The organism is Nostoc sp. 'Peltigera membranacea cyanobiont' 232 (assembly GCF_002245985.1).
Classification (GTDB): domain Bacteria; phylum Cyanobacteriota; class Cyanobacteriia; order Cyanobacteriales; family Nostocaceae; genus Nostoc.
On the sequence record NZ_NOLK01000068.1, the window covers coordinates 1 to 40,605 of the forward strand.

Consider the following 40,605-nt stretch of genomic DNA (forward strand, 5'->3'; position numbering starts at 1 on the left):
ACTCTTGCCTAGTTGCTGTGATTCGGCAAATATCCGCTCTCGGTAGCTATCTTTGATCCGAACTTTTTCTGGGGTTAAGTCAAGTTTGTCTGCCATTGTTATAACTTTACTTAAGAGATGTAGTAGTAGTTGGATTCTTGCTGGTGATAGTTTTTGCCATCTCTAAAAGCCCAGAGACATTAGCTTCCACCGGATTATCCAGAATTTTGAAACCGTTCTTCTCTAATAGCTTCTTAAATCCAGGTAAGAGGCAACCTCCACCAATCGCCCAGATTTCATCCCCCTGATGCTTTGCATCCAATGTGAGATTCACCACTTTCTTCAAGTATTTTTCATACCAATCTTTTAAAGAAGCACTGTATATATCTTTGATATCGATATCAGGTTAATTTTTTCGGTAGTTGATGCCCAAATAATGCACCCATCCCTTCTAGTACTACTTTCAGCACTTCTACTTTCACCTCTGATTGTTTACCAGCAAGTATCGGCTGATATTCTCCATTTAGTACTTTTTGCAATTCTTCAGCTAGACCAACATCATGTAAGCTGACAACTAATTTTAAATGCCAAGCCTTACGGTATGGAAGATGTGCCAACGCACCAAATAAAGTCAATAATGCGTTGTTGACTTTATTTTCATTGTTATCTGTGTTGCGGTCAAAATGATAACCTGTGCGGAAGGCTGATTCTCCGACTGTGTAGGCAGTACCGTTAAAAAGTACTCGTCCGGGTACATCTTCCATCTCGGCTGTGGAAATATAGCTGGGGACACGAATTACTTCAAAGCCATCGACTAAAAGTTTAAGGCTTCCATAACCGTTATCAAAGCCAGCAGGAAAAATTTTTTGTAAGGTGTGAATGTTCGACATTGGGGGAAATTTAATACGGTTCAATTTGTAAAAATTATCAGTTGAGGAGATATGGGGGAGCAGAGGAGAGAAGAATAAAATGACTACCTCTTTTTTCTCCAGCATCAAGAGCTTATCATACCCCCTTGGGGGCTAAGTGGGGTATAAAGTGTCCAACAGTCAAGTATACCCCAGAAAACACCCATACATACCCTACATAGGGGTCAAATACTCATCGAAGCCCTGAATCATTTTTGGGGTACATATAGCCCCTATATAGCCCCCCGTCAGCATTTTTGAAGTTTTATTTTATTCAAAAAACAAAACTGGTTTACTAGATTGCATTATTATAAAATTTAGTTATTTTTGAATGACTAAATTCAGTCTTGACTAAAATCAGCAACAACTAAACGGGACAAAAATCTATTTTTACAACTATTTTCTCGAAGAGTAGGACTTTTTGAGAGCTAAAGTAATGACTAAATAGCGTTAATTACAATTTAGTCATTTGTAAATGACTAAATTACATAATGACTAAACAACTTAAAAACAACATTATGCATTATGATATTGACTAATTTACACAATGCTGCTGGTAGTCAGTAAAATGTTAATTCTTACTTGTGCATCCTTGTCCGGTGGCCAGGGAAAAACAACTGTTGCAATCTTGTTGGGTAGAATGCTTGCTCAAACAGGACAGCGTGTACTGATGATTGATGCCGATCCCCAAGCGAACCTAACTTTTTACCTGGGACACGAAGTTCAGCAGAATCAACCTACGCTTCTAGAAGTTCTCAAAAAACAGATCAATACTGAAGACGGTATTTATGAAATCGGAGAAAACCTATGGTTAATTCCTGCTGATGATGGATTAGATAATGCTCAAGAATTTTTGTCTGGGAGCGGTATGGGAGCTATTGTTCTGAGCAAACGCTTAAAAGAGATATCAGATTTATTCCAATATTGCATTGTCGATGCGCCACCTCAGCGATCGCAAATCTGCCTTACATCGTTGGGGGCAGCTGACCATATCATCATTCCTGTAGAAGCATCATCCAAAGGTGTAAATTCTCTCATCCGAACTCTGAGTTTAGTTGAGGAGCTTCAAGAAATTGATGCTTTTTCAGGGATAGTACTTGGCATCTTGCCATTCAGAGATAAATGGGTAGGTAATAACCAAGTCGCACAAAGTAAGGCGAGTATCAGTGCAATGCGAACAATTGCCGAAGAAATAGTCGTTTTACCTTCAATTTTAGAATCTGAACAATTTAAAAAGGCCATAGATAAAGGTGTAAGTTTGTCCTCTCTAGGCTTTGAACAACTCGAAACTCCCTTCCAACAAATTATCGAGAGGTTACAAAAGAATGTCTGATGTTTTTGAGCGCCTTAAGAAAAAGACACGTCCAAGTGTTCCAGCACGGGATACAACACTTGTAAAAGTACAGCATGATAACTTACTAAATGACCAAATTACTGAATTTAGTCATTTATCTGATAAACCAAAACCAGATTTAGATAGTGAGGAAGTAATAAACGATAAGGTAAGCACTTCTAATCAAGAAGAGCAGTTAGAGTTACCCCAGATCATCAGGCGAACAATCAGGTTAGAACAGGACATTGATACCAAGCTAGATACGTTTTGCAATGTAAATAAAATTACTAGAGATACTTTCCTAGAAGGTGCATTTATCGTCTGCTCAGAAAATGAGGAATTATTGCAAGAGGTATTAAACCAAGCTAGAAAACGTTATCAACAGCGTAAACAAGCTGGTGAACAACGCAAATTTCAGACATTGGCTAAGAAAATTAACGTTAACGATTAAGTTAACCCTAATCTATCCGTGAGAGGTTAAGGTAATTGCACTAATATGGGGTAAATATAGCGTAGCTGACACTAGGGGCAAGATAGGCTAAAAGTATTACTGTATAAGCTTTTGAGTATCGCTTTTAGATAAATCAACCAAGCCTTGTTTGCTTCTTGTTAGACAAGACTATAACGAAAGAATAAGGGTTTCAGTCCTGTCATTAGCATACTACAAACCTTTGTTTTAGGTAAAATTGTACTATCTTGCCCCTGGTGTCAGTTACGCTATATCTGCCCCAATATCTGGGATATTTGCAACTTGGTGGATAATTCCTCTTAGTTAAATCCTATAATCCTATTGCGAACGGTGAGCTATAAAGCTTTAAGGAACTGCACTGGATCTGTAGCCTCACGGCTGTTATTCACAAAAATATCAGCAATTAGTCGTAAAACTTCAGCTTGTTCTTCTGGAGGTGCTTCAGCAATCAGCGATCGCAGGCTAATTCCTGGCCTCTGACCAAATAACTCAGATAAATACCATACCCTAGCTTCTACCGGAATAGCCAAAAGTAGCGATATTAGTTTTGATGCTCCTAGATCCGCCTTCCCGCGACGAAAGCGGGATAACATTACTTCCGACACTTTAGCCTGTTCAGCAGTTTTCTTCGCTTCCAAATTGAAGCGATTCATCATCTCATCGAATAACTGCTGATAACTTTGAGTTTTTTCTGATACAAAACTTTGCATTGCTTTGCTAATTATACTTAATTTTGTGAGGAAAAAACCAAAAATCTTAGCCAGCCAGTGAATGACATTGAGGCTTGGTTAGCTCACAAGAACAAAGCCGGAAGGAATCGCTGGGAGGTTTATTACGAAAAATATCTGGCTTCAAAACAGGTACAAGCCAAAAAAACTGAAACAAAAAATGCTCGAGACGAATTCCGCCGAGAAATCGAGGAACGGCAACGACAGGCTCAAAGAGCTTGGTTCGAGTCGCAAAGCCAAAATCTCGCTGAGAATACTGGAGGTGCGACGTGATTGATAAATTGCCACCCCAAAACATCGAAGCGGAAGAGGCGATTTTAGGCGGTATCATGCTTGATCCAGAAGCAATCGATAGGGTGAGCGATCGCCTAGTTCCCGAAGCCTTTTACATTAGCGCCCATAAAGATATCTATCAAGCAGCTTCCCGGCTCCACAGTCAAGGTAAACCCACAGACTTGCTTGCAGTCACCAGTTGGTTGGCTGACCACGATTTACTAGTCCGTATCGGCGGGAGAAATAAATTAGCAACTCTGGTAGACCGCACAGTGTCAGCTGTCAACATCGACACCTTAGCCGAGTTGGTAATGGACAAATTCGTGCGTAGACAGTTAATCAAGGCTGGAAATGAAATTGTACATCTGGGTTACGAGACAGAAACTGAGTTATCACAAATCCTTGACCAATCAGAACAGAAAGTTTTCCAATTATCTAATCAAACCCTATCTTCAAACACTGAACACAACAGCACGATTAACGTTGCTGCTTACGAGGATTTAAATTCAGGAAACCCCATTTACCCTACAGGACTTCATGAACTCGATAATTTGATGGTGGGATTTGAAAGCGGCACACTCACCATAGTTGCGGGTAGGCCATCAATGGGGAAGTCTTTCATTGGCAGTTTTCTTGCCCTCCAAATGATACTACTCCACAATCTACCTGCGGTCATCTTCTCCTTGGAGATGACAAAGAAACAATTGGAGTACAGGCTGTGGAGTTTAATTAGTATTACCAACGCTTACAAGCATTTAGAGTTAACGCCACTAAAAAGCGATCGCATCCGCAGACATCGCTCAGGTAATAAACCCCTAGCAGACTGGGAATTTACAAGCATTGCCAAAATCGTCGGTGTTGCTTCCGAACTGCCGCTTTATATGAATGATTCAAGGGGTATCACCGTTTCACAAATTGCATCAGAATGCCGTCAAATTAAGGCTAAAGAGGGAAAACTGGGGCTAGTTGTAGTTGATTACCTGCAAATGATGGCAGAGGACTCTGGAGGGAACCGCAGCTATGAACTGGGAGATGTAGCCAGGGGACTTTACAAAATGGCAGGGGAACTAGTACACTGCGGCGTAAATTCAGTTAGGGTATAAATGACGAGATTAATTTGACTACTCATGCGCTGCCAACCGCTGACAATCACCCTGAGTGATACTGACCAGCAAGCCCTGGAAAAGTTAGTGAATCGACCCAGTACGCCGCAGCAAATCGCACAACGTGCCCGGATTGTGCTAAAAGCCGCGTTGGGGCAAAACAATGCCGAAATTGCTCGAACGCTTGATATAAGTATCAAGATGGCGCGGCACTGGCGACACTACTGGGTTGAGACCACCGAGCAATCCAAGACAGTGATGGAGCGATTGCGCGATCGCCAGCGTCCTGGTTCGCCGTTAAAATTTACCCTGGAACAGCAAGTTGAATGCATGGCGATGGCGTGCCGTGACCCGATGGAATACGGTCGTCCCATCAGTCATTGGAGTTCTCATGAACTGGCGGATGAGTTGATAAAGCTTGGTATTGTGGAGCAAATATCCCCCCGCCAGGTCGGACGATGGTTAGCTGAAGCAGAACTCAAACCGCACCAGTCTCGCTACTGGCTTTTTCCCCCCGTATGACCCGGATTTTGAAGTCAAGGTGGAAGATATTAGCCAACACTATTTGAGTGCCCCAATACGAGCTATTCAAGGAGAACGCACCATTAGCATTGATGAAATGACCGGCATTCAAGCCACCGAACGCGTACTTCCCAGTTTACCGATGCGACCAGGCAAAGTCGAATGTCGAGAATTTGAATATATTCGGCATGGGACCCAAACCTTAATTGCCAATTTTGATGTTACTACAGGTCAAGTTGTGGTTCCTACCATTGACCAGACTCGGACTGAAGCCGATTTCTTGTCCCATTGCCAACGCTTAATTACCTCTGACCCCAATGCCAGCAAGTGGCATTTGATTATGGACTGTCTGAATATCCATCAATCGGAATCCTTGGTAAAATGGATTGCTGACATTGAAGGCATCGCCTTTGACACCTTGGGCGTTAAAGGACAGTCTGGCATCCTCCAATCGATGAGTACCCGCGCCCAGTTTTTAGCCAATCCTCAGCACAAGGTGGTTTTTCATTTCACCCCAAAACACTGCTCTTGGCTCAATCAGGTTGAAATTTGGTTTAGTATTCTCACACGCAAACTCTTGTCTAGAGGCAGTTTTTCTTCCCAAGCCGATCTCAAACAGCAGATATTGAATTTTATTGACTACTTTAACCAAAAGTTAGCTCGTCCTTTTCAATGGACTTTTAAAGGGAAGCTTTTGGCGGCATAACCCTATCTAAACTTACGCCGCACTGTACTAGATGTACCTGTGCTAGCACTGTCGCAAATCTCTAGGGGAGTTGAGGGCAGACAGAATAAGCGCCCAATGATGAGCGACCTTAGCCAATCGGGAATTTTAGAAATGGTGGCAGACAATATTATTCTCGCTTACCGGGATGAGTACTACAACTCAGATACTGTGCGATTCGTTAGCTATAAACCAGTGCCCATAAGGGTTATGGGGGATTAGCTGCTAGGCTCAAGCCTAGATAACTGAATAACAATGTAGGTGAAAAACCTACCCCTCAAGTGCTGAGGTGAAAGCCCTTTCCCTACTGTAGAGACTAGCCATCAATCGGTAAAGCGGGAATGAACGGCGCTGTTACTGGGAGCCTAAACCTGGTAATTCGCCAAGCAAGATATCCATGAGTACGAAAGAAAGACACGTTTGAATCATCGTTAGGTTGAAGTAGCGCAATCAGGCTGAAACGCTGCGCCAAAAGGCAAAGGATATGGGACTGGCAGGTAGTGTTCTGACCAGTAAGCACCCCCAATAAACCCGGTGAATAGTGTCGCTCTAAAGGTATCAGAATTGTTATTCGGAACGAAGTAACCCGTCAAACGCTCTCAGGTGGTCGAATACCTGAGCAGGTGCTAACCGGATGCATTGACGGGCAAGATTGAGTAAGAAGCGAATGCTTGGCTGTAATGGTCAAGATATGCAGACGTACTCACGATGATTTGGTAGGAATGGTCACATTAGGAAGTATATATGTCTAAAACACTGAGCAATCAGATGGTGGAATGGAACAGCATTAACTGGCGCAAGTTAGAGCGTGCTGTTTATAAGCTTCAGAAAAGAATATTCCAAGCCTCTCTACGTGGTGATGCTAAAGCAGTACGCAGACTCCAAAAAACCTTGATGAGGTCTTGGTCAGGAAAAGCCTTATCTGTCCGCAAAGTAACCCAGGATAATCAGGGTAAGAAAACCGCAGGAGTTGACGGCATCAAGTCGCTTACTCCCAAGGCTCGTCTTACTTTGGTACTGAGCTTGAACATTAACTTTCATGTTAGTGCTACCCGTAGAGTTTGGATTCCCAAATCTAACGGAGACAAGCGCCCATTAGGTATTCCGACAATGCACGACAGAGCAACTCAAGCCCTTACCAAACTGGCTCTTGAACCAGAATGGGAAGCAAAGTTTGAGCCAAATAGCTACGGTTTCCGACCAGGTAGAAACGCCCATGATGCAATCCAAGCAATATTTAACAGCATCAGATTTAAATCCAAATGGGTTTTAGATGCTGATATATCTAAGTGCTTTAATAAAATTAACCACGAAGAATTGCTCAAAAAAATCAATACATTTCCAACAATGCGGAGACTTATCAAAGCATGGTTGAAATCGGGTGTAATGGATGGTGGTCAATTCTTTGAGACTAATGAAGGCACACCTCAAGGCGGTGTAATATCTCCCTTACTAGCGAATATCGCCCTTCATGGGATGGAACAACTAGTAATAGATTATGCACGTAGCCTGAAAGGTGGAAAGAGAGACAATCAAAATTCCATATCCTTAATAAGATATGCCGATGATTTTGTAATTCTTGCCAATGAAAAATCTCAAATCATAGAGATGAGGGATTTAGTCACAAAATGGTTAGCAAAAACGGGATTAGAATTAAGTCCTAGTAAGACCAAAATAGGGAACACCCTACTCAATCCTGCACTCCAATTCTGGGATAAACCAGAAGAAGATTATAAAAACGCCGGATTCGATTTCCTCGGATTCAACGTCAGGCAGTATGAGATAGATGACAACCACTCAGGTAAATCAACTAACGGTAAATTACTAGGATTTAAGACACTCATCAAACCCAGCAAGAAAGCGATTAAGAAACACTACGACGCAATCGCAGAGGTTATCGACGCTCACAAATCAGCCCCCCAAGCTGCACTAATAGTAAAACTCAACCCCATCATTAGGGGATGGGTTAACTACTATTCGACAGTTGTAAGCTCAAAAATATTCTCTACGCTTGACCATCTAGTATATCAAAAGCTTTCAAGATGGGCGAAACGCCGCCACCCAGGGAAGAAAGGTACGTGGGTTGCCAATAAATACTGGCATACAGTAGGCGGTGACAATTGGGTATTCTCAGTAACCAGAGATGGCAAAGTAAGTGAAACCTTAACGGTTCATGCTAACAAAAAAATTGCTAGTCATATCAAAGTTAAAGGGATAGCATCGCCATTCGATGGAAACCTGAAATACTGGAGTTCTAGAAGAGGAGAACACCCCCTAGTTCCTACAAGAGTCGCAAAACTTCTGAAAGAACAAAAAGGTAAGTGCGCTCACTGCGGATTGTACTTTAGGGAAGACGATTTAATCGAAGTTGACCATATTATACCTAAGTCCAAAGGCGGGAAGGATAAATACGGCAACCTCCAAGCATTGCATCGTCACTGCCATGATATTAAAACTACCAATGATGGTAGTAGAGGTACTCATAACTTGAGCCAAGTCATTGAGGAGCCGTGTGAGGCGAAAGTCTCACGCACGGTTCTGAAGACGAGCGGGACTCGTGAGAGTTTCGCTTAGTTTAATACAGATCAAGGAATATTAGAGCTCATCATGGCTAAGGCACGACACGGTGAAACAGGCACGTAACAGTATAAAAATCTGATAATGATTTGCTTAAATCTAAAGTTGCATATATATTTTTTTCCATTAAGGTAGATAATCCTGATCTCAAAACTATTGCTACTTGAGAATTCTACCTTTTTTCATTGTCAGAAAAAGAAACTGAAAACTCGTTGTTACTCAGATCCTCTCTCTATGTCAGTATAAATACTGCTTAAATAGTATAAATATATTTTAATTATTGAGAATGGGATTTAGCGATGGCTGCGCCCGCCGTTCGCGTAGCGTCTCGCAGAGAAGGCATCGCACATTTTTTCCCAAACCTCACAAAATCGCATTGCTCCCCTCGGAAACTGCTATAAAAGATATTCAGTGGAATCACTAATCTCTTTCAGGATCGTTCCCACTTGATGAAACAAGTCGTTAATTAACATTGAGAAACTGTGTAATCTCCGGTTAAATCGTGACTTTTTTGTGTATCCATTGATGTACCCTTATTTTGACAAGGAAAAGTATGACGTTTTGCCCTCAAAGATCGTGTTTTAATAAATGTTTTAGTTAATGTATAAGTTATACAAAATCTAATAAAACATTCAAAAGTGGTAGATGAAATTGAATTGATTTACCTAGCAAGATACAAGAAGTATTTGATGCTTTATGCTTTAGTGAGAAATCTCGAAACTAATCAGGAATCTTGCGGAGGTCGAAAGTTAATCAAGAGAAACTGATGAGCAAGTTGTTAGCTCTGGATTGACAACCGCGATCGTTATTCTCATAATCGTGTTGGGCATGATTGCGACACCGAACAGCCCGCCACAGGTATCGCCTTTGCCTTCTTTGCCACCGTTGCTTTAACCTTAATCTTTGGCTGGATATTTATCTTTGCGGGAATTGCTCAAATCGTTTATGCCTATCTGTAAAAGAATCACATTTTAAATGCGCCGGATTTCATCTAACTGGGGATTCATGCTTCGGTATTGTCAAAGCAAAGATTTAGAGAGTAATGCCTTATGTCTAGCTACCTAGAATCAAAATCTCATCCTTCAGAGAGGCAGCAAGCTGCTAGTTTACTGCGATCATTGGGGTGGAGTGGGTTTTGGATACAGTTTGTTTTAACCATTGTTTCTCTTCTCATTTTAGGGTTCGCGATTCTAGATCCGACTCTCAACCTCAATCTCAAATCAGGGATCGGGTTACTGTCCGTGATTGGTGGAATTGCCGCTTTAGGCTTAAGCATTTACTGGTTCTTTCGTTACGTTCATCTTGGGCAACAATTGTCAGCCCCAGAACCAGCTTTACATCCTAGCCGCAAGGAAATAATTCAAGTTTTACAATTAGGAGTTGTAGTCAACTTGGCAGCAATGTTACTGACGTTAGTCAGTATCGAAACAATTGTTGGAGGCTTGCTTCTCAAAACACTATCAGTTCCACCAGGAGCCGCTGTCTATCGGACAGGACAACTGATTGAGCCAATTGATATTTTTGTCGTACAAGCAAATATCAGTATGATTGTGGCTCAATTTGTGGGAATTGGAATTCCATTTTGGCTTGCAAGTCGCGTAGAACACCATTAGAAGAGAATACTATGAGTGACTTAATTGTGATTGGGTTTAATGATGAATTTAAAGCAGACGAAGTGTTGCTCAAGCTGGCAAAAATGCAGAAAGAGCATTTAGTTGACTTGGAAGATGCCGTCGTCGTAGTCAAAAACCACAAGGGTAAGCTCAAAGTTAAGCAAACCCTGGATCTACTGACAGCAGGAGCCGCAGGTGGAAGTTTTTGGGGATTGCTGATTGGGTTGCTGTTTCTCCATCCGTTGCTGGGTGTCACCGTTGGCATCGTCAGTGGGGCGCTTTCAGGTGCATTAACTGATATTGGAATCGATGACGACTTTATCCGAGAATTGGGCAAGACTCTGGAGCCTGGAACCTCTGCTATCTTTATTCTTGCCCGCAAAGTCACTCCAGATAAAGTTCTAGAAGAATTAAAACCCTTTGACGGCAAAGTGTTACGAACTTCGCTCTCGAATGTCGAGGAAGCAAATCTCAAAGCGGCTTTAGCAAAGGTTCAAACTGAGCAGGAAGTTCACGCAGCATAGCCTCACTTTTTTTGCGACGATGCTCCGTCCCGCCTTCTGGCGATGGCGTAACCACCCGATGGATGCGATCGCCACATACTTGGTTGCAATAGTTGCAGATTACTTTAAGTGAGATGAACCTGAAGGCTCGAAACAATGAACTTTAAACGCATTCTGGTTGCCATTAATCATTCTCCTTTAACATCCATTGTGTTTGATCGGGCACTCAATTTAGCGCAGCAAGAGCAAGCTAATTTGATGATCCTTCATTGCCTCGTAGATTTTACTGCGATCGATCCAGGATTCGAGTCAGGTGGGATGTTTGGACTCTATCCGATCAACACTGGGTTTTCTCAACCATTTCGTGAGGAAACACTTCAGCTAGAGATTGAGCAGGCGAAAGTTTGGTTAGAAGAATACTGTCATCAGGCAACTGCCCGAAATATTTCAACTGAATATCAACACCATTTTGGTGAGCCAGGGGCAACGATTTCCAGTATTGCTCAAGAGTGGAATGCTGACCTGATCGTACTGGGTCGGCATGACCACTCAGCGATGGGCTACGCCCCGCTAGAAGCGATCGCAGAGTTTTTCGTAGGTAGTGTCAGCAATCATGTGGTTGATTATGCGAATTGTTCTGTTTTAGTCATAAAAGATACAAATCCTGATAAAGATAAATAAAGAGGGAAGAAGCATGAAAGTAATTGATAAGACTGGCGGAATAGGCTTAGAAATTGGGACATTAACCATAAAAACAAAGACCCTTTCCCCAGAATTACTCCACAAGATAGATGCCTACTGGCGTGCCGCCAACTATCTGTCGGTTGGGCAAATTTATCTCTACGACAACCCATTGCTGAAGGAGCCTCTGAAACTCTCCCACGTCAAACCACTGGTGGTTGGACACTGGGGTACGACACCGGGACAGAACTTCATCTATGTACACTTGAATCGGGTGATCAAGAAATATGACCTAGATATGCTCTACATCGCTGGCCCCGGTCACGGTGGCCCAGCAATTGTGGGTAACGTTTACCTCGAAGGCACCTGGAGCGAAGTCTATCCCAACGTCACTCAGGACGAAGCTGGGTTGAAAAAGCTGTTCACGCAATTCTCATTTCCTGGTGGGATTTCCAGCCACGTTGCGCCGACAACGCCGGGGTCGATTCACGAAGGAGGTGAGTTGGGGTACTCCCTCAGTCATGCCTTCGGTGCTGCCTTTGACAATCCCTCACTGATTGTCGCTTGCGTCATCGGCGACGGAGAGGCGGAGACGGGCCCCTTAGCGACCGCTTGGCAGTCCAACAAGTTACTCAATCCAATTACCGACGGTGCCGTGCTGCCAATCCTGCACCTGAATGGCTACAAAATCAACAACCCAACGGTCTTAGCTCGCATCGAGCATGAGGAGTTGGAGCAATTTCTTAGAGGTTGCGGCTGGACACCTTACTTTGTGGAAGGCGACGAGCCGGAAAAGATGCACGAACTTATGGCCAGCACCCTGGACAAGGCGATCGCAGACATTCGGCAAATCCAAAGCAATGCACGGGACAAGAACGATACTACTCGCCCGCGCTGGCCGGTGATCGTTCTCAAGTCACCCAAGGGCTGGACGGGGCCAAAAGTCGTCGATGGTCTACAAATCGAAGGCACATCGCGATCGCACCAGGTGCCGCTACTGGTGAACTCCGAGCATCCCGGCCATGTCCAGCTGTTGGAAAGCTGGATGAAAAGCTATAAAGCAGAAGAACTGTTCGATGAGGATGGCCGACTCCTGCCGGAATTGGCTGAACTGGCACCGAAGGGCGATCGCCGCATGGGTGCGAACCCCCACGCCAACGGCGGTATACTGCTACACGACCTGCAAATGCCAGACTTCCGCGACCACGCGGTGTATGTACCTTCACCTGGTGCCGTTGACGGTCAAGATACCCTCGTGCTGGGCAAATTCCTGCGTGATGTAGTCAAGCTGAATCAGGATCAGCGGAATTTCCGCATCTTCGGTCCCGATGAGACACTCTCGAATCTTTTGGGCGCGGTGTTTGAAGTCACTAATCGTCAGTGGGAAGCACGGGAAGAAAAAAATGATGAATTCCTCGCGCCAGCCGGACAAGTACTGGACTCGATGCTCAGTGAACACCAGTGCCAGGGTTGGTTGGAAGGCTATCTGCTAACTGGGCGGCACGGGCTATTCAACAGCTATGAGGCGTTCATTCGTATCGTTGATTCGATGTTCAGCCAGCACGCCAAGTGGCTGAAGGTAACATCGGAACTGCCCTGGCGACGGAAGATTGCATCGCTGAACTATCTGCTCGCCTCCCACGTCTGGCAGCAGGATCATAACGGCTTCACGCACCAAGACCCCGGTTTTCTCGACCACGTAATCAACAAGAAAGCCGATATCGTGCGTGTGTACCTGCCACCCGATGCGAACTGTCTGCTGTCCGTCTTCGATCACTGCCTACGCAGCCGACACTACGTGAATGTGGTGGTTGCTGGCAAACACGCGCTTCCGCAATGGCTGAGTATGGACGCGGCGATCGTGCATTGCACTGAAGGCATTGGCATCTGGCAATGGGCTAGCAACGACCAGGATACTGAGCCGGATGTGGTGATGGCTTGCTGTGGAGATACGCCGACGCTAGAAATTTTGGCTGCCGTTTCTATCCTGCGCGAACATCTGCCGGATCTGAAAATTCGGGTAATTAATGTTGTCGATCTGATGAAGTTGCAATCCGAGAGCGAACACCCGCACGGACTGAGCGAAACGGATTACGATTCGCTCTTTACCAAAGACAAGCACATCATCTTTGGCTTTCATGGATACCCCTGGTTGGTGCATCGGCTAACTTACCGCCGTACCAATCGCAATCTCCACGTCCGGGGCTACAAGGAAGAGGGCACAATCACAACGGCTTTTGACATGAGGGTGCAAAATGACCTGGATCGCTTTCATCTGGTGCAAGACGTGGTGGATCGTCTGCTGCATTTGGGTAGTAAGGGAGCTTATCTCAAGCAGATGATGCAGGACAAGTTGATCGAACATAAGCATTACATCGACAAGCACGGCGAAGACTTGCCGGAAATCCGCAATTGGAAGTGGGGCAACCCCAAATGAAGGCACGTGCTTTCGTGTGCTGTTTCTACATTTTTGGAATTTTTCAAGGAGATCGAACATGACCACCCAGATTGAAGTTAAAGGTCGGAACACTCCGTTCATACTGGATTGGGAAGAGCGGCGCTGGCAGTCTTTGGAGAAGCCACAGGAGAGTGATTTTCCGTTGATCGCAGTTTTGGATGGCAAGCGCTATGAGCTGTATTCGGATGGAACATTCGCCGAGGTGGAGCGGTGAGTAAAAAGGCATCATTTCCAGCGACGAGCGCCCTGCGCGCCACTAGCTGCAACACCGATAGAGAAACCGCTTGTTGGCTTGGGGGGGAAATAATGCACATTGGGATCGCGGCAGATCATGGTGGGTTTGAGTTGAAAGCGCAACTGACGGCTGCTCTAAAGGAGGCTGGCCACGAGGTGGAGGATTTTGGTGCTTATGAGTTGGTTAAAGGAGATGACTACCCGGATTTTGTGGTCCCACTAGCCCAGGCGGTGGCGAAGGGCACAATCGTTCGCGGTTTGGCCATTTGCGGTAGCGGGGTAGGAGCTTGTGTTGCTGCCAACAAGGTAGCAGGCGTGCGGGCGGCGTTAATCGCAGATTCATTCTCTGCTCATCAGGGGGTGGAGGATGACGACATGAACGTGATGTGTCTGGGCGGACAAGTCACCGGATATGCCGAATCCTGGGAATTGGTTCAGACATTTCTGGCTGCTCATTTCCAGCAAGATGAACGTTTCCAGCGACGTCTTCAGAAAGTAGCGGCATTGGAATTGAGATGAAAAGGAACTCTGAACGGGCAACAAGGAGAAACTTTCAGGGCAAACATACATTCTGACTGTACGCCAGCAAAAAATATGAAATCAAAGGTTGCCGAAATGATGATTGCACCTTCGCTCCTTGCCTCCAACCAGTCTTGCTTCGGACAAGAAGCCGAACGTGTCGGGCGTTCTGGTGCCGATCGCCTACACCTCGACATCATGGATGGTCACTTTGTCCCGAACATTTCCTTCGGTCCGCAAGTTGTCCAAGCCATCCGCCCACTCACCAAACTTTTCTTCGACGTTCACCTGATGTGTTCCCAGCCAGACATCCTGCTCGAACCCTTTGCGAAAGCCGGCGCGGACGAAATGATCATTCACGTGGAACTTGGTGAACAAGTCCCATCCCTGATCCACAAAATAAAATCCCTCGGCAAAAAAGTCGGACTCGCCATCAATCCACCTACTGCGATCGCAGCCGTCCAGCCGTTTCTCGAACAAATTGATCTACTGCTCGTGATGACTGTCAATCCCGGATTCGGCGGACAGGAATTTATCCCCAAATGCCTGCCCAAAATCCGGCAAGCCCAAGGGTGGCGGCGCGAAAAAAACCTGTCCTACCGCATCAGCGTGGATGGCGGCATCAATGACCAGACTGCCGCCGAATGCGCCCGCGCCGGAGCGGATACATTTGTGGCGGGTACGAGCTTGTTCGGTGCACCCAGCCTGAAAGCCGCCGTCAAAAAAATGCGCCAGATTGTCAACGAGAACCAACCCGGCGCTAGCGGATGGGAAAGTTTAAAATCAACGGGCGAATCAAATTCACCTGATTCATTTCTTTGCATCCAAAAGATGCACCTTCCAGAGTGGAGCAACTCGAAATGAATGTCCAAAAGCTGATAGAAACCGCGAAGATGCTTGTTGCTGACAATAAGGGTCTGCTGGCAATGGATGAGAGTAATCCAACCTGTAACAAACGATTCGCAAAGTTAGGCATTCCCCAGACTGAGGAAGCCCGACGCGCCTATCGAGAATTGATTATCACCACGCCCAGTCTCGGTGAGTACATTAGTGGCGTAATTCTCTACGACGAAACTATTCACCAGCAAAAGCAAGATGGCACTCCCTTTGTGCAAGTCATCACCGAAGCGGGAATCATTCCTGGCATCAAAGTTGACATCGGTGCTAAGGAAATGGCGGGTCATCCTGGAGAGAAGATCACCGAAGGTCTGGATGGATTGCGCGATCGCCTCAAGGAATATTTTCATAAGGGCGCTCGTTTTGCCAAGTGGCGCGCGGTGATTACCATCGGTGTTGGCATTCCCAGCCGGGGTTGCATCGAGGCTAACGCCCAGGCGTTGGCTCGCTATGCTGCGTTGTGCCAAGAAGCCGGATTAGTTCCCATTGTTGAGCCGGAAGTGCTGATGGACGGAACGCATACCTTGTCACAGTGCGGTGAGGTAACAGAGGAAGTCCTACGAACTGTCTTTAACCAACTCTACAGGCAAAGGGTGATACTGGAGGGCATGATCTTGAAGCCTAACATGGTGCTTCCCGGATTGACTTGTTCTCAACAAGAATCGGTGGACGAGGTAGCTGATGCCACGGTGAACTGTCTCTTGCGGGCAGTCCCTGCTGCTGTTCCGGGAATTGCGTTCTTGTCGGGCGGACAATCCGGTGAACTGGCTTCGGCTCGTTTGAATGCGATGAATCTTAAATTCAAATTGCGATCGCCGACGGTGGGGCAAAGTTCATCGCCTTGGGCATTGGCGTTTTCCTTTGCCCGTGCCATCCAGCAACCAGCGTTAGAGCTTTGGCAAGGCAAAGAGGCGAATGTGTCAAAGGCACAACAGGCTTTGTTGCATCGAGCTAAGTGCAATTGGGCAGCGCGCCAGGGTGAATACAAGGCTGCAATGGAAGGGACAGGAGTATGAAAACAAGTATATCTACTCCCTTACACCTTTACCTGATTCGGCACGGTGAAACCGAGTGGTCGCTCGACCGTCGCCACACAGGTCGCACAGACATTCCGTTGACCACAAACGGCGAGTCCGAGGCGCGGGAACTCGGCAAGCACCTCCGGGATATCCAGTTTTCCCATGTGCTGACCAGCCCACTCAAACGCGCCCAACAAACCTGTGCGTTGGTCGGGCTGGATCAAGTCCCGGAAATTGAACCGGATCTGGTCGAATGGGACTATGGCGATTACGAAGGGCAGAAATCCGTGGATATCCGCAAGGAGCGCCCGGACTGGAATGTTTTTCGGGACGGTTGTCCGCACGGTGAAATGCCCACCCAAATTTGCGATAGCGCCGATCGACTTATCGCTCGTCTGCGTGACCTGGATGGCAATATCGCCCTCTTTTCCCACGGTCAGTTCGGCGGCGTTCTAGCTGCACGCTGGATCGGGTTAACGGTGGTCGAAGCGCAGCATTTCCCCCTTGGCACGGCATCAATCAGTATTTTCGCCTTCGACCCCCACCACCCCACAGTGCCAGTTATCGCTTTGTGGAATGCAACTCATGAAATACTCAACTGCCAAAAGCTTAAACAACCAAGGGAAACCGGCCATGGCTCAGAAATTTGTTATTGGTAACTGGAAGATGTATACCACCGCAGCTGAAGCCAGACATCTGTCCCAGGCGATCGCGGCTGGTATAGGCACTGATGATAGTGTTACCGTTGCGGTCTGTCCACCTTTTCCTTATCTGTCCCTAGTCGGGGAAATCCTCAAGGGCAGCCGGATTGCGCTCGGCGCACAGAACCTCTATCCCGCCAAAGAAGGCGCATTCACCGGCGAGGTTAGCCCGACGATGCTCCTCGATCTCGGCTGCCAGTACGTGATCCTCGGACACAGCGAGCGCCGCCACAAACTGGGCGAATCCGATGCGTTCATCAACCAGAAGGTAAGGGTTGCCCTGTCCGCCGGACTCGATGCAATCTTCTGCATCGGCGAAACTCTAGAACAACGCCAGGCAAACCAGACCAAAACAGTACTCGATCGGCAACTGTTTCAGGGCTTGGACGGACTGTCGGCAGCTACCTTAACCCACCTGAGCATCGCCTACGAACCAGTCTGGGCGATCGGCAGTAGCGGACATCACGCCACCCCTCAGCAGGCTCAGGAAACGCACGCTGTCATTCGGCATTGCTTCGGTCAGATGTTCGGGGAGCGATCAGCTCAGACGCTTGCTATCCACTACGGCGGCAGCGTCAATCCGAAGAACGCCGACACGTTCCTGAAGCAAACTGGTGTGAACGGTGTCCTCATTGGCGGCGACAGCCTGAATGCCGAGCAGTTTTTAGCCATTGTTCAGGCAGGAATTAGTCAAACGCAAAGCCAAGTGGAGGCAGCATGACAACAATCATCCCCCTTACCCAGCGTGTGGCATGGCAAGCCCTCGAAGCCCATTACCGGAAAGTCCATGAGTTGCATCTGCGGCAGTTATTTGCAGACGATCCAACGCGCGGGGAGCGCATGACAACTGAGGCGATCGGCATCTACTTCGACTATTCAAAGCACCGGATCACGGATGAGACGCTGACGCTCTTGTTGCAATTGGTGGCAGAGTCAGGTCTGCGATCGCGCATTGATGCTATGTTTCGCGGGGACAAAATCAACGTCACAGAAAAGCGGGCAGTTCTGCACGTCGCCCTGCGTACCCCCAAAGGGCAAGCCATCATCGTAGACGGCGAGGACGTTGTACCTGGGGTTCATGCCGTGCTGGATAAGATGGCTGACTGTTCGACTCAGGTACGTAGTGGAGAGTGGAAGGGCTACACGGGCAAGCGTATCCGCAACATCGTCAATATTGGCATCGGTGGATCTGACCTGGGGCCAGTGATGGCCTATGAGGCATTGCGCCATTACAGCCAGCGCAACCTAACCTTCCGCTTCATCTCCAACATTGATGGCACCGACTTTATCGAAGCCACCCGCGACCTCGATGCCGAGGAGACGCTGTTCATCATCGCGTCAAAGACGTTTACGACTCTGGAGACGATGACCAATGCCCACACAGCCCGCGACTGGCTCCTCAAGACATTGAAGCATCCAGATGCGGTTGCCAGACATTTCGTGGCGGTCTCGACCAACGTCGAAGAGGTGGCTAAGTTCGGCATCGACACCGCCAATATGTTCGAGTTTTGGGATTGGGTTGGCGGGCGGTACTCAATGGACTCGGCCATTGGTCTCTCAACAATGATCGCCATTGGTTCCGAAGCTTTTCGCGCCATGCTAGACGGTTTTCACCAGATGGATGAGCATTTCCGCACGGCTCCTTTTGATCGCAACTTACCAGTACTCATGGGTCTGCTGGTTCTCTGGTACAACAATTTCTTTGATGTACAAACAATGGCGGTTCTTCCCTATGAGCATTACTTGAAGCGCTTCTCAGCTTATCTTCAGCAGTTGACGATGGAGAGCAATGGCAAGCACGTCACGCAGGATGGGACTGAGGTCGTCTACCAAACTGGGCCAATCTATTGGGGGGAGCCGGGTACTAATGGGCAGCATTCCTTCTACCAACTGATTCATCAGGGAACCAAGCTCATCCCCTGCGACTTCATCGGGTTTACTCAGCCGCTTAACCCTCTTGGCCACCACCATGATTTACTCTTGGCCAACATGTTTGCCCAGGCAGAGGCGCTGGCTTTTGGCAAAACGCCCCAAGAGGTACAAGCTGAGAGCATACCAGCATGGCTGGTGCCGCACCAAACCTTCGAGGGCAACCGTCCATCCAGCACGATCCTCCTGGAACGGCTGACTCCGGCGGCGTTGGGCAAGCTCGTGGCACTGTACGAACACAGCGTCTTCACTCAAGGTGCCATTTGGGACATTGACTCCTTTGACCAATGGGGAGTCGAATTGGGGAAAGCCCTTGCTGCGCGCATCATTCCTGAACTTGAGACTGAGGACAAAAACCGACTCAAGCACGATAGTTCAACCAATACCCTGATTCGGCACTACGTGAAAGCTAGATTTCAGTGCCATTGACTTTAGACAGTTGAGCGTTAAACCTATGACCGATAAACATAGCCACGATGATTCATCATTAAACCCATTTCCGATCAAAAAACTTGACGATTTGATTAGTCCCTTTCTTGTTCCACCAGGGCAGAGAATTTCCCTTGCCAAAGACTATGACCCAGCTTACAAAGCCCATTATCTGAAGAAATCTGAAGCTGAAAGTGAACTACAGAAAGGTATTGAAGCTTTAGCAAAATATCAGGATATGCTTTATGCCCAAGATACTTATGCCTTGCTCATTATTTTCCAGGCAATGGATGCCGCTGGTAAAGACAGTACCATCAAACACGTGATGTCGGGTATCAATCCTCAAGGCTGTCAGGTGCATAGTTTCAAAGTTCCTGCTGGGGAAGAGTTGGATCATGACTATTTATGGCGATGTTCCAGAGCTTTACCAGAACGAGGAGAAATTGGCATTTTTAATCGCTCTAATTATGAAGAAATCTTAGTAACACGAGTTCATCCAGAAATTCTGGAGCAGCGACAAATTCCGCCTAACTTGATCGATAAGCATATTTGGCAACGTCGCTATGAGGAAATCAACAACTTTGAGAAATATCTGACCAGCAACGGGACTATCATCCTCAAGTTTTTCCTGAATGTGTCTAAAGAAGAGCAAAGAAAACGCTTTCTAGAACGGATTGAACTTCCTGAGAAAAACTGGAAGTTCTCTGTTAATGATGCGAGAGAGCGCACGTTTTGGCCCGACTATATGGTTGCCTATGAAGAAATGTTTAATCACACTAGCACAGAATGGGCACCCTGGTATGTGATCCCAGCAGATCACAAATGGTTTACTCGCCTTGTGGTAGCAGGCATCATTTATGCCCAATTGAAGGCACTCAATCTCAACTATCCCAAGGTCAGCGAAGCAAAACACCAGGAACTTTTGCAAGCAAAGGAAATGCTTGAGAGTCAGAAATAAAGACCACAATCCTTTAACGGAGACTAATACCATTTCACGAAAAATTTGATGCAGATGTAAACCATGAAAACCTTGGTGCATCTAGGTTTATTAATTGCGAATTGCGAATTACGAATTGCGAATTGGTATAACTCCATCACGGACTTTGAGGAAAGCGTCATGAAAATCAGTCCTCTGGCTGGAAAGCCGGCACCACTGGAAATATTAGTCGATGTGCCACGGCTGATCACCGCCTACTACACCGAGGTTCCCGACCCATCAGTACCGGAACAGCGAGTGATGTTCGGCACATCTGGTCATCGCGGCTCGTCATTCAAACGGGCTTTCAACGAATGGCACATCCTGGCAATTACTCAGGCGATTTGCCTCTATCGCACGCGACAAAAAATCACTGGCCCTTTGTATCTCGGTATGGATACGCACGCGCTTTCTGTTCCGGCTGGCGCCACTGCACTTGAGGTGCTGACAGCAAATGGAGTCGAAGTGATGATCGCCGTTGGGGACGAATACACCCCAACCCCAGTAATTTCTCATGCGATTTTGACTTACAATCGCGATCGCAAAAGCGGATTCGCTGATGGGATTGTGATCACACCCTCCCACAATCCGCCCCATGACGGTGGCTTCAAATATAACCCACCGCCTGGTGGGCCAGCCGACAATACGATCACTAGTTGGATTGAGGCAACGGCGAATGCGCTGCTGGAAGCCCGACTCCAAGGAGTGAAACGAATTCCCTACGAACAGGCTCTGCACAGTGCCACGACGCATCGACACGACTATCTGACCGCCTACGTCAACGACCTGGGCAATGTAATCGACCTGGATATCATTCGCAGCGCCAAGATATGTCTCGGCGTTGATCCCCTTGGCGGTGCTGGTGTCCATTACTGGGCGCGGATCGCGGAGCGACATGGTTTAAACCTGACCATTATCAACGAGACGGTCGATCCCACCTTTCGTTTTATGACGGTGGATTGGGATGGACAGATTCGGATGGACCCGTCTTCGCCCTATGCAATGCAACCACTGATCCAGATGAAGGATCGCTTTGATCTTTCCTTCGCCTGTGACACCGACTACGACCGACATGGCATTGTCACCAGAAGCGAAGGATTGCTACCGCCTAATCACGACCTCTGTGTGGCAATTTTCTATCTTTTTCAAAACAGACCGAAGTGGCACAAGGAAGCGGCGATCGGCAAAACGGTAGTCAGCAGCCAGATGATTGACCGGATAACCGCCAAACTTGGCCGGCAGCTTTTCGAGGTACCGGTCGGTTTCAAGTGGTTTGTGGGAGGATTGCTAGATGGCTCACTGGGATTTGCGGGAGAAGAGAGCGCGGGTTCGGTGTTCGCTCGTCTGGATGGCAGCGTCTGGACGACGGACAAGGACGGATTCGTTCCCTGTTTGCTGGCGGCGGAAATCACAGCGCGGACAGACCAGGATCTCGGAGAAATCTACCGCGAACTCACGCAGGAATTCGGTGAGCCTGTCTATGACCGCGTTCAAACACCCGCTACTCCAGAGCAAAAGGAAAAGTTGGCAAACCTCTCACCGCAACAGGTGACGCTCACCAAACTAGCGGGTGAAAAAATCCAGAAGGTACTTACTCATGCACCAGGCAACGGTGCTGCCATTGGTGGGTTGAAAGTGATGACCGAAAGCGGATGGTTCGCGGCACGTCCGTCAGGAACCGAGGACATCTACAAGATTTATGCAGAGAGCTTCCAAGGAACAGAGCATCTGCACCACATCCTGGAAGAAGCACAGACGATTGTCAGCACTGCTTTGGCGGCATCCCCACAGAAGTTGGGGATTGCATCCAAGGCAAACCTAAAGGAGAACCTATGAGCCAACAAACACCTTTCAGCACGTGGAACAACCGTTTTTTACCGACAGATGTCGAGGGGTTCGATTCCCTTGCCGAACTAGCTTTGGATCTGCGTTGGTCGTGGAATCATGCTACCGATGAAGTCTGGCGGCAGCTTGATCCTGCACTTTGGGAGTTGACTCAAAACCCTTGGGTGGTCTTACAAACTGTCTCAAGGGACAAACTCCAGAGGGCGCTAGCAAATCCAGCTTTCTCTAAGAATGTGGATGACCTGTTGCAAACCAGGCATCAGGAGGCAACTGCACCAGCCTGGTTTCAGCAACGGTATCCGCAGTCTCCATTGAAATGTGTCGCGTATTTCAGCATGGAATTCATGTTGAGTGAAGCATTGCCCATTTACTCAGGCGGACTCGGCAATGTCGCCGGAGATCAGCTCAAAGCCGCCAGTGACCTGGGTGTACCGGTGGTTGCTGTGGGATTGCTCTATCAACAGGGCTATTTTCGTCAGGTGATTGACAAGGACGGCGCACAGCAAGCCCTTTATCCCTACAATGATCCTGGACAGTTACCGATCGCACCCTTGCGCCACCCAAACGGCGAGTGGTTGCGGTTGGAAATTGTCTTGCCCGGTTACTCGGTTTGGCTACGCGCCTGGGAGGTACAAGTTGGCAGCGTGAAGCTTTACCTGCTAGACAGCAATGACGCAGCGAACTTTCCTGCCCATCGAGGCATTACCAGCGAACTGTATGGCGGCGGACCAGAGTTACGCCTTAAGCAAGAAATGCTGCTCGGTATTGGCGGCTGGCGACTGCTTGATGCCCTCGGCATCCAGCCGGAAGTCTGCCATCTCAATGAAGGACATGCGGCATTTGCCATTTTGGAACGAGCCAGAACTTTCATGAACGAGACCGGGCAGCCTTTTCAAGTCGCACTGGCGGTCACGCGATCGGGGAACCTTTTCACCACCCACACGGCGGTGACTGCTGGTTTTGACCGTTTTGCTCCGGCTCTCATTGAGCAATACCTTGGTCGGTATGCCCAAGACAAGCTGGGCATTACAGTCCACGATTTGCTAGCACTAGGCCGCCAGAATCCAAATGACTCGTCCGAGAGTTTCAATATGGCTTATTTGGCAATCCGTGGAAGCGGGGCGGTTAATGGGGTGAGTCGCTTACACGGTCAGGTGAGCCGGCGCATTTTCACGCCGCTTTTTCCCCACTGGCCGGAGGACGAAGTGCCGATCGGGCACGTAACCAACGGAGTCCACATGCCAAGCTGGGACTCGGCTCCCGCCGATGATCTGTGGACGGGAGCCTGTGGAAAGGAGCGCTGGCTGGGCACGACGGAAAACCTGGGGCAGGACATTCGCCGCGTCTGTGACACCACACTCTGGCAGTTTCGGACAGCTGCCAGCAAGTCTCTGGTTGAATACGCCCGCCAACGCTTGTCCCAGCAATTGATCGTCTCCGACGACACGCCGGAGGCGATTAATGGGGCGAAGCATCTGTTTAGTCCCAACGCATTAACCTTGGGCTTTGCACGTCGCTTCGCTACCTACAAGAGACCAAACTTACTGCTGCACGATCGCGATCGCCTGCTTCGTATCTTGACCAATCCGCAGCATCCCGTGCAACTCATCATTGCTGGCAAGGCGCATCCGGCAGACCAGGGGGGGCAAGCCCTGATTCAAGAATGGGTACGTTTCATCCGGCAACCTGAGATGCGCCCCCATGTGATCTTTCTCAGTGACTATGATATGCTTCTAACCGAACACCTGGTGCAAGGGGTGGATGTCTGGATCAACACGCCCCGGCGACCTTGGGAAGCTTGCGGGACGAGTGGCATGAAGGTGCTTGTCAATGGCGGCATCAATTTATCTGAGTTGGATGGCTGGTGGGCGGAAGCCTACAATCCTGAAGTTGGCTGGGCGTTGGGGGACGGTCAGGAGCATGGCGAAGATCCCGCTTGGGATGCGGTAGAAGCCAACGCGCTCTATGATCTGCTAGAGCAGGAAGTGATCCCGGAGTTTTACACCCGAAACGACAGCGGCATCCCCACAGCATGGATCAAGCGGATGCGAGAAAGTATGGCGCAGTTGACACCGCGCTTTTCCGCCACCCATTCGGTACGTGAATATATTGAGCAACACTACCTTCCTGCTGCCACTGCCTACCGCGATCGCACCGCGAACAACGGCGAAGTCGGCAAGCAAATCGTCGATTGGCAGCACACTCTGCAAGATAAATGGGCCTTGTTGCGCTTCGGGGAAATCAAGGTTGTGAGCGACGCACAAGGGCACACATTCACAGTTGAAGTGTTTTTCGGTAGCCTTGACCCAAAGAGTGTGCGGGTAGAACTATACGCCAACGGAGTGAACGGCGGCAACAGGTCGCGGCAGGAAATGAAGCGCGGTCAGCCATTGACCACGGGAAACGGTTACATCTTTAACACGCAAGTATCCGCAACACGCCCAGCCACAGAATATACGGTGCGTATTATACCATACTGCGACGGCGTTGCGATTCCACTGGAAGATACACGAATCTTGTGGCAGCGATGATTAATTTTTGCATGGAGGATTACCGCAAGGCGGAAGTCAAAAGTAGTGTGAGCGTCTCGCTCACGCGCGCAAGATGCCCGCACTACCAAAAACCCCTCAAAACAAAATTGACAGACTACTAGTTCAGAAAAAACGAATCATGGTTATCGAATTCAAGTGTCTAACTCATCGAGGAAATTGAAATGAAAACAATCAGCTCTTATCCATTATTTGGCTATCAACTTCAAGCGGGAAAGCTTATAGCGAGTACGTCCCAAAGCACGGGAAATTCGCCCTTATTTATGCAAAACTCCGTCCCGTATTACAGTACTAACCCATTACTTCTTTTAATGGTAATTATTGGTGTTGGAGGTGTGTTAGCTTCAATTCTTTCGAGCGCTATTAAGGTGGCGAATGAGTGGGAAAGATTGGTGGTATTGCGGTTAGGAAAATTCCTCGCTCTCAAGGGACCTGGACTCATTTTCATTATTCCGATCATTGACACCATACCTTACCGGATTGACACTCGCGTGATCACCGCTTCTTTCCAGGCGGAGAAGACTCTGACTAAGGATACGGTGCCGGTTGACGTAGATGCAGTTCTGTTTTGGAAGGTTGTAGATCCTAAGAAAGCAGCTCTGGATGTCGCCGACTATAAAAGTGCTATTAGTTGGGCTTCCCAAACGGCTCTGCGGGATGTCATCGGCAAGACCATGCTATCAGATATGCTGGAAGGCAGGGAGAAGATTAGTAAGGATTTGCAAAAAATCATTGACGAGCGCACTGAGTCATGGGGCATCAATGTTATCTCGGTGGAAGTTAAGGATGTACTGATTCCCTCGGCTTTGGAGGATGCGATGTCGATGCAGGCTCAAGCGGAAAGAGAACGTCAGGCGCGTGTGATTTTGGGCGATTCAGAGCGACAGGTGGCAGAGAAGTTTGGGGAAGCGGCTAAGACCTATATCAACAACCCTGTGGCTCTGCATTTGAGGGCGATGAATATGCTTTATGAGGGTTTGAAAGAAAATGCCACGATCGTCATTGTACCCAGTACAGCCGTAGAAAGTATGCAGCTAGGCGGTCTTGCCGGGATGACAGCCTTGACTATGGGATTGGGGCAGGAGAAAAGCGAGATCAGAAAACAAGAAGGCATTCAATCAATGAGAGATATTGTAGAGCCAAATGGCACTAAATTAATCGCAACCCCTTAACGAACTTTGGGGGTTTAAGTCAAGAGTCTCTACAGGCAGCGCGAATTGAAGCCTCAGCTAAATCCCCGTCACAAAACTTAATTACGAATTACGAATTATTTTAATCTGTGGGTGCTAATTTCCCATCTCTGGGCAGACTACAAATGAAAAATCCCTCACATGATCTGCACGATTATATCTCGGAGATATCCGAACGCGCTGACGTGCGTGCAGGCTATCCTTTGCCTTTTGGAACCCAGGAAACTGGAGGAGGGGTGAATTTCGCCATTTTCAGCCGTGATGCCACCCGCGTTCGACTAGAGTTGTTTGACCATCCTGAAGACGCAGTGCCTACCAGGTCAATCGATCTCGATTCAGCGTGTAATCGCACCGGTGATGTCTGGCACGTTTGGGTGGAGGGAATCGTTTCTGGCCAATTCTATGCTTACCGCGTGGATGGAGCCTACGAACCAAGTCTTGGCCATCGTTTCAATTTCAACAGGCTTCTCCTCGATCCCTGTGCGATCGCGGTTTCGCAACTGCCCCCGTGGGATTTCGCTACGGCACGCGGCTATGACCCTTTGGCATCAGAGCTAGACCTGTCTTTCTCAAAGGTGGACAATGCCAAGTCGATGCCAAAATGTGTCTTTCTCAACGAGTCCTTCGAGTGGGATGGAGACTGTCCACCCCGGCATCCGTGGTCGAAGACTGTTATTTACGAAATGCATATTCGTGGCTTTACCATTCATCCCACGTCGGGCGTGGATCATCCGGGCACTTATCGCGGTCTGATGGAAAAGATTCCCTATCTCAAAACCCTGGGGGTGACGGCTGTGGAACTGATGCCCGTCCAGGAGTTCAATGATACTCCTATACCGCGCCGGAATCCGCAAACCAATCAACTGCTCACGAATTACTGGGGTTACGATCCAGTGGTTTTCTTTGCGCCCAAAGCGTCCTATAGTAGCTCAGGCGGTTTAGGCCAGCAGAAGCTAGAGTTCAAGGAAATGGTTCGGGCTTTGCACAAGGCCGATATTGAAGTGATCCTGGATGTAGTGTTCAATCATACAGCAGAGGGCAACGAACTGGGTCCAACGCTCTGTTTTCGCGGAATTGCTAATGCGATCGCCTACACTTTAGCGGGGGACAAACGCTACTATAAGAACTACACGGGCACAGGCAACACCGTCAACGCTAACCATCCCGTGGTGCGAGATCACATCTTGGCCGCGCTTCGTTATTGGATGGTCGAGATGCATGTGGATGGATTCCGGTTTGACTTGGCATCGGTTCTCGGACGGGACGGTGCCGGCAAGTTATTAGCTAATGCCCCGCTGCTCGAACGGATCGCCGAAGACCCGATCTTAAGAGACCTAAAAATCATTGCCGAGGCGTGGGATGCCGGTGGTGCATATCAAGTGGGTAGCTTTTCAGAGCGGCGCTGGGCAGAGTGGAACGGGCGGTACCGAGATGATGTTCGGCGTTTCTGGCGTGGCGATGAGGGGATGCTCGGTTTGTTTGCCAGCCGGATTTGTGGCAGTGCCGACATCTATACCAAGTCTGGCAAAGGACCCGAAGGCAGCATCAATTTCGTCACCTGCCACGACGGTTTCACTCTTAACGACCTGGTGAGCTATGGCGACAAGCATAATGAAGCGAACGGAGAGAACAACCAGGACGGGACTGATGCCAACTTTAGCGATCACTACGGTTCTGAAGGCGAGACGACAGATGCCGCAATGCCTGCGGCGGGCGTAGCCATCGCGTCCATCAGAAAACGCCAGATCAAGAATTTTCTGCTGACCCTGCTGATATCGCGCGGTGTGCCGATGCTGCTCGGTGGGGACGAATTTCGTCGCACACAAGGCGGCAATAACAATGCCTACTGCCAGGACAACGCCACGAGTTGGCATGACTGGAGTTGTCTGGAACAGCACCAGGAGATTTTTCGTTTCACCTGTGGCATGATTGCCTTTCGGTCTGCCCATCCCATTTTGAGTCAGGAGAAATTCTATACGGATGCTGAGATCCAATGGTTTGGTCCCCAAGGAGGCTTGCCCAATTGGACTGACCCCCAAGCAAAGCAGTTTGCCTGTCTGATCCATGAAGATGAGCAGCACGCACTTTGTCTGCTGTTCAATGCCAGTGTTGATGCGATCGCTTTCCGGTTGCCCGCTCTACTGCCAGAGGCTCGGTGGCATCTAGCCATCGATACTGCTTGCAAAGCGCCACAAGACCTATTCGCTGCGGGTGAGGAACCGCATTGGGAAAATCTAGACAATTACTCTTTGAAACCGCGATCAAGCGTTATTCTTCTGGCTCGATGTACGCACGATCAGGGGTTGCAGACAGCGTTCACGGAGGCCAAATGAAACCAGCTAACCCGCATATCCTAACGATTAATGGCGGCTCGTCGAGCATCAAGTTTGCGCTGTTCGAGTCCGGCGACTCCCTCCAACGGATTCTGGAGGGCGGGATTGAGCGGATTGGGCTGCCGGCAGCCAGTTTGCAGGTAAAAGGCTTGAACCCGGCGGACAACTTTTCGCGGTTAGTGTCGGCACCGGATCACAAAGCGGCAGTGGACGCTCTGATGGATTGGATTGAGGAACATAGTGGGCGTAATGCCTTGAGCGCGGTAGGGCATCGCGTGGTGCATGGGGGACCCAAGTATAGCCAGCCGCAGCGAATCACTGCGGAAATGATTGAGGAACTGCATCGCCTCAGTCCATTCGACCCTGAGCATCTGCCGGAAGAGATATTGTTGACCGAGGCGTTTCATCGTCGCTTTCCGGATCTGCCCCAAGTGGCCTGTTTCGACACGGCTTTTCACCATGACCTGCCGCTCGTGGCTCGGCTGTTGCCAATCCCCCGTCGCTATGAGGCGCAGGGTGTACGACGGTATGGGTTTCACGGGTTGTCATACTCGTTCCTGATGGGAGAACTGGCTCGCCTGGACGGAACGGCAGCAGCACAAGGTCGGGTTATCCTCGCTCACCTCGGAAATGGCGCAAGCTTGGCGGCGGTGCATGACGGCAAACCCGTGGACACTAGCATGAGTTTTACGCCGACCGCCGGATTGCCGATGAGTACCCGTTCTGGCGATCTCGATCCGGGACTGGTTTGGTATCTGGCGCAGACTGAACAAATGAGCGCGAAGCAATTCAACGAGATGGTTAATTTCCAGTCCGGTTTGCTGGGAATATCCGAAACCAGTTCTGACATGCGTGACTTGCTCGATCGGGAAATCCAGGACGAGCGGGCGGCGATCGGGATCGCACTATTTTGCTACCAGGTCAAGAAATGGATCGGCGCATTCGCGGCGGCATTAGGCGGAGTAGACACATTGGTGTTCGCAGGGGGCATTGGGGAGAATGCCCCCACAGTCCGCGCCCGGATTTGCGATGGGCTGGGTTTCCTTGGCATCGAACTGGAAGTAAAGCGAAACACGGCGAATGAGGACCTGATTTCTGCGGTAACCAGCAGGGTTCCCGTCCGCGTAATTCACACAGATGAAGCACTGATGATTGCCCGCTTGGTCTGCCACACCCTTAAATTTAGCTGAAAAAACGAAAAAATAAACCAAAGGAATACCCATGATCAAACCCGTTGCCGACCAGCCCAAAGCTTCCAAATCGAAGCCCGATGCGAAAGACGATCTGAAAACTCTGCCACTGCCGGAGGTGGAAAAAAAACTGGAGTCGTCCCCAGACGGACTCAGCCAAGCACAGGCGAAGAAGCGCCTGACTAAATATGGCCCTAACGAGATCGAGGAAAAGAAAACCAATCCATTCCTGAAATTCCTCACTTATTTCTGGGGACCGATTCCGTGGATGATCGAGGCGGCGGTGATTCTTTCGGGCGTGGTGCGGCACTGGCCGGATTTCTTCATCATCCTGTTGCTGCTAGTTACCAACGCTGTGGTGGCATTCTGGGAAGAAAGTGCTGCGGGCAACGCCATTACTGCCCTGAAGGCAAAGCTTGCGACCAAGACCCAGGTGAAACGAGATGGGAAGTGGATTACGCCGCCAGCGCGTGAGCTGGTGCCCGGCGATGTCATCCAACTGCGGCTTGGCGACATCGTGCCAGCAGATGCCCGCTTATTGGACGGCGATCCCATGTCGGTGGATCAGTCCGCGCTGACGGGCGAATCCCTGCCTGCCAAGTGTAACCCTGGCGACGCGGTGTTTTCCGGCTCGATCGTTCGCCGGGGTGAGAGCAGCGCCCTGGTCTATGCCACGGGTGCGAACACCTACTTCGGCAAGACGGCGCAACTGGTGCAGAAGGCGCAAACTGTCAGCCATTTTCAAAAGGCGGTTTTAAAGATTGGCAACTACCTGATCCTTCTCGCGCTGGCTCTGGTGACGTTGATTATTACCGTCGCCATCTCCCGTGGCGACCCGATCCTCACTACGTTGCAGTTCGCTCTGGTGTTGACCGTAGCCGCAATTCCCGTGGCGATGCCAACAGTGCTGTCGGTAACGATGGCGGTTGGCGCACGCCTGCTCTCCAAGAAAAAAGCGATTGTCAGCCGATTGGTCGCTATTGAGGAACTGGCTGGTGTGGATGTGTTATGTGCGGACAAGACCGGCACCTTGACTCAGAACAAGCTGACGCTGGGTGATCCCTTCAGTGTGAATAATATTCCGGCTGATGAAATCATCCTCAACGGGGCGCTGGCGTCGCGCGCGGAAAACAACGACACCATTGATCTAGCCGTTTTGGACGGACTGAAAGACAAGGATTCGTTAAAGGCTTACGAGGTGGTTCACTTTACGCCATTCGACCCGGTGCATAAACGCACCGAAGCCAGCGTTAAAGCCAAAGACGGAAAAACTTTCAAAGTGACCAAGGGTGCGCCCCAAGTGATTCTAGCATTATCCACCAATGCTGGGCAGGTGAAGTCGGCTGTCGAGAAAGCGGTCAACGAATTTGCAACCCGTGGCTTTCGTTCGTTGGGCGTGGCGCGGGCTGAGGGCGATGGAAAATGGCAGTTTCTTGGTGTATTGCCGCTGTTCGATCCGCCACGGGAAGATGCCAAGGCAACCATTGCAAGCGCGGCAAAGATGGGCGTAAACATCAAGATGCTGACGGGCGATGCATTAGCGATCGCTCAGGAAACCGCCAAAAAGTTGGACATGGGCGCAAATATCCTCGATGCTGGTAGCTTGGGCGACTCGGAAAAGCAAGAGACATCAGAAGTGTCCGATTCCATTGAGAATGCCGACGGTTTTGCCCAGGTATTCCCCGAACACAAGTTCCACATTGTAGATGTCCTGCAAAAACACGGACATATTGTCGGTATGACGGGTGACGGGGTGAATGATGCCCCCGCGCTGAAGAAAGCCGACTGCGGCATCGCCGTTTCAGGCGCAACAGACGCAGCGCGGGCGGCGGCTTCCATTGTGCTGACAACGCCCGGACTGTCGGTGATTATTGACGCGATTAAGGAAAGCCGCCGCATTTTCCAACGGATGAACAGCTACGCGATCTACCGTATCGCCGAGACGTTGCGTGTGCTGTTGTTCATGACGTTGTCGATCCTGTTCTTTAACTTTTACCCGGTGACGGCGGTGATGATTGTGATGCTGGCGTTGCTCAACGACGGTGCCATCCTGTCCATCGCCTATGACAATGTTCATTACCGAGATAAGCCCGAGGCATGGGATATGCGCCTTGTGCTGGGGATCTCCACGGTGTTAGGCGTGATCGGGGTTGTCTCCGCGTTCGGACTGTTTTATCTTGGTGAGCGCGTCTTTCATCTCGATCGCGCACACATCCAGACACTGATGTATTTGAAGCTCTCCGTGGCTGGACATCTGACGATCTTCCTCACCCGCACACGCGGCCCGTTCTGGTCTATTCGTCCCGCGCGGATTTTATGGATAGCCGTACTTGGTACACAAGTCGTGGCGACGTTAATCGCGGTATATGGGCTATTTATGACGCCTCTCGGCTGGGGTTGGGCACTGTTCGTTTGGGGCTATGCGCTGGCGTGGTTCGTCGTGAATGACCGCGTGAAACTGCTCGCTTACCGGCTTTTGCTCCCACCACAGTCAAAACAAAGGAGTCCTCTAAAAAGCACTTGAGTATAGAGTCAAAATATGCCGCGAACACAGCGATTTTGTTTAGTTGCGGCATTTCTGATTCCTGTTTGGCTGGGCGCGACGCTGGGCTATTGGGGATTGCGCGGACAAACTGATTACAACAGGCACGAATGGCACTAAGTTAAGCTGAAGGGTAGGCGGCGTAAGGATTGCAGAGGAGCAGGGGGGCAGAGGGGCAGAGGAGAATTTCTCTTGCTTCTTTCCGTATGCCTCAAGTTTTCTGTCCGTATGCTTCTTCCTTCTTCTTTCTCCCCTGCTCCTCCGCTCCTCTGCACCCCTGCTGGCTCAACGATTTTCCCTTTTCTTAGTGCCATTCACAACAGGCACTTTGATGGTGGCGATCGTTGAATAAATTCTTCCTGAAGCCCATCAAACTCAAGATACAAACTTATCTACCTTGACGTTTATCGGGAGTTTTGCATTTTCAATGCTGTTCTCCTCTTATCTTGAATAACTCACCAATTCTGTATTGTTCACAAAACTCTAGTTTCTATGAGCGTAAATAATATGTCTACTGATAAACTTATCAAACTTTATATTTTGGATAAAAGGAATTTAAATCTGCTTCCTTCAAGTAAAGCCAAGTTGATGATTGTCAACCCGGCTGTGATAAAACCAGATTTCATAAGACAGCAAGGAGCCATGACACCTGATGAAGCATTGTTTTTCATCCCCTTCTGCTCGATGATATTTTTGGCAATTTTTATTTTGAAATTGCTAGATATTTGGAAAGTTGCAATAGCAAAAATTACAACGCTCAACTGCTTCCATCAACTTCCCTGTCGGAACTGTCGCTTCTTTACAAACAACCATTATTTATACTGCACAGTACACCCCTCTATTGTCCTCACAGAACAAGCACTTGATTGCTCTGACTACTGTCCCTGAAGTGAGGATTGAGAATGAAAAATTGTGAGAAATCTGGGCTTACTACTCACCGCAAAATAACCCGCAATCGAGAGGTCAGTGATGCCAACTGCAACAGACTTTAAAGACTACTATGCCATTTTGGGAGTGAGTAAAACCGCAACTCCAGAAGAAATCAAACGGGTTTACCGCAAACTTGCCCGCAAATATCATCCTGACCTCAATCCTGGAGACAAAGATGCAGAAACAAAGTTCAAAGAACTAAACGAAGCGAATGAGGTATTATCTGATCCAGAGAAGCGGGAGAAGTACGATCGCTTTGGTCAGCACTGGAATCACCCTGGTTACACTGAAGCGCCGCCACCTAGTTCCACTAATGTTGGTACGACCGACTTCGATCAGTACGGCGATTTTGATTCGTTTATCAACGATCTGCTGGGTCGATCGAGACGTAAAACCTCCACTGGTGGATTTCGTTCTCAAGCACCTGCACCGGATACTGAAGCTGCGATTGCACTCACATTTTCCGAAGCCTTTCACGGTGTCCAAAAGCGTTTGCAACTCGACGACGAAACGATCAACGTCCGCATTCCCGCAGGTGCAAAACCAGGCAGTCGAATTCGCCTCAAGGGTAAAGGTCGTCCTAGTCCGTTCTCTCCACAGCGCGGCGATTTATATCTAACTATTGAGGTGTTACCGCATCCCTTCTATCGATTTGAGGGCGATAACCTAGTTTGTGAGATTCCAATTCGCCCCGATGAAGCGGTTTTAGGGGCAGAAATCAGCGTGCCTACCCCCGATGGCAATGTGACGATGAAAATTCCCAAAGGGGTGCGATCGGGGCAATCCCTGAGACTGCGCGGCAAAGGCTGGACATTGCCAAAAGGGGGACGAGGTGACTTATTTGCCAAACTTCAGATTGTCACGCCAAAAGACCTGAGTGCGATCGAGCAAGAATACTACGAAAAAATCCAGGCAAATACAAGTTTTAACCCACGCGCCCAGTTAGAGGAGATTAAATTATGACCTTCAGCCTTTCAAAAACCGTGGTTTCACTCGAAGGTGAACAACTTTACACCTTTGCTTATGCTGCCTTAATCACTGAAACTTCGATTACGGTTGTGCAGGTTTATGTTGAGTTAGGTGTAATCGAAGCGATCGGTGATTTGCTGCATTCCCGCGAGATTGCCCGAATTGCTCAGATTCAACGCTTGCGTCGAGATTTGGGGCTAAACTTAGTCGGAGCGGCAATGGTGCTAGATATGACGACTGAAATTGCCCAATTACGGACACAGCTAAAGGTGTATCAGTCTCATCCATTGAACTCGTTATGAGCGATCTGAACCAACAGTCAAAGCCGGCATTAGATCAAGAGCGCAGCGAAGTACTGCAACAATTGGAAGATTGGCTAGAAACGCCGATGCTGGTGCTGGGCTTTGCTTGGTTGGGACTTTTTATCGTTGAGCTAGTTTGGGGACTGAATCCTCTCCTAGTAGCGATCGCCATCATGATTTGGATCGCCTTTATCGTGGATTTTGGGATCAAATTTCTTCTCGCTCCCCGCAAAATTTCTTACCTCAAACACAACTGGTTAATCGTCTTTTCGCTGCTTATCCCGGCTGTGCGAACCTTTCGGATTGTGGGAGTCATACAGTCTTTGCAATCAGTTCATGTGATTCGTGGGTTACATTTGTTGGGAGTTATGGCACGAACCAATAGAGGAATGCGGTTACTCGCAACAAGTGTTCAGCGTCGAGGAGTGGGCTATGTGGTGGGACTAACCGCGTTGGTCATCTTGCTTGGAGCAACTGGAATTTATGCGTTTGAACACAAACTTTCTGTTGGTACTGTTGGCATCACTGACTATGGCACTGCCTTGTGGTGGACGGCAATGGTGATGACCACGATGGGATCTGATTACTTTCCAAAGACGGCAGAAGGAAGGGTATTATGCTTTTTACTAGCACTGTATGCGATCGCGGTCTGTGGTTATGCAACAGCAACGCTAGCAGTATTTTTTGTTGATCAGGATGCCGAGAATGATCAAGCAGAACTGGCAGGTGCAAAATCAATTCAAGCCCTGCAAGCAGAAATTACCGCACTGCGAACTGAGATTCAAGCCTTAGCACGACAAAATTTAGACCAATAACTTCCAAAGTATCGCAAATTAAATAAAACCTTGCTGTCATAGAAAATCTTCCTCAAGAACAATACCTTTGGCATCAATGATGCAGCCGCTTTGCGGGAGGCAGATGTGGGCATCTCAGTTGATACGGCAGTTGATATTGCCAAAGAGTCGGCAGACATTATTTTGTTAGAAAAAAACTTATTAATCCTGGAATCTGGGGTAATCGAAGGTCGCAAGACTTTTGCTAACATTATCAAATACATCAGAATGGGTACTAGCTCTAACTTTGGCAATATGTTTAGTGTCTTGGGTGCGAGTGCGATTCTGCCATTTTTACCGATGCAGCCAGTGCAGATATTGATCAATAATCTCCTCTATGACTTTTCACAAACGGGCATCCCCTTCGATGATGTGGATCGAGAAGACCTGATCAAGCCGCCGAAATGGAAAGTTGATAATATCCGGCGATTTATGATCTTCATCGGCCCGGTTAGCTCCATTTTCGACTATTCCACCTATGCTCTGATGTGGTTTGTATTTGGGGCGACTTCTGTAGACAATCAAGCTTTGTTCCAAACCGGTTGGTTTGTGGAAAGTCTGATGACTCAAACTCTGATTGTCCACGTCATTCGCACGGCTAAGATTCCTTTTTTCCAGAGTCGGGCTTCTTTACCCATGTTGCTGATTACCGCCACTGTGATGGGAGTCGGAATGTATCTGCCATTTTCTCCAATTGGAGCTAGTTTGGGGTTTGTTCCTTTGCCAGCCGTTTATTTTCTTTGGTTAGCTTTAATCCTAACTTGCTATTGTGTATTGACTCAATTTGTCAAAATTTGGTTTATCAAGAAATATGGATATACCTAAGAACCTATTGGTCTATCGCATTAATTCTGATGGTGATACATGTTTGTAGTAAGCACTTTAGTCCTTGATTTTTTAAGCACTAAAGTGCTTACTACGAACCTATCAAAACTTTTGCGACAGACCACTAGTTAAATATAGTCTCTGAGTTGATGGAAAAGCATAGTTCAGCACAATTCTATTACGCCAAGGGCTTGTACAAAAAAGCTATTCATCTTCGTCTCCTGATGGTCGTTCGCTCTCGCTTTGTTGGCTATTCCACTCCAAAACAATACGCTCTAGCATTTGATCCTGCGTACAGTTATTTACAACAGCGTATTGCTTAATTAACTCTGTTACTTTCAGACTAATGTGGCGTATATCTAGTGGGTTATTTCTTGTCGTTTTCATGATCTTTCAAGAGAATATTTAAGCAGTTTTGCTGTTTCTGTTACTAACTGCTTCACCAAAGGCTTTTGGATATACAGACGCAAGAGCCTTCAGTATTGTCAGTAAAAGCGATCGCTAGAATTTATTTTTCTTTTGAAGACATAAATGTTCGGAATTTTTGTATTAGCCTAGCTCCTGTACTATGATTTGGTGTTGTTTGATTTTGTGAATTAGTTGATTAACTACGACACAAAACTTATTCAAAATGATTTTCGTAATCCAAACCTCTTTCAGGAATTAACCAAAAGAATTATTGCCATTCCCTATCCTCAAGTTCCTTTATCGGCAACAATAAGGTGGCTTCAATTTCTTGCCTGATAGCAGCTGTTACTTCACAATTGCTATGCAGGCAATCGAGTAGTAACTGATTAGCATCATAGTAGCGTTGCAGTACTTGTTGTTGCTTAGAGTTAAACTGCCACTCGTGGTTAATATTGCGATAATTAATCACCGTCTTGTTTACCTGTTGGGCCCAAGCTGAATAGTTCGTTTGCGACCATAGCTCAAACCGTTGTTGACTTTGACCAGAATTTGGCAACTGGTCAGAGAGTTGTTGCAGGGATTTATGGAGTCCAACATCCAGAACAATACCCAAAATGTTGCTCATAGCATCTCCGCAGGCGTGGATGTGGGCAAAGCTTTGGCTCCCATCAATTGCACACTCTATCAGCAGGTCATCTAATGCCGCATCCAGAAACATCCCTTGGTCGAGGCTGCTGGCTAGGGCAAAGTGAGAAGCCATGTGAGGAGTCCGACTCAAAGCAAGGTAAAATGCTCTCACTGTCGCATCTTTTGATTGGGTAGGAATACTGCGAGATTTTTGGCTAGCCCAGGTCAAAAACTCTTGTAAATAAGCATCTTGGGCAACGAGTGTATCAATCTGTTGCTTCATCAACAGTACTAGAGAGTCTGCACTTCTGAGCATGGTGGCGGTTAACAAGAAGATTTCGCGCCAGTGGGGGTCGGTGATATGACTGACTAGACCGAATAGCGCTTGCCCAAAAGCCTCTAAGTTATGGCTGGCAACGATTTTCCTCGCTGTGAAGTATTCTTGAAATGCTAGATAGGAAAAGGAAAAAATTCCCCGCGCCCGTTCTGCCAGTAGCCCATGTTGAGCCTCGATTGACTTCAGCGCTGCTTCGCTTTCTATTTGCAATTCTTCTGCATCCATTGGCACGTTGCTTAAATTGTCAATATAGTCGCCAATGTATTGCTCAACGATACGTTGCTCAAAAAAGTACTGACCCTGCTCAAATGTCGCTGTGGCAATCTGACTGAATAACTTGAGCTTTTGTGATAATAAAAACCCTCGGTAAACGTCATCCCGTTCAACGCCTCTGGCTTCATCCCATTTGCCTAATAGAAGGTCTAAACCTTCTTTATAAAAGTCAGTCCGCTTAGTCGGAAATTTTTCTTTACCGTGAAACACCCAACAGGCAAGATGCAAAAATAGGGGTGTGACGACGAGTTGGCGAAATTGCCAATTTTCATCTAATTCCAACTTTTGAATAAACTCAACGGACTGCGCCTGACCATCTTTTTGGCTGGTCTTGGTAAAGGCCACAAACCATTTTTGAGCGAAGGCTCGGATTTGTTCTAAGGTAAATGGGGCAATTTCAACATCGGTAAAGCCTCGGAGTCTGAGTTTTTGAGCTGCTGTTCGACAGGTGGCCACGAACCGATTTTTGTGATACTTCTCTGAAAACCTCCGAATTTCGTTTAAGACAGCATTGCTGTGTTGGTGAAGAACTTCATCCATGCCATCAAGCAAGAGTAATACTCTGCCTGCATTCAGCAAGGTTTCGATGGTTGAGGGATCGGAAATTCCAGATGTGAAAAACTCCTGGCGGATGTAGTTTAATAGGCTGAACTCGTTGGTAATCTTAGACTCTTGGGCAAAGTTTCTCAGTGTGATGAAGACCGGCACTTGATTTGCCGCAAATGCGTTTTGGTTACACCCAATGGCGAGATATTGCAAAAAGGTGGTTTTACCTACTCCTGGTTTGCCCAGCACCCTGAGCTTGGAGTAGGTTTCAACTGCCTGTGTACCAGGTATTTGTTTCTCGTCAGCTTCACCTAAGCCAAAACGGTCAAATTCTTTGGGATCAAGGTTTTGCAGATCAGTGATTTCTAACCACTGAAGGCTGGCAATTGACTCCAAAATATTCACATTTATATATATGTCATCGATCGCAACTGGACGGCTAATATCCAATAAGTGCAAAATACCACACTGGTCTTGAATTTTGTCAAAGCGTTGTGATCGCACGAATGGCACTAACTTATCAATATCCACTACAGGAGGCTGGGCGTATTCTTTTCGTGACAAAAATTCTGCTGGAGGATTAGTCGCAATCTCTCGCCAATTCAGTGACAACACTGAACAAATTTCAATAAAGGTATGACGCTCAACTGGACGACCACTGAAAAACCGCCAAATTGGTTGTCTAGTACTGAGGTTGACTTCTGCTGCTAGATTGTCTTGTGTCCAACCCTTGCGAGCAAACACTCTTTTAGCCTCCTGAATCCCAGTGAGTGATGCTTCGAGCGATCGCTTGACCATAGGACAAAAACTTCTAAAATCAAGAACTCAAATTTTTATTATCATCTTTGATCTTAGAGTTTTTTTTGTGGTAATAAATCTCTCCTTAGTTAAGGATATACACAATTAAGAAAAAATACTCTAGCTCTAGTGAGATCCTGTTACATATATTAATTTTTATAATCAACTCAAACACTATGAACTTATTTTATACATTTCACGCTTGTAGCAATACTTAATCTCAAGCACCCATCTGTCATGCTCTATGAAGTACAGATTAAGGGCTTATCAATATCCGTCCTTATTCACTATGATTTTAGCTTGAAGATAAATATGAATTTTTCATTAATTAGTAAAGTATATAAAATCATTGAGCTTGCTGAATTAATCTATTGCCCAAAGTCATCAGATATACTGTTTGGGAGAGTAAATATACCAGAAACTTTTCTAGACAAATTGTCTAATTATTTAGAAGATTTTGAAATGACAGGAAGAACATCAGTCAGAGTACTACATAAATATGTAGACGATTTTTCTTCAGAAGAAAAAGGACAAGTAATAGCCCTTACAGCACTTTCGGCAGCTATGAGGTACATCCTCAAAGCTGAAAGCTATGATAGGAGAGGAGCTAAAGGAAAACTGTATTGCATAATAGCCGGAAGCGCTGTATCTGGCTTGGTCAATATGTATCCTGTGAACACCCATCAGACTTAAACGATTTAATTGCACAAGCACTACATCTCATCCCTCAAAACTATACAACTAGTTATATTATCGAAAAGGCTTTCCTAGCTAAATATCTTCGCTCCGGGCTGAAAAAAATAAATAATAATCACTGCAACAATTAATTGGAGTAGCTGCGTGCGGTCTTTTCTATCTGATAGCAGCTTTTAATGATGATGTCGCTCCTTGTCTGGAGATATACGACCTATAAATGCAAGATAGAGTGGATATTTTGGTTGAGCAGAAAACTCAAGAAAAATAGTTGGAGTTTACATAAGTGAGCGCAGCGAAGATGGAGCTAGAGGATTATGTAGTGGGGAGAGGGGAGGAGGCTTTGGGTAAATCAATTGAGAACACACATCCTTGATGGGGGACATCGCGAACTGAGAGTATACCCTTGTTTAGCGACACGGCGCGTCGTGAAATTGTAAGCCCAATCCCCAATCCAGATTTATCTGTTCCCATCTGAGAAAAAGGCTTAAAGAGTTCTTCCGCCTCACCAGGCGGGAGTCCTCCACATTGATCCTCTATTTCAATCAAAACACGCCCATCTACAGCCTTACCGCGTATCCATACAATGCCACCCTGCTTGGTGAACTTAATGGCATTTTGAACCAGATTCGATAAGGCAGATATTATTAGGTGACGATCTATAAAAACCTCCAATTCCGGCGCTACCTCAACACACACCTTAATTGATTTCGCACTTGCTTCAAACCATGCAGTAGCCTCAACTTCACTGACTAGGTGAATAACTCGACATCTCTGATATTGTCCGGTTGATTCGTTCCGCAGTCGCACCTCAACAAGTGAACGATCAATAATGTCTCT

Annotated in this window: 36 protein-coding genes and 4 pseudogenes; 34 read left to right on the top strand and 6 right to left on the bottom strand. The window is 47.8% G+C overall.

The window, feature by feature from the left end; genetic code table 11:
* Positions 1–106 precede the first annotated feature (106 nt).
* Positions 107–869 (bottom strand): annotated as a pseudogene (locus CDG79_RS21605) (ParM/StbA family protein).
* A 586-nt stretch (positions 870–1,455) separates the two neighbouring features.
* On the opposite strand from CDG79_RS21605, the gene CDG79_RS21610 reads away from it, so the two are divergent.
* A complete protein-coding gene (locus CDG79_RS21610; protein WP_094343983.1) occupies positions 1,456–2,220 on the top strand; it encodes a ParA family protein in 765 nt (254 codons plus the stop codon).
* A complete protein-coding gene (locus tag CDG79_RS21615; protein WP_094343958.1) occupies positions 2,213–2,671 on the top strand; it encodes a hypothetical protein in 459 nt (152 codons plus the stop codon). Before CDG79_RS21610 ends, CDG79_RS21615 begins: the two co-directional genes overlap by 8 nt.
* A 353-nt stretch (positions 2,672–3,024) precedes the next feature.
* Here the strand turns inward: CDG79_RS21615 and CDG79_RS21620 are convergent, their stop codons facing one another.
* Complete coding sequence (locus CDG79_RS21620; protein WP_094343959.1) at positions 3,025–3,399, bottom strand: transcriptional regulator; 375 nt, start codon at positions 3,397–3,399, stop codon at positions 3,025–3,027.
* 57 nt (positions 3,400–3,456) lie between these two features.
* On the opposite strand from CDG79_RS21620, the gene CDG79_RS21625 reads away from it, so the two are divergent.
* The 6 genes and pseudogenes from CDG79_RS21625 (at position 3,457) to ltrA (ending at position 8,613) form a co-directional block, all read left to right on the top strand.
* Complete coding sequence (locus CDG79_RS21625; RefSeq protein ID WP_189525076.1) at positions 3,457–3,690, top strand: hypothetical protein; 234 nt, start codon at positions 3,457–3,459, stop codon at positions 3,688–3,690.
* Positions 3,687–4,760, top strand: a pseudogene (locus CDG79_RS21630) (replicative DNA helicase); the annotation flags it as partial. The gene CDG79_RS21625 and the pseudogene CDG79_RS21630, both read left to right, overlap by 4 nt.
* 57 nt (positions 4,761–4,817) lie before the next feature.
* Positions 4,818–5,315, top strand: a complete 498-nt coding sequence (locus CDG79_RS21635; RefSeq protein WP_094343960.1) for a helix-turn-helix domain-containing protein — start codon at positions 4,818–4,820, stop codon at positions 5,313–5,315.
* A gap of 19 nt (positions 5,316–5,334) precedes the next feature.
* Positions 5,335–6,021 carry a transposase gene (locus CDG79_RS21640; protein WP_223278250.1) on the top strand — a complete coding sequence of 229 codons (687 nt, stop codon included), beginning with the start codon at positions 5,335–5,337 and terminating at the stop codon, positions 6,019–6,021.
* Positions 6,022–6,048: 27 nt separating this feature from the next.
* Positions 6,049–6,210, top strand: a pseudogene (locus CDG79_RS21645) (DnaB-like helicase C-terminal domain-containing protein); the annotation flags it as partial.
* A 573-nt stretch (positions 6,211–6,783) separates the two neighbouring features.
* Positions 6,784–8,613 carry a group II intron reverse transcriptase/maturase gene (gene ltrA / locus CDG79_RS21650; RefSeq protein ID WP_094343961.1) on the top strand — a complete coding sequence of 610 codons (1,830 nt, stop codon included), beginning with the start codon at positions 6,784–6,786 and terminating at the stop codon, positions 8,611–8,613.
* A gap of 401 nt (positions 8,614–9,014) precedes the next feature.
* On the opposite strand, the pseudogene CDG79_RS45545 reads toward ltrA, so the two are convergent.
* Positions 9,015–9,128 (bottom strand): annotated as a pseudogene (locus tag CDG79_RS45545) (IS982 family transposase); the annotation flags it as partial.
* A gap of 537 nt (positions 9,129–9,665) precedes the next feature.
* Between CDG79_RS45545 and CDG79_RS21655 the strand changes: the two are divergent.
* The 24 genes from CDG79_RS21655 to CDG79_RS21765 all read left to right on the top strand — a co-directional run bounded on the left by CDG79_RS21655 (position 9,666) and on the right by CDG79_RS21765 (position 36,083).
* Positions 9,666–10,229, top strand: a complete 564-nt coding sequence (locus CDG79_RS21655; protein ID WP_094343962.1) for a DUF3611 family protein — start codon at positions 9,666–9,668, stop codon at positions 10,227–10,229.
* A gap of 11 nt (positions 10,230–10,240) precedes the next feature.
* Positions 10,241–10,753, top strand: coding sequence for a DUF1269 domain-containing protein (locus CDG79_RS21660; protein WP_094343963.1), 513 nt, complete (start codon positions 10,241–10,243; stop codon positions 10,751–10,753).
* 135 nt (positions 10,754–10,888) lie between these two features.
* The gene (locus tag CDG79_RS21665; RefSeq protein ID WP_094343964.1) at positions 10,889–11,413 is read left to right on the top strand and encodes a universal stress protein; all 525 of its coding nucleotides are present in this window, start codon (positions 10,889–10,891) and stop codon (positions 11,411–11,413) included.
* A 13-nt stretch (positions 11,414–11,426) separates the two neighbouring features.
* Positions 11,427–13,850 carry a phosphoketolase family protein gene (locus CDG79_RS21670; RefSeq protein WP_094343965.1) on the top strand — a complete coding sequence of 808 codons (2,424 nt, stop codon included), beginning with the start codon at positions 11,427–11,429 and terminating at the stop codon, positions 13,848–13,850.
* 58 nt (positions 13,851–13,908) lie between these two features.
* Positions 13,909–14,085: a hypothetical protein gene (locus CDG79_RS42585; protein WP_189525077.1), complete on the top strand. Its 177-nt coding sequence runs from the start codon at positions 13,909–13,911 to the stop codon at positions 14,083–14,085.
* 92 nt (positions 14,086–14,177) lie between these two features.
* A complete protein-coding gene (locus CDG79_RS21675; RefSeq protein ID WP_094343985.1) occupies positions 14,178–14,624 on the top strand; it encodes an RpiB/LacA/LacB family sugar-phosphate isomerase in 447 nt (148 codons plus the stop codon).
* Between the two features lie 75 nt (positions 14,625–14,699).
* Complete coding sequence (rpe, locus tag CDG79_RS21680; protein ID WP_223278251.1) at positions 14,700–15,488, top strand: ribulose-phosphate 3-epimerase; 789 nt, start codon at positions 14,700–14,702, stop codon at positions 15,486–15,488.
* Entirely contained in the window at positions 15,485–16,537 is a 1,053-nt protein-coding gene (locus CDG79_RS21685) for a class I fructose-bisphosphate aldolase (protein WP_094343966.1), read from the top strand. The genes rpe and CDG79_RS21685 overlap by 4 nt, the downstream gene beginning before the upstream one ends.
* Positions 16,534–17,199, top strand: coding sequence for a histidine phosphatase family protein (locus tag CDG79_RS21690; RefSeq protein WP_094343967.1), 666 nt, complete (start codon positions 16,534–16,536; stop codon positions 17,197–17,199). The genes CDG79_RS21685 and CDG79_RS21690 overlap by 4 nt, the downstream gene beginning before the upstream one ends.
* A complete protein-coding gene (gene tpiA / locus CDG79_RS21695; RefSeq protein ID WP_094343968.1) occupies positions 17,174–17,962 on the top strand; it encodes a triose-phosphate isomerase in 789 nt (262 codons plus the stop codon). Before CDG79_RS21690 ends, tpiA begins: the two co-directional genes overlap by 26 nt.
* Positions 17,959–19,599: a glucose-6-phosphate isomerase gene (pgi, locus tag CDG79_RS21700; protein ID WP_094343969.1), complete on the top strand. Its 1,641-nt coding sequence runs from the start codon at positions 17,959–17,961 to the stop codon at positions 19,597–19,599. The genes tpiA and pgi overlap by 4 nt, the downstream gene beginning before the upstream one ends.
* 25 nt (positions 19,600–19,624) lie before the next feature.
* Positions 19,625–20,557: a polyphosphate kinase 2 family protein gene (locus CDG79_RS21705; protein WP_094343970.1), complete on the top strand. Its 933-nt coding sequence runs from the start codon at positions 19,625–19,627 to the stop codon at positions 20,555–20,557.
* A gap of 63 nt (positions 20,558–20,620) precedes the next feature.
* Positions 20,621–22,411, top strand: coding sequence for a phosphoglucomutase (alpha-D-glucose-1,6-bisphosphate-dependent) (gene pgm / locus CDG79_RS21710; protein WP_223278252.1), 1,791 nt, complete (start codon positions 20,621–20,623; stop codon positions 22,409–22,411).
* A complete protein-coding gene (glgP, locus tag CDG79_RS21715; RefSeq protein WP_094343971.1) occupies positions 22,408–24,951 on the top strand; it encodes an alpha-glucan family phosphorylase in 2,544 nt (847 codons plus the stop codon). Before pgm ends, glgP begins: the two co-directional genes overlap by 4 nt.
* A 182-nt stretch (positions 24,952–25,133) precedes the next feature.
* Positions 25,134–26,141 (top strand): slipin family protein, encoded by a 1,008-nt coding sequence (locus tag CDG79_RS21720; RefSeq protein ID WP_223278253.1) that lies wholly within the window; start codon positions 25,134–25,136, stop codon positions 26,139–26,141.
* Positions 26,142–26,284: 143 nt separating this feature from the next.
* A complete protein-coding gene (gene glgX / locus CDG79_RS21725; protein WP_094343972.1) occupies positions 26,285–28,492 on the top strand; it encodes a glycogen debranching protein GlgX in 2,208 nt (735 codons plus the stop codon).
* Positions 28,489–29,682, top strand: a complete 1,194-nt coding sequence (locus CDG79_RS21730) for an acetate/propionate family kinase (protein WP_094343973.1) — start codon at positions 28,489–28,491, stop codon at positions 29,680–29,682. Before glgX ends, CDG79_RS21730 begins: the two co-directional genes overlap by 4 nt.
* Before the next feature lie 31 nt (positions 29,683–29,713).
* Positions 29,714–32,206, top strand: coding sequence for a plasma-membrane proton-efflux P-type ATPase (locus CDG79_RS21735; protein WP_094343974.1), 2,493 nt, complete (start codon positions 29,714–29,716; stop codon positions 32,204–32,206).
* A gap of 15 nt (positions 32,207–32,221) precedes the next feature.
* A complete protein-coding gene (locus CDG79_RS44895; RefSeq protein ID WP_262985816.1) occupies positions 32,222–32,344 on the top strand; it encodes a hypothetical protein in 123 nt (40 codons plus the stop codon).
* A gap of 387 nt (positions 32,345–32,731) precedes the next feature.
* Positions 32,732–33,112 (top strand): hypothetical protein, encoded by a 381-nt coding sequence (locus tag CDG79_RS21745; protein ID WP_094343975.1) that lies wholly within the window; start codon positions 32,732–32,734, stop codon positions 33,110–33,112.
* Between the two features lie 81 nt (positions 33,113–33,193).
* Positions 33,194–34,117, top strand: coding sequence for a DnaJ C-terminal domain-containing protein (locus tag CDG79_RS21750; protein WP_094343976.1), 924 nt, complete (start codon positions 33,194–33,196; stop codon positions 34,115–34,117).
* Positions 34,114–34,425 carry a chaperone modulator CbpM gene (locus CDG79_RS21755; protein ID WP_094343977.1) on the top strand — a complete coding sequence of 104 codons (312 nt, stop codon included), beginning with the start codon at positions 34,114–34,116 and terminating at the stop codon, positions 34,423–34,425. Before CDG79_RS21750 ends, CDG79_RS21755 begins: the two co-directional genes overlap by 4 nt.
* Positions 34,422–35,240, top strand: coding sequence for a potassium channel family protein (locus tag CDG79_RS21760; RefSeq protein ID WP_094343978.1), 819 nt, complete (start codon positions 34,422–34,424; stop codon positions 35,238–35,240). The genes CDG79_RS21755 and CDG79_RS21760 overlap by 4 nt, the downstream gene beginning before the upstream one ends.
* 105 nt (positions 35,241–35,345) lie before the next feature.
* Positions 35,346–36,083, top strand: a complete 738-nt coding sequence (locus CDG79_RS21765) for a cation transporting ATPase C-terminal domain-containing protein (RefSeq protein WP_223278254.1) — start codon at positions 35,346–35,348, stop codon at positions 36,081–36,083.
* Positions 36,084–36,287: 204 nt separating this feature from the next.
* On the opposite strand, the gene CDG79_RS21770 is transcribed toward CDG79_RS21765, so the two are convergent.
* On the bottom strand, positions 36,288–36,470 hold the full coding sequence (locus CDG79_RS21770; RefSeq protein WP_094343979.1) for a hypothetical protein: 183 nt from the start codon (positions 36,468–36,470) through the stop codon (positions 36,288–36,290).
* 289 nt (positions 36,471–36,759) lie between these two features.
* Positions 36,760–39,072: an NACHT domain-containing protein gene (locus CDG79_RS21775; protein WP_094343980.1), complete on the bottom strand. Its 2,313-nt coding sequence runs from the start codon at positions 39,070–39,072 to the stop codon at positions 36,760–36,762.
* Between the two features lie 312 nt (positions 39,073–39,384).
* On the opposite strand from CDG79_RS21775, the gene CDG79_RS42590 reads away from it, so the two are divergent.
* Both CDG79_RS42590 and CDG79_RS45550 read left to right on the top strand, forming a co-directional pair.
* Positions 39,385–39,765 (top strand): hypothetical protein, encoded by a 381-nt coding sequence (locus CDG79_RS42590; RefSeq protein WP_189525078.1) that lies wholly within the window; start codon positions 39,385–39,387, stop codon positions 39,763–39,765.
* Entirely contained in the window at positions 39,696–39,899 is a 204-nt protein-coding gene (locus tag CDG79_RS45550; RefSeq protein WP_143855540.1) for a DUF3775 domain-containing protein, read from the top strand. Before CDG79_RS42590 ends, CDG79_RS45550 begins: the two co-directional genes overlap by 70 nt.
* Positions 39,900–40,080: 181 nt before the next feature.
* On the opposite strand, the gene CDG79_RS21785 is transcribed toward CDG79_RS45550, so the two are convergent.
* Positions 40,081–40,605: sensor histidine kinase (locus CDG79_RS21785; RefSeq protein WP_143855541.1), on the bottom strand; the 525-nt coding region annotated here is incomplete at its 5' end.

Excerpts from the sequence above, each read along its gene's own strand:
- CDG79_RS21610 (WP_094343983.1), top strand. The coding sequence starts at position 1,456 with ATGTTAATTCTTACTTGTGCATCCTTGTCCGGTGGCCAGGGAAAAACA.
- CDG79_RS21615 (WP_094343958.1), top strand. The coding sequence starts at position 2,213 with ATGTCTGATGTTTTTGAGCGCCTTAAGAAAAAGACACGTCCAAGTGTT.
- CDG79_RS21620 (WP_094343959.1), bottom strand. The coding sequence starts at position 3,399 with ATGCAAAGTTTTGTATCAGAAAAAACTCAAAGTTATCAGCAGTTATTC.
- CDG79_RS21635 (WP_094343960.1), top strand. The coding sequence starts at position 4,818 with ATGCGCTGCCAACCGCTGACAATCACCCTGAGTGATACTGACCAGCAA.
- ltrA (WP_094343961.1), top strand. The coding sequence starts at position 6,784 with ATGTCTAAAACACTGAGCAATCAGATGGTGGAATGGAACAGCATTAAC.
- CDG79_RS21655 (WP_094343962.1), top strand. The coding sequence starts at position 9,666 with ATGTCTAGCTACCTAGAATCAAAATCTCATCCTTCAGAGAGGCAGCAA.
- CDG79_RS21660 (WP_094343963.1), top strand. The coding sequence starts at position 10,241 with ATGAGTGACTTAATTGTGATTGGGTTTAATGATGAATTTAAAGCAGAC.
- CDG79_RS21665 (WP_094343964.1), top strand. The coding sequence starts at position 10,889 with ATGAACTTTAAACGCATTCTGGTTGCCATTAATCATTCTCCTTTAACA.
- CDG79_RS21670 (WP_094343965.1), top strand. The coding sequence starts at position 11,427 with ATGAAAGTAATTGATAAGACTGGCGGAATAGGCTTAGAAATTGGGACA.
- CDG79_RS42585 (WP_189525077.1), top strand. The coding sequence starts at position 13,909 with ATGACCACCCAGATTGAAGTTAAAGGTCGGAACACTCCGTTCATACTG.
- CDG79_RS21675 (WP_094343985.1), top strand. The coding sequence starts at position 14,178 with ATGCACATTGGGATCGCGGCAGATCATGGTGGGTTTGAGTTGAAAGCG.
- rpe (WP_223278251.1), top strand. The coding sequence starts at position 14,700 with ATGAAATCAAAGGTTGCCGAAATGATGATTGCACCTTCGCTCCTTGCC.
- CDG79_RS21685 (WP_094343966.1), top strand. The coding sequence starts at position 15,485 with ATGAATGTCCAAAAGCTGATAGAAACCGCGAAGATGCTTGTTGCTGAC.
- CDG79_RS21690 (WP_094343967.1), top strand. The coding sequence starts at position 16,534 with ATGAAAACAAGTATATCTACTCCCTTACACCTTTACCTGATTCGGCAC.
- tpiA (WP_094343968.1), top strand. The coding sequence starts at position 17,174 with ATGGCTCAGAAATTTGTTATTGGTAACTGGAAGATGTATACCACCGCA.
- pgi (WP_094343969.1), top strand. The coding sequence starts at position 17,959 with ATGACAACAATCATCCCCCTTACCCAGCGTGTGGCATGGCAAGCCCTC.
- CDG79_RS21705 (WP_094343970.1), top strand. The coding sequence starts at position 19,625 with ATGACCGATAAACATAGCCACGATGATTCATCATTAAACCCATTTCCG.
- pgm (WP_223278252.1), top strand. The coding sequence starts at position 20,621 with ATGAAAACCTTGGTGCATCTAGGTTTATTAATTGCGAATTGCGAATTA.
- glgP (WP_094343971.1), top strand. The coding sequence starts at position 22,408 with ATGAGCCAACAAACACCTTTCAGCACGTGGAACAACCGTTTTTTACCG.
- CDG79_RS21720 (WP_223278253.1), top strand. The coding sequence starts at position 25,134 with ATGAAAACAATCAGCTCTTATCCATTATTTGGCTATCAACTTCAAGCG.
- glgX (WP_094343972.1), top strand. The coding sequence starts at position 26,285 with ATGAAAAATCCCTCACATGATCTGCACGATTATATCTCGGAGATATCC.
- CDG79_RS21730 (WP_094343973.1), top strand. The coding sequence starts at position 28,489 with ATGAAACCAGCTAACCCGCATATCCTAACGATTAATGGCGGCTCGTCG.
- CDG79_RS21735 (WP_094343974.1), top strand. The coding sequence starts at position 29,714 with ATGATCAAACCCGTTGCCGACCAGCCCAAAGCTTCCAAATCGAAGCCC.
- CDG79_RS44895 (WP_262985816.1), top strand. The coding sequence starts at position 32,222 with ATGCCGCGAACACAGCGATTTTGTTTAGTTGCGGCATTTCTGATTCCT.
- CDG79_RS21745 (WP_094343975.1), top strand. The coding sequence starts at position 32,732 with ATGTCTACTGATAAACTTATCAAACTTTATATTTTGGATAAAAGGAAT.
- CDG79_RS21750 (WP_094343976.1), top strand. The coding sequence starts at position 33,194 with ATGCCAACTGCAACAGACTTTAAAGACTACTATGCCATTTTGGGAGTG.
- CDG79_RS21755 (WP_094343977.1), top strand. The coding sequence starts at position 34,114 with ATGACCTTCAGCCTTTCAAAAACCGTGGTTTCACTCGAAGGTGAACAA.
- CDG79_RS21760 (WP_094343978.1), top strand. The coding sequence starts at position 34,422 with ATGAGCGATCTGAACCAACAGTCAAAGCCGGCATTAGATCAAGAGCGC.
- CDG79_RS21770 (WP_094343979.1), bottom strand. The coding sequence starts at position 36,470 with ATGAAAACGACAAGAAATAACCCACTAGATATACGCCACATTAGTCTG.
- CDG79_RS21775 (WP_094343980.1), bottom strand. The coding sequence starts at position 39,072 with ATGGTCAAGCGATCGCTCGAAGCATCACTCACTGGGATTCAGGAGGCT.
- CDG79_RS42590 (WP_189525078.1), top strand. The coding sequence starts at position 39,385 with ATGAATTTTTCATTAATTAGTAAAGTATATAAAATCATTGAGCTTGCT.